Here is a 56724-nt window from a genome sequence, read left to right as displayed (position 1 = left end):
CGGGAGAACGAGGCGGCCGACACGCGACGGCGCCGCCGGTCCGCAGGTGGACCGGCGTGCATTGGTCGCATCAGGGGGGGGGCCCGTTCAAGTCGCTTGAGCCTGGCCGGTCCGTTCGATGGACGCCCAGGCGACCGAATTGGCGTCGGAGGCAACGATGCGCAGGGCTCAATAGGGACGGGCGACCCGCCATTGCTGCGTGGGGTCGTTGCCCTTGATATCGCCGGGGGCGCTGTCGAGCTGCGAGGTGTAGAGCGGCCGGTAGCGGTAGGCCCACATCTTCTTGCCGTCGCTGCGGGTGATGACGGTGAAGTCGCCGCTGGCGGTCGCGTTGTCGGGGGCGATCAGCGGCGGCCGCTTCTCGGCACAGGCACCGTCGCAGGTCGACTTGTTCCCGGTGTTGTCGCGTTCGGTATAATAGAGCGTCATTCCTTTTGGGTCGACGAGGACGGGACCGTTCTTGCCGACGATGGCCTTGGCCGGCGGGCCCTCCTGTTTCGGTGGGGGCGGTGCCGAGGATCCACCACCGTGGCCGTTTGCCAGGGCCGTTCCTGCCGAAGCCAGCAGCGCGGCGGTGATCATCATCGTCCTGAACATCGAAACGCGTTCCCGTGTGAGCAGCGCATTCAGCGCCTGTTGCAGCTCACCGTAGCAAGCATCGATTTCTCTCGGGTTTCGCGAAATCGCGAAAATGAGAGACAAACACGACCTGTCGTTAACCATCTGCGGCCGCGACGGTATCTACGGCCGTGGCGGCGGCTCCACGCCGTCGCCCCAGTCCCAGCGGCGGGCGGCGGCAAAGGCGGGCTTGTCGCGGCGGGGGATATTGACCGTGGCAGCGGTCCCATCGGCTTGGCACAGCTTCGCGGTTGTCGCGACCTTGGTGACCGACGGCGGCGCGAGCACGCGTGCGGCGGGCCGATGCGTTGCTGGCTTGCGGGTGAGGGCAACGAAGCTGAACTTCTCGTCCTCGAACGGGACGTCAGCCCCTTTCAGTTCGCGATGTGCCCGCGATCGCGCCAGCCGCTGCGCGAAGTGGCACCAGTCCGGTGCCACGAGGGGGCACGGCGCTGCGTGCGGGCAGGGCGCCGCGACATGAGCGCCTGCTGCGATCAGGCGGTCGCGCGCGGCGATGATGCGCTGATAGCCAGCGGGCGTGCCGGGCTCGACGATCAGCAGCGTATCGCCGGTCCTGGCCCACAGCGCGTCGACGACAGCGGCGCGCTCGGAAGCGGTCAGCTCGCCGATCATGTAGCTGGCGACCACGAGATCGGCGCTCTCAGCACGATCGAGCAGCGCCCGCGCCGGTCCAAGCGTATAGGCGAGACCGCGCAGGCGCATCGTGTCGTCAGCGAGCGTCAGCGCCAGCCCGCGCAGCGCTGGATTGGAATCGACGGCGTTGAACGAGGTCAGCAGCGGAAACGCTTCCGCCGCAGCGAAGCTCGCGGTCGCTGGTCCGGCACCGACATCCAGCAGCGAGGCCGGAGCGAAGTCCGGGCTCGCCTGCATCACGGCGTTGAGGCTGGCAACGACCGCCGCGTAGGTCGCCGGCATTCGCACCGTGGCATAGGCAATGGCGTCGGCGTCGCTCGTGATCGTTCCGGAATTGCCGCCGCTGCGGTAGGCGGCCGAGATGCGGGCCGCCCGGGCGGCTGCATCCTGCCGCGACTGCCCGTGCAGCATGGCTTCGAGGGACGCCTTCAGCGCGGCGGGCAGATCAGGAGAGATCATCGGTCCTCTCCACGCGTCAGTCCGGCCGCCGCGCGGGCGGCGATCCGGAATGACGGAGCAAGATCAAGCCACCTGCTGGTCGAGGATCTTCACGGCCTCGTCGAGCGCGACCGAGACGAGCTGCGACACGCCGCGCTCGGCCATGGTGACGCCGAACAGCCGGTTCATGCGCGCCATGGTGATCGGGTTGTGGGTGATGATGATGAAGCGGGTCTCCGTCGAGCCCTTCATCTCGTGCAGCAGGTTGCAGAAGCGTTCGACGTTGTGGTCGTCGAGCGGCGCGTCGACCTCGTCCAGCACGCAGATCGGCGAGGGGTTGGTAAGGAACACCGCGAAGATCAGCGCCATCGCCGTCAGCGCCTGCTCGCCGCCCGACAACAGCGACAGCGTCTGCGGCTTCTTGCCCGGCGGCTTGGCGATGATCTCGAGGCCCGCCTCGAGCGGATCGTCGCTCTCGATCAGGTGCAGCGCCGCTTCGCCGCCGCCGAACAGCTCGGTGAACAGCCGCTTGAAGTGGTCGTTGACGGTCTCGAACGAGGATTGCAGACGCTCGCGCGCCTCCTTGTTGAGGCTTTGGATGCCCTGGCGCAGCCGCTTGATGGCCTCGACCAGGTCGTCGCGCTCGGTGGTCAGCGCGGTATGCGAGCCCTCGACCTCGGTGAGTTCTTCCTCGGCGCGCAGGTTGACGGCGCCGAGCCGCTCGCGGTCGCGGCGCAGCTTCTCCAAGGTCTCTTCGATCTCGTGCAGCGGCGGCAGTTGTGTGTCCGGACCGATCTCGGCCATCGCCGCGACCGCCTGCGGCTCGCATTCGAGCATGTCGTGGATCTCGCGCTCGACGTCGCCGACGCGGCGCTTGGCGCTCTCCAGCCGCTCCTCGGCGCGGGCGGCCGCTTCGCGCGACTTGGACAGCGCTTCCAGCGACGCTTTCGCAGCGCGGTCGGTGTCGCCCATCGCAGTCTCGGCCTCGGCGAGCGCGTCGGCCGCGACCTGGCGCTCCTCCTCGGCGATGGCGAGCTCGTCGATCAGTGCGCTGCGCTTCTCGGCGAAGATCTCCGGCGCGTTGTCGAGCTCGGCGCGCTCGTCCTTCACCTCGGCGATGCGCGCCTCGATGGTGGCGATCTGCGAGCCGGCGCCGCGGATGCGGTTGAACCAGTCGTTGCGCTCGTTGATGATCGCCTGCACGCGGCGGTCGGCGAGCTCGGCCTCGCGGGCCAGCGCCTGGGCCTCGGCGCGCACCTGGGCCGCGGCGCGGCGCTTGGCCTCGATCTCGGCGCGCACGGCCGCCAGCCGGCCATCGGCTTCGGTGGTCGCCGGCAGCTCCTCGATCGCCTCCAGCGCATTCTGGTGCAGCTCGGCGATCTCGGCGCGGTCATGGGCGAGGCGGGTCGAGGCCTCGACCAGCGCCGATTTGCGCGCCGAATGGCGATTGATCTCGCGCTCGGCATTGGCGTGGCGCTCGCGCGCCGAGTTCACCTCGCGCTGCGCGGCGCGCCAGGCTTCGCGCGCGGCGCTCTCGGCGGCGGTCGCGGCCCTCACCTCGGCCTCGGCGCTCTCCAGCGCCTGGCGCTTGTTGGCGGCATCGATGCGCGCCTGCTCGAGCTCGGCCTCGATATCGATCAGGCGGGCACGCTCGGCCAAGCGCCGGGCCGCGCCGGTCGGCGCATGCGCGGCGGCGATGAAGCCGTCCCAGCGCCAGACGTCGCCTTCCGGCGACACCAGCCGCTGGCCGGTCCTGAGTTGAGAAACGAGTTGAGCACCGCGGTCGCGCGACACCACGCCGATCTGGGCGAGGCGGCGCGACAGCTCCGGCGGCGCCTGCACATAGGCCGCGAGCGGCTCGACGCCGTCGGGCAGCGCGGGATCGGTGACCTCGGCGCCGGCGACGGTCCAGTGCATCGGCGCGGAGGCATCGACCGGCGCATCGAGGTCGTCGCCGAGCACGGCGCCGAGCGCCTTCTCATAGCCCTTGGCGACGGTGACGCCGTCGATGATCGGCGGCCACAGATTCTTGGTCTCGCTGTTCACCATCTTGGAGATGGTGCGCGCCTCGGTCTCCAGCCGCTGCACTCGCTTCTCGGCCTCGGCGAGCGGGGCGCGCGAGGCTTCGAGCTTCTGCCGCGCATTGGCCTGCGCCGACTCGTTGGTCTGCACCGCGGCCTCGGCCTGCGCCTCGGATTCCTCGGCCGCTTCGAGCGCAGCGGCGAGCGTGTCGAGATCACCGAGATGTGCGGTCTCCTGCGCCAGTCGCTCCTCGTCGGCGCGGACATTGGCGATGTCCTGGTCGAGCCGGGCGAGACGCTCGCGATGGCTGCGGACGTTGGCTTCGAGCTGGTTGCGGCGGGCGGTGAGGTCGGCGAGCTGCGTCGTCAGCTCGGTGAACTGGCGCTCGGTTTCGGCCAGATCAGCCTCGGCCTCGGCGACGCGCTCGTCGACGCCGCTGCGCATCTCGACGCGCGCCTTGATCTCTTCCTTCAGCTCCGCGTCTTCGGTCTCCAGGCGCTGCAGCGCGACCTGCGCGTCCTGGTTCTGCTGCTGCTCGCGGGCGACGTCGGCGGTGAGCTGCATCAGGCGGCGATCGAGCTCGCTAACGCGCTCCTTGGCGCGCACCTCCTCGCGGTCGAGCAGATCGCGGGCATTCTTCAGCCGCTGCATCGTCGCGGCGGCGCGGGCTTCCGCCTCGCGCAGCGCCGGCAGATGCGACGAACGGATCGCCTGAATGCGGGCCGATTCGGCCTGCTCGCGGGTCCGCTCCGCCATCTCGCGCACGGCGACATCGTGCACATGCGCGGCGTCGTTGAGGTCGGCATGCGCGCCCATCCAGCGCAGATGATAGAGCGTCGCTTCGGCCTTGCGCACCTTGGCCGCGACCTCGCGGTAGCGGATCGCCTGCCGCGCCTGCTTGCGCAGGCCTTCCATCTGGCCGGAGAGCTGGCCGATGACGTCCTCGACGCGCAGCAGATTCGTCTCCGCCGCCTTCAGCCGCAACTCGGCCTCGTGGCGGCGCGCATGCAGGCCGGCGACGCCGGCGGCGTCTTCCAGCACGCGGCGGCGCTGCTCAGGTTTCGCTTGAATGATCTCGCCGATCTTGCCCTGGTGGACCAGCGCCGGCGAACGCGCGCCGGTGGCGGCGTCGGCGAACAGGATCTGCACGTCGCGGGCGCGCACATCGCGGCCGTTGATGCGATACACCGAGCCCGCCTCGCGCTCGATGCGGCGCGAGATCTCGAGAATGTCGCGGTCGTTCACGGCCGCCGGCGCGGTGCGATCGCTGTTGTCGATCGTCATCACCACTTCGGCGTGGTTGCGCGACGGCCGCGTGTTCGAGCCGGAGAAAATGACAGCGTCCATGTCGGCGGCGCGCAGCGATTTGTGCGAGGTCTCGCCCATCGCCCAGCGCAGCGCCTCGACCAGATTCGACTTGCCGCAACCGTTCGGACCGACGACGCCGGTGAGGCCGGGTTCGATCACGAAGTCAGTCGGTTCGACGAACGTCTTGAAACCGTGAAGACGAAGACGCGTGAGTTTCATGCACAGATTCTCTGTTGGCGGGAGACGAATCTCCCAGCCCCGACAATACCATGGAAGGCAATGTCAATGTGGACTGAGTCGCCCTGGCGCCTCATTCTGAGGGCGGGACAATGGCGAGGGCTGGTCCCCAGGGCAACCCGCCGGGCCTGCTTTTCCAAGGCTTTCTCGTGGCGAACGGCCCACGAAACAGAAGCGGCCCCATTGAGGGGCCGCGCTGTGTCTTTGATGACTCAGTGATTCGAATCAGCTCTTCAGAAGCGGGTTGATCTTCTTCTGAAACTCCTCGATCGAAGCCTCGCCCTTGATCTTCTCGCCGTTGATGAAAAAGGTCGGCGTCGAATCGACTTTAAGAATGTCGCTCGCATATTTCTGGTCGGCGGCGATCTTGTCGAGCAACGCCTGGTCCTTGAGGCAGGCCTCGACCTGCTGCTGGCTGAGACCAGCCTGCTTGCCGATCCGCGTCAGCGTCTCCGTCGTGTTCTTCACCACCCAGTCGTTCTGCGAGCGGAACAGCATGTCGGTGACCGCGAAATACTTCTGCGCGTCGTCCTTGGCGATGCAGCGCGTCAGCATCGAGCCCGCGGCGGCTTTGATGTCGAGCGGGAACTCGCGGAAGATGTAGCGAATCTTGCCGGTATCGATGTATTCGGCCTTAAGCTTCGGGAACACGGTGGCGTTGAACGCCGCGCAGTGCGGGCAGGTCATGGAGGCGTATTCGGTGATGGTCACCGCAGCGTCCGCCGGTCCGATCGCCATGTCGGGCAACGACTGAGGCTTGGCGACATCGGCGGCGCTCTGCGCCATCGCGTCCGAGATCAGCCGCAGCGGGGAGAAGCCGGCCAGAGCGGCGAGGCCGGTCAGCGACAGGGCAGCGGTGAAGGCGCGGCGGGTGATGATCAAGGCTCTGCTCCGAAATGGGCGCATCTCGCGCCTGAAACGCTCGTAACTCGGCTTTTCGCTAGCTTGAAACCCACCCGGAGGCAATGCCGGGCCGCAAATGGGGATCAAAGCGTCAGCGTCAATTTCGCTTGATGGCGGCGCCCAGGCGGGCCAGCGCGTCGCGCAGGGCGTCGTCCTCGATCGCGGTCAGGGTCTGCGCGACCTTCGCGACCGTCTTCGGATCGGGCGGCACCGGGCGGCGCTTCACCGGGGGGCGCAACAGCGGCCCCTGGCGCAGCGCCAGCTTGCCGACCGCGTGCCAGCCGAAGAAGCGGTTGACCCGCTCCAGGATCACGTCCGACGAATGCTGGATCTCCAGCGCCATCGGCCCCTCGACGCGCAGGATCAAGGTCGCCGGCTCCTGCGGCTGGCCCTCGACCGGCCGCGGCCATTGCATCTTCAGCGGCTGGGCGTGCTCGGCGATCTCGCGCCCCGCGATCTCCGGCCAGCGCGTGACCAGCTCGCGGGCGGCAAAGCCCTGCTTGGCATAGGCGGCCGTCAGCACGTCGCCCATCATGAGCGACAGCGGTTTTGCGGTGAGGCGGCCGGGCTTTGCCATCGATGCAGGCTTCTCGTGGTCTGCCGCCCGTCCGAGCCGCCGGGGCTCGAAGAAAGCCGTGGATGCCGCAGACGAGACGGCGGTCCAGCGGGCGACGATGGCTCCTGACGTACTAGATTAAGCCAATGGTGTCATCAGCCCTTCCTTCCAAGCGCAAGAGCCGACCAGAGAATCGCGGCTCCGCCGAGCGCCCCGCACAACTGCTCGCCTGGTACGACCGCCACCGCCGGCGGCTGCCGTGGCGCGCGCCGGCCGGGCAGCGCTCCGATCCCTATCGCGTCTGGCTGTCGGAGATCATGTTGCAGCAGACCACGGTGAAGGCGGTCGGGCCGTATTTCGAGAAGTTTTTGGCGCGCTGGCCGGATGTCTCCGCGCTCGGCAGCGCCGAGCTCGACGACGTGCTCCGGATGTGGGCCGGCCTCGGCTATTATTCGCGGGCGCGCAACCTGCATGCCTGTGCCGTCACGGTGCTGCGCGAGCATGGCGGCGTGTTCCCGGACACCGAGGAGGGGCTGCGCGCGCTGCCCGGCATCGGTCCGTACACCGCGGCGGCCATTGCCGCGATCGCGTTCGATCGGCTGACCATGCCGGTCGACGGCAACATCGAGCGCGTCGTCTCGCGGCTGTTCGTGGTGGAGGAGGCGTTGCCGCAGGCCAAGCCGCAGATCCAGGCGCTGGCGGCGACGCTGCTCGGGCCGTCGCGCGCCGGCGACAGCGCGCAGGCGCTGATGGATCTCGGCGCCACCATCTGCACGCCGAAGAAGCCGGCCTGCGCGCTGTGTCCCTTGAGCGAGGACTGCGCCGCACGCGAGCGCGGCGACCAGGAGACGTTCCCGCGCAAGGCCGCCAAGAAGACCGGCACGCTCCGTCGCGGCGCCGCCTTCGTCGTCATCCGAGGCGACGAGCTGCTGGTGCGCTCCCGCCCCGCAAAGGGCCTGCTCGGCGGCATGACCGAGGTTCCCGGCTCGGAATGGCTCGCTGGCCAGGACGATGCCGACGCGCTCGCCCAAGCGCCGGAGCTGGCCGGCGTGAAACGCTGGCACCGCAGGCTCGGCGTCGTCACCCACGTCTTCACGCATTTCCCGCTGGAGCTCGTGGTCTATACCGCGCGGGTCCCGGCGCGGACACGCGCACCGGACGGCATGCGCTGGGTCCCGGTCGCGACGCTGGACGGCGAGGCGCTGCCCAACGTGATGCGCAAGGTCGTGGCGCATGGGCTGGGGGATTGATCTCGCCGCTGCTGACACGAGGCTGGCAGCAGTGCGGAGCTAGAACGGGCGCATAGAGGAGACGCCCATGGTCGCAACCGCACTCGATACGCTGACCCCGCCACCCTGCGCAAAACTGCTCGGATGGCGGTTGCTGGACGCCAACCCGGCCGACGGGTGGATTAAGATCGGCTTCGACGGCAAGCAGGAGTTCTGCAATCCCGCCGGCTTCATCCAGGGCGGCCTGCTTGCATCGATGTTGGACGACACGATGGGGCCCGCCGTCTTTATCAGGACCGAAGGTCGGCTCTACACGACGACGGTGAGCATGACCGTCAACTATCTTGCGCCGGCGCAGCCCGGGCCGATCGTGGGCGAGGCGCGCGTGCTTCAACTCGGCAAGACCATCGCCTTCATCGAGGGACGTCTTACCAACGGCGACGGCGCCCTGATCGCAACCGCGAGCGCAAGTGCGCGGCTGGTGGAGGCGGCTAAGGCGCTCGCCAAATAATGCGACCCTCAAGCTCAGACCACGGGGCGGGCCGGACGTTCCGCTATGTGTTGCTTCTACGAGAACTGTATCCACGCGCTCCGCCGTCGTCCCGGCCTTGAGCCGGGGCCCATACCCACAGGCAGTGGTTTGATGCACAGGGGTCATTGGCATTTTTCCCATCACGACGGCGGCGGGGCTTGTCCGGGACGACAGCGGTGGACGAGGCGGATTCACGGCTCAACCAGCGGCTTGAACGAGCAACAGAGACCGGGACGCGTCCGCGTTCGCGCGGCACATCATGCCCGAGGCTTGCGATCAGTTCATCCCTTGCGCGGGGGCGGGGCGTAAAACGGGGCCGCAGTTCGGCGGCCCCGCTTGCTCCGATCAATTCGGCTCGTTAATTCGGCTTGGGCGTCTCCACCACCAGCGCCACGATCCGCCGCACCAGCGGCAGGACAGCGAGCAACGTGGGGAACGCGACGAGCCAGGAGATGGCCCACGCTGCGGGCCAGGTCTCGATGAACGCCTGTGTCGGTCCAAGGCTCCTCAGCGTGGCGATCGCCGACACGACGAACGTCATCAGCACTGAGAGTGTCAATGGCATGACGACGGCCGAATAGCGCGCCGGCAGTTTTCTGCGCGCGCGCCGTTCACCAGATGGTTTCATGATGGCAGTTCCGGAATTCGATCGGTCGATCACGGGCAACGCGTCCTGCATTCCTCCGGATCGAGCCGATCCGTTGAATGCGTTGCCTGACGTGAGACGCTTACGGTGCGCATCAGCGCAGCAGGCGTCTGATAGCCTGACAACAAGGCGGACGCCAGCCAAAAAAACTGAACGAGCCGGAATTCATGCCGCTGCTGCGCTAGCCGGTTTGGAGGGGAGGGTGGGCAAAGGCGCGCATCACCGTACTCACCATGGACTGCGCTCGATCCCGCGCCGTGCCCACCATCTGACTCGGAGTGCGCAGCACCGCGGTGGGCACGCTGCCGCCCTGCCGGGCGGCTGCTTTGCCCACCCTGAGCGACCTCAACTGTATCAACGCATTTTGCTGTTGGCGGCCTGACAGAGCACGACGCGCGGGCGCCGGATGCTCACGTCGGTTTCGTCGGACGTCCTGGCGCGCCGCCGAGTTCGCGGCCCGTTTCCAGCATCAGCGTGCGCAGCCAGATCGACCCCGGCTCGACCTGCGCCCTGGTCGGATAGAACATGTATTGTTCGTCGATGCCAGGATCGAGCGGCGGCGCGACGGTCGACAGCGACAAGGCCTGCGCCAGCGCCGCGATCAGGCGGCGCGGCACGAAGGCGACGAGATCTGTGCGCGCGGCGACATGCAGCGCCTCGATGTAGCTCGGCACGACCAGCGCGATCCGCCGCTCCCAGCCCTTGCTGCGCAGCCAGCCGTCGATCAGGTCCTCGCTCTGGCCGCGCAGCACCACCGCGACATGCCGGGCGGCCAGGAAGGCGTCTCGCCGGTTCAGTCGCCTGCCGGCCGGATGACCGCGCCGCACCGCCAGCGCATCGCTGTCGGTGTAGAGCAACTGGCGATGGAAGCCCTTGAAGGCGTTGCCGATCGAGATCACCATGTCGATGGTGCGGGCGAACTCGGCGTGGAAGATCGCAGGGCCTCGCCAAGGCACGACGTCGATGCGGAGGTTGGGCGCGGCGCGCGTCACCTTGGCCATCAACGACGGCATCAGCAGCTCGACCGCGAGATCAGGCATCATCAGGCGAAATTGGCGTTCGCTCCGTGCAGCGTCGAACGCGTCGGGCGTGAACAGGCCGCGCACCTGATCCAGCGCCTGGGCGAGCGGGGCCTGCAGCGCAAGGGCGCGCGGGGTCAGCTCCATCCGCGCGCCGGTGCGGACCAGGAGGGGATCGCCGAGCAAGTCGCGCAGCCGCTGCAGCGCGTGGCTGGTGGCCGGCTGGGACAGTCCGATCCGCAGCGCAGCCCGGCTGACGCTGCTCTCGCGGAGCAGCGCGTCGAGCGCCACCAGCAGATTGAGATCGAGTGCGGCCAAATTCATAGGACGAATTGATATCATATCCGATATCGATTGGAAGAATGCGCCGCCACCCGTCATGCTTCGCCCTGTCGCAGAGGAGATCGGGAGACAGATGTCATGACCGCCAGCGCCAACAAGCGATTGATGCAAGAGCTGCTCACCAAGGCCGCCGCCGGCGACCGCGCGGCCTATGTCGCGGCCATTGCCGACGACGTTACGATGGTGATCACGGGACAATATTCGTGGTCGCAGACGATCAGGGCAAGGACGCGCTGCTGCGCAATCTCCATGGCCATCTCAACAGCCTGCTGGCGGAGGGACGCCGCACCGTTCCGCTGCGTTTCATGGCGGAGGACGACCTCGTCGTGATCGAGGGCAAGGGCGAGATGCGCACTAGATCCGGGCGCCCTTACAACAACGACTACTGCCTGATCTTTCGGCTGCACGAGGGGCGCATCGTCGAGATCCGCGAATATTGCGACTCGGCGCTGACGGAAGCGGTGCTGGGACCGTTTCCGGCTGCGCTCAAGCAGACCGGTTGATGCGACAATGACCGAATTCAAGGAGAGTTTGCCGATGAGCGCCGTAGAAGCCACGGGTCATGACAACAAGCGGATCGTGCAGCATGTGTTCGACGAGCTGGCGAAGAGCAATGCGCAGCCGCTGCTCGCGCATCTTGCGGATGATTTCCGCTTCGTCATCATGGGCAGCGGATCCTGGTCGCGCAGCTATGACGGCAAGGCGGTCGTTCTCGCCGAGTTGTTCGCGCCGCTGCGGGCGCGGCTCGGCCGCATCACCACCATCCCGATCCGGCTGACGGCCGAGGCTGACCGCGTCGTGGTCGAGGCGCGTGGCCGCAATACGACGAGCGACGGCAAGGTTTACAACAACAGCTATTGCAACGTCCTTCGCCTGGAGAACGGCCGCATCGTAGAATGGATCGAATATTGCGACACGCTGCTGATCGAGACCGCGCTCGGTCCGCCGGCGCCGACGGCATGAGACGATTACGCGACTATCGGCATCGTCGATGATCGCGATAACGCTGTTGTTGGAATGCAGATCAATCCCGCTGTACATCATCCTCGCCTCCTCGTGGTCGAAAGTGATTCGATGATTACGAATTCACTTTAGCTCCACGGCCTTCTCGCTTGCGAAGGCCGGCTAGATGATCTTCAGTGCATAAAAACTTGCGTAGCGAGCAGTACCGACGAGACGGATGCGTCGTGCAGGTCGGTGCTGATCGCATTCGGCATGCAGAATGCGCCGACCGTGGTCGTCATCCCGATCTGTCGTCCGGTTTCGTTCCGAATTGCAGCTTCCGTTTTTCAGAATATTGCTTGACTCCACCCCCAAATCAGATGTCTTATCCACGCCGTTCCGTCCCGGCAGGAGGGGCGTACGCGTCGTCACGACACGCGGGGCGGGATGCGGTGGCTGCGACGGCGTCGTCAGGACGAGCGACGTCGACCGGCCTCGTGCAGAGCTGCGGCGGCTTGCCGGCGTGGCGCGGGTGCGAGGTCTTTCGCGGACGTCGAAATCGTGTGGTCCTGGCATCCCGATGCTGATGTCAACTCGCGACGAGGCTTCGCTTCGCGTGGGGATGGTGGCCAGAAAGCCCGGCGCACCAGGGAGATCACGTATAAGACGTAAAGCCCATCGCGCAGGGAATGCCGGATGACCGGCTGGACCTGTGGTGACTGCCGCCTGCTTATCTTTCTGCAGGCGGGCCATGGGTTGCGGCCAGCGCCCGGCATTCCCTGCGCCCTCCTCATTTGCGAGGGTCCTTCTCGGCAACACCTCGGGCGCGGCGCGCCGCGAGAGGGTGAGCTCATGTCCTTCATCGGGATGTCTGTCGTCGCATCGCCATCGATCGGCATGGGTCGTGTCCGGATCCGCGCGGGTCGAGCACGCGGCCCGCAGAATGCAGATCGCCCATGACGGCGCACGCGGGCGGCCAGGGGTGGACGGTCCGGACCGGTGCAGATAGGGTCGGATATCATCTGTCAGGGATCACCATGCTCAAGCTCTATGTCGCGCCGGGCACCTGCGCGCTCGCTTCACACATCGCGCTGGCCGAGACCGGCGCCGACTACGTCGCCGAGAAGCTCAGCTTCAAGACCAACCAGCAGAACAGCCCGGACTATCTCGCGATCAATCCCAAGGGGCGCGTGCCGGCGCTGGTGACGGAGCAGGGCGTCCTGACCGAGACGCCGGCGATGCTCGCCTATATCGCGCAGCGCTTTCCGGAAGCGCGGCTTGCGCCGCTCGACGACGTCTTCGCCTTTGCCGAGGTGCAGTCCTTCAACAGCTATCTCTGCTCGACGGTCCACATCGCCCACGCGCACAAGATGCGGGGCTATCGCTGGGCCACCGAAGAGTCCTCCTTCGCCGACATGAAGAAGAAGGTGCCGGAGACGATGGGCGCCTGCTTCGCGCTGATCGAGCAGAAGATGCTGCGCGGCCCGTGGGTGATGGGCGAGCAGTACACGATCTGCGATCCCTATCTTTTCACGATCGCGCAATGGCTCGAAGGCGACGGCGTCGACATCAACGCCTTCCCGAAGGTCGCCGACCATTTTGGCCGCATGTCCGGGCGGCCGGCCGTCAAGAAGGCGCTGGCCGAGCTGGCGGGCTGACGGCCATCCTCGAGGCCATGGCGTCGGAACAGCGCCCGCCAGCATGGCGCATCGGGAGAGCGGAAAAAATAGCCGCGCGAAGCTGGAACCCAAATCCGGCCATCGACGTTGCAGGAAGCCGTGGCGCGCCTGCGACCGATCTCCTTTTCTGGGACCCCTTGATGTTGCCGGCTGCCGTTTCAGATGACCGTTTGCGCGTGACCGGCACCGAGAGCATCCGCGAGAGACTGAAGGCGGCGACGGCCTCGGCGCACCGCGCGCTGGATGAGGGGCTCGTTCATTTCGATCTCACCACGACGGCTCATTATCGCCGGTTCCTGCAGGCCAGCGCAGCCGCGCTGCTGCCGTTGGAGGCGGCGCTCGATCAGGCCGGGGTGGATGATCTGATCGAGGACTGGCCGCAGCGCCGACGATCGCAGGCGATCGCCAGCGATCTCGCGGATTTCGGTGCCGTGCCGATTCCGATGGACCTTCCCGCACTCTCGCTCGACCGTGCGGGCGTATTCGGCACGCTCTACGTACTCGAGGGATCTCGGCTCGGCGCAGCCTATCTGCTGCGCATGGTCGCGGCCTCCGCCGATCCGCGGGTGAGACGCGCGACGCGCTATCTCGGCCATGGCGCGCGGCAGGGCTTGTGGAGCAGCTTCCTGTCGCAACTCGCGCAGGCGCGGACGACGGCCGACGAGGAAGTCAGGATGATCGTGAGTGCACGCGAAGCGTTCGCGATGTTTGCGAAGGCGATGGCAGCAGCATGAACGAGCCGGTCAACCTCACCAATTGCGATCGCGAGCCTATCCATGTTCCCGGGACGGTTCAGCCGTTTGGCTTCCTGCTGGCGCTGGTGTCGGACTTCACCATATGCATGGCCTCGGAGAACGCGCCGGATTTTCTCGGCGGCGATATCGGCTGGCTGCTGCAGCGGCCGCTCGACGCCGTGCTCTCGGAGGCGGCCGCGGCCGCGATCCGCGCCAGGGTCGACTATCTCAGCGGCCCCGATGCGGTCGAGCGCGTGTTCGGCGTCGATCTGCAGGGCCGTGGCAAGCTTTTCGATCTCGCCATCCACTTTTCCGGTGCGTATCTCGTCGTCGAGGCCGAGCCCAGTCTGATCGAGCCCGGCGTCAATTCCGGCGAGCTGGTGCGGTTGATGCTCGGCCGCATCCGCAAGACGGCGGGGATGATGGACCTGGCGCAGGAGGCGGCGCGCCAGCTCAAGCTGCTGACCGGCTTCGATCGGGTGATGGTGTATCGGTTTCATCCCGACGGCTCGGGTGAGGTGATCGCCGAGGTCGCGGGCTCCGGCCTGGAGCCGTTCCTCGGGCTGCATTATCCGGCCTCGGACATTCCCAAGCAGGCGCGGCAGCTCTATCAGCGCAACTGGCTGCGGATCATCGCCGACATCAACGCGGCGCCGGCGCCGCTGCTGTCGACGCCGACGCACAATGCCGGACTGCTCGACCTGTCGATGAGCGTGCTGCGCGCGGTCTCCCCCATTCACATCGAGTATCTCCGCAACATGGGCGTCGCCGCGTCGATGTCGGTCTCGATTCTGCGCGAAGGCAAACTGTGGGGCCTGTTCGCCTGCCATCATTATGCGCCGCATCACCTGTCGTTCGAGAAGCGCACTGCGGCCGAGCTGTTCGGTCAGATGTACTCCTGGCTGCTCGAGGCGCGCGAGCGCGAGACCGACATCGCCTACGAGACGCGCGCGCATCAGATCCAGGAGCGGCTGATCGAGCGCGCGGCCGCGCAGGCCCACAGCAAGCGCGCGATCCTGGAGTTCGTCGCCGACTATCGCCAGATGATCGAGTGCGACGGCATCGCCGTGTGGTCCGATGACGAGATCACGCTCGACGGCGAGACGCCGACCGAAGAGGAGGTGCAGGACCTCATCGGCTTCATCAACCGGACCTCCCCCGGCCGCATCTGCGCCAGCGCCGAGATTGCCAAGGTCTACGCGGCGGGCGAGGCATTTCGCGATCGCGCCGCCGGCTTCCTCGCCATTCCGATCTCGCGCACGCCGCGCGACTGCCTGATCTTCTTCCGCCGCGAGGTGCTGCGCGCGGTCAACTGGGCGGGCGATCCGAATAAGAGCTATGCCGAGGGCCCGAACGGTTCCCGCCTGACGCCGCGCAAGAGCTTCGAGCTGTGGCAGCAGACGGTGGCCGGCCAGTCGAAGCCGTGGACGGCGGCGGATTTGCGCATCGCCGAGAGCCTGCGCGTCACGCTGCTCGAAGTGATCCTGCAACTCTCCGAGCTCGCCGCGCGCGAGCGCCGCGGCGCGCAGGAGCGGCAGGAGCTGATGATCGCCGAGCTCAATCATCGCGTCCGCAACATCCTCAGTCTCGTGCGTGGCCTCGTCGCGCAGAGCAAGGACACGGCGACCTCGGTGGAGGAGTTCGCGTCCGTGCTCGGCGGCCGCATCCAGGCGTTGGCGCGGGCGCACGACCAGATCACCAACCTGAATTGGGCCCCCGTCGCGCTCCGCCATCTGCTCGAATCGGAGGCTGGCGCCTATCTCGGCTCAAGGGCCGGACGGGTGCGCATGGAAGGTCCAGAGGTCGCGCTCGACCCCAAGGCGTTCGCAACGCTCGCGCTCGTCGTGCACGAGATGATGACCAACTCAGCGAAATACGGCGCGCTCGCCGACTCCACAGGGCAGGTGCAGGTGATCTGGCGGCTCGATCCCGGGGCGAGCCTGGTCATCGACTGGAAGGAGAGCGGCGGGCCGCCGGTGCAGCCGCCGTCGCGGCGCGGCTTCGGCACCACCATCATCGAGCGTTCGGTGCCGTTCGACCTCAAGGGCGACGCCGAGATCCGCTTCGACCTGCTCGGCGTGCAGGCGCGCTTCGTGATCCCTGCCAATTTCGTCCAGATGGTGCCGGCGATGACGGGGGCACCCTCCAGGCACCAGCGCAAGGAAGAGGACACGCCGCGCCTGTCCGGTACGGTGCTGATCGTCGAGGACAATCTGATCATCGCGATGGGCGCCGAAGTGATTCTGCTCGAGCTGGGAGCGCGGCACATCGACACCGCGGCGTCGGTCAGTCAGGCGCTGAAGTCGATCGAGCGCGCGGTGCCGAGCTTCGCACTGCTCGACATCAACCTCGGCGCGGAAAGCAGCCTGCCTGTCGGGCACCGGCTGAAGGAACTCGGTGTGCCCTTCTTGTTCGCGACCGGCTATGGCGAGCGTGCGCCGATTCCGGCGGAGCTGTCCGACATGCCGGTGATTCAGAAGCCGTACACGCGCGAAGTCGTCGAGAAGGCATTGACGAAGATCAAATGAGTCGCACGCGCATCAAGGTCGGCTTTGCGCGTCGCGGTGATTGGCATTTATGATTGCAGTCTTGGGTTTTCTCACATCCGCGTGTTGCACATGAGCGCGACAACGCACGACGGGAGACAGATCATCGACTATTCCCACTGTTGCTGCGACAAAACAGCCCAAAAATATTAGAACGCATCCAAAGGACACCGCTGTTCTAACATTGTTTCGACAAATGGAACCTCCGCAGCCTTATTCCGAACGAAGTCATCGCCGAAACGGCGCAGCGGGGGCGCGTTGAATCGTCGGAGGTCTGATGACGAATCGAACGACGAGTTTGTTGCCGTGCGTTGCTGTCGCCGTGCTGGCGGGAGCGGCTGCGACGACAATCGAGTTTACACCGGCATCGGCTGCAGACGAATGCCTTGCAAAGCCTGCGGGGACGCCGGCGGGGAAGCACTGGTTCTATCGCATCGATCGCGCGACCAAGAAGCAGTGCTGGTATCTGCGCGACGACGATCGCGAAGCGAAGGGCGCGTCGCTGGTCACGCGCAAGCTCGCCTCGCAGAAGGAACGGGCTCAGCTCTCGTCGACCGCGGCAAATGCACGTGCCGAGATCCAATCGTCGTCCAAGGACGCCGCCGATGAGGTGAAGGTCGTGTCCTCGACACCGACCGTGGCGGCGACGTCTGCCTTTCCGTCGGCTGCTGCATTTCCGGCCGCGCCTGCACCGGTCGTCGCGCCGGCGCCCGTGGCGTCAGCGCCGGCGGCGGCTGCGCCCGACCCGGTCGGCGCGGCTGTGAACGAATCTGCTGTTGCGACGCGTTGGCCCGACCAGTCCGGCACGCTGCAGGCAGCGGCGCAGCCCGCCGCGCCCCGCGCGTCCTCCTACACGCTCGCGGCCGCCAGCGACACCAGCGCCGCGGAAGCGGCTGCTCCCGCGACGCCGGCGCTGGCCGCTGCGGATGCGTCGCCGGCCGTGACGATCGGCATGTCCGGGGATGATGCGTCCAAGACGCGGATGTTTGCTTTCCTGGGCGCAGTCGCGATCGCGGGCTTCTCGATCAGCGTGCTGTTTGCGCGCGCCCGGAGCAGGCGGCAGCTTCGCATCGAGCCGGTGGCCGCCCGGCGCGTCACGCGTTGGCCGACGGAGCCCGAGCTCGATCGCATGCACCTGCCGCCGGTGGACAGCTACTATCCGGCCCTGGCGGGACGCAGGGGTAAATCGTCGCAGTCGACAGCGCAGGTCTCGGTCGTGCCGCGCGACGACGCTCGCTACGATGAGCAGTACGAGGTCGAAGACCTGCTGGCGCGCTATTCCGGACAGGAACGCCGGAATTCCTGAGCGTCAGGCGGCGGACATCTCGGAGCGGATCTCGGCGCGCAATTCGTCGATCAGCCTGAGGCCGCCCTTGGTCTCGACATGCCAGAAGGTCCAGCCGTTACAGGCCGGCAGGCCTTGCGCCACCGCGCCGATGCGGTGGATCGAGCCGACCTTGTCACCCAGCATGATGGCCCCATCGGCGCGCACCAGTGCGCCGTGGCGGCGCTTGGAGTCGACGAGCTTGGTGCCGGGCGCGATCATGCCGCGTTCGATCAGCTCCGAGAAGGCGACGCGCGGCGCTTCGCGCGCCGTCATGAACGGTGCGAGCGTTGCCTCCGGCAGCGGCTCGACCGCGGCGATGCGCCGCTCTGCCGCCTTCGCATAGACCTTGTCGCGCTCGAAGCCGATGTAGCGGCGGCCGAGGCGTTTTGCCACGGCTCCGGTCGTGCCGGTGCCGTTGAACGGATCGATCACCAGATCGCCGGGTTTCGAGGATGACAGCAGCACCCGCGCCAGCAGGCCTTCCGGCTTCTGCGTCGGATGGATCTTCTTGCCGTCGCCGTCCTTCAGCCGTTCCTCGCCCGTGCACAGCGGAATCAGCCAGTCCGAGCGCGCCTGGACGTCCTCGTTGGCGGCCTTCAGCACTTCGTAGTTGAACGTGTAGCCCTTCGCCTTCTCGTCCCGCGCGGCCCAGATCATGGTCTCGTGCGCGTTGGTGAAGCGGCGGCCGCGGAAGTTCGGCATCGGGTTGGACTTGCGCCAGACGATGTCGTTGAGGATCCAGAAGCCGAGATCCTGCATGATCGCGCCGACGCGGAAGATGTTGTGATAGGAGCCGATCACCCAGATCGTCGCGCTCGGCTTCATCAGGCGGCGCGCGGCGAGCAGCCAGGCGCGCGTGAAGTCGTCATAGGCGGAGAACGAGGAGAACTTGTCCCAATCGTCGTCGACCGCATCGACCTGCGATTCGTCGGGACGCTTGAGCTCACCCTTGAGCTGCAGATTGTACGGAGGATCTGCAAACACCAGGTCGACCGATGCGCCTGGCAGTTTCGACATCTCGGCGACGCAGTCGCCGACGATGATTCGTTGCTCTTCGAGGGTCTGAAATTTAGTGCGGGGCGCCCTTGCAGACGCCCCGCGACGCGACTCTACCATGACTCAAGAACTCTGACTCAGGCGACGCTGTCGGCGACGCGGGACCTAACAACCGACTGCCCACACATTGACCCGGCAAAGTAAAAATGGACTTAACCCGGAAAATTATTCGCATCGATGCGCACGCATTCATCACGCGCACCGGCGACGAATTCCGTTCGTCGATACACGATGGTCTCTGCGCAAGACGCCGATTGCGATGGGTTTTTCGCGCCGGTCGCGCGCGAGTGCAGCCGATCGAGGTTCGGCGCGGCCCAGTTTTTTCGGCGGCGCTAGGCAAAATTTGCCGGCCGGGTTATTGATTAACACAGTGGAAATTTTACCTGTTTGCCGCGTTAGGCATTTCGCGCAGAGCCGCGCAAGAATCGTGAGGAAAGGCCGCCCATGCGTTACGATGATTTCCGTCGCAGCGACGACATCGACGACCGTCGCGACGAAGGCGGCGGGATGGGCGGCGGTATGGGTCTGCCGATCGGCGGCGGCGGGCTGGGTATCGGCACCATCATCGTGCTCGGCCTGATCGGCTACGCCTTCGGCATCGATCCGCGCATCCTGATCGGCGGCGCTGAGATGCTCAGCCACGGCGGCGCACCGACCCAGCAGGCCGATCGGCGCTCGCCCGGCAAGACCGGCGCGCCGAAGGACGAGATGGGCGACATGATCGCCGGCGTGCTCGGCGAGATCGACGACCGCTGGAGCGAGATCTTCCAGGCCAGCGGCCAGAATTACACCGGGCCCAAGATCGTGCTGTTTCGCAACAGCACCAATGGCGGCCGCTGCGGCATGGCGCAGTCGGCGATGGGGCCGTTCTACTGTCCGCCGGACCGGCAGATCTTCCTCGACACCAACTTCTTCCGCGAGGTCGAGACGCGCTTCCGGGGCTGCTCGGGCAGCGCCTGCAAGTTCACCGCGGCCTACATCATTGCGCACGAGGCCGGGCACCACATCCAGAACCTGCTCGGCATCCTGCCGCGCGTGACGCGGATGCAGCAGCAGTCGGACAACAAGGCCGAAGCCAACGCGCTGCAGGTCAAGGTCGAACTGCAGGCCGACTGCCTGTCGGGGGTCTGGGTCAATCGCGAGGCCAAGAAGCGTCCGGGCTTCCTCGAGGAGGGCGACATCGACGCCGCGCTGACGACGGCCTCGGCGATCGGCGACGACACCTTGCAGCGGAAGGCGACCGGACGCGTGGTGCCGGATTCGTTCACCCATGGCTCCGCCGCGCAGCGCAAACGCTGGTTCATGATCGGCTACCAGCAGGGCACGGTGCAGGCCTGCAATACGTTCAGCGCCAGTTCGCTGTAGGGAGACGCGATGATGGCGATCGACGAGAGCAAGAGCTTCATTCCCCTCAACATCGCCGTGCTGACGGTGTCCGACACGCGTTCGCTTGCCGACGACAAGTCCGGTACCACCCTGAGTGACCGCCTGACCGCTGCCGGCCATAGGCTCGCGGCGCGCGAGATCGTCACCGACGACGTCGAGAAGATTCGCGCGGTGGTGAAGTCGTGGACCGCCGATCCCGGCGTCGATGTCGTCATCACCACCGGCGGCACCGGCTTCACCGGCCGTGACGTCACGCCGGAAGCGATCGAGCCGCTGTTCGAGAAGCGCATGGACGGCTTCTCGATCGCCTTCCACATGCTGAGCCACGCCAAGATCGGGACGTCGACGATCCAGAGCCGGGCCACGGCCGGCGTCGCCGGTGCGACCTATATCTTCTGCCTGCCGGGATCACCGGGGGCCTGCCGTGACGGCTGGGACGGCATCCTCGCCGCCCAGCTCGACTACCGCACGCGACCCTGCAACTTCGTCGAGATCATGCCGCGGCTCGACGAGCATCTGCGCCGGCCCAAGGCGCAGGGCGCGACGGCATAGGGCCACGGGACGACGACGCGGCGCGCGTCCATCGCGCGTCTCACTTCGTGGGTACGATCTCGAAAGCGCCGCCGCCTTCGATGGCCGCGCCAATGAGGCCGCCCATCATGCTGGCCGCGAAATTCTGGCCGCGCGGTCCCACGACCATCCGGTAGGTCTTGCCAGGCACGGCGGTGAAACGAATGTTCGACGAGCCCGGCGAGGACCATGTCGACACGGTGATCGTGGTGGCGCCGGGCGCAATCGGGCCGCTGTAGCTCTCGCCGCGGCCAAGGCTCGCCACCTTGGCGCCATTGATCTCGATCGCCGCTGGTGCCGCCAGATAGAGGAAGTCCGTCGTGCGCGTAATCGCGACCGTTGCGCGCCCTTTGGGCGCGGCGCGAGCCGCCGTCCCGGCCTCGACCCCAAACAGGCCTGCGAGCGCGACAAGCGCCGCAAGCTTCGATCGCACCATCGATTCCATCACTGCTCCCGCCCCGTTTGGCGGGATACTACCGGCGCGCGGGAACTTCGCAATCGGCATGCGCAGCCTGTTGTGGCGGTGATCTCGGCCTACCGGCGGTTGCTGCACGAGCCGCCCGGCTAAAACTCGAGCCGCCATGTCTCGCCGGTCAGCGGGACGCCGAACATGGCGTGCGGCTCCTCGGCGATCTTGCGAAACCCGGCGCGGGCATAGATGTCGCGCGCGGCGGTGAGAATACTTTGCGTCCACAGCTCGATCGTCCTGTAGTTCTTCTCGCGCGCGAAGCGGATGCATTGTTCGGTCAGGGCCCGGCCGACGCCGAGACCGCGGGCCTTCTTCTCGACCAGCAGCAGCCGCAGCTTGGCGACCTCGTCGCTGCCCTTGACCAGGAAGATCGAGCCGACCGGCTCGCCCGCAAGCTCGGCGATCCAGCAGTGCTCGCGCGCCGGGTCGTAGCTCCTGATGAACTGTGCGCCGATCTCGGCGACCAACGCCTCGAACGAGACGTCCCAACCATATTCCTCGGCGTAGACGGCGCCGTGCCGTGAAACCACCCAGCCGATGTCGCCCGGGCGATGGCTGCGCAGCAGCACTGGGGAGCGGCCCGGCTGCTGCGGCTCCAGGGCGGTCTCGATCGTCGTCATTGCACCGACCAGCCGGTCGCGCACGGATGGCGCCAGCGGCGCCAGCATGGCCGCGATCTCCTTCTGCGAGCTGCGGTCGAGCTTGGCATAGGCCTGCCGGCCTCTTGCGGTCAGGCCGAGCTGCTGCTGCCTGCGATCGGTTGGCAAAGGCGTGCGGGTGATCAGCCCCTGCTCGTCGAAGCTCTGGACGATGCGGCTGAGATAGCCGGCATCGAGGCCGAGCGAGAGACCGATCTCCTTGGCCGAGATGGCGTCGTACTGTGCGAGTTCATAGAGCACACGCGCCTCGGCCAGAGAAAACGGACTGTCGAGCAGATGCTGGTCCAGCGCGCCGAGCTTCCTCGTGTAGAAACGGTTGAACGCGCGGATGGCGGCGACCTGGCCGTCGGCTGGGGCGGAATTCATGGGGCACCTCCAATATTTGCCATTGTCAACCAATTGATTGACTTTGGCAAGTATTGTCGTGCCGCTACACCATCACGATCCGGCTGCGCAGCATCGTCCGCGAGGAACGGCCGAGCTGACGCAGCAGCCGCGTTTCGGCGCGCTTGTGGTCGGGCTTGTATCCGCCGAGCTGCCGGTAGTGATCCCTGGCGATCAGGAGACCCTGGTCGCCGAGCGGCCCGACCAGGACCCGCGCAACCGCGCGCAGCCGGTCGCGCAGGCTGATTGCGGCATAGGGAGATCGGGCATAGCGGAAGACGCCAGCGCGCGGCCGGCCGGTGGTGGCGACGCTCTGGACGAACTGCATGGTTTCATCGATCCAGCCGGGATCGAGCATCGCGCCGGCGGGCAGAAACATCAGCCAGGGCGCACGCGCGCTGGCGGCCCCTGCAGCCAGGGCCGCGGCCTGGGAGCCCTCGAACTTCATGAAGTGGCAGCCGGCGACGTCCGCGACCCGCTCGATCACGCTGGAATCGGGCGAGCGATCGACCAGCAGCACCTCGGTGACGACACCGGCCGCGGCGCCCGGCACCAGCGCGGACAGGGTGGCCACGGCGGTCTGCTCGACACCTTCGGTCGGAATGATCACGCTCAGCATGAAACTGGCATCGCTATCTGTCGCGCCTCCGGCATGACTGTTATCATCTTGTCATAGCCAAATCAGCCCGCTGCGCTGCGGAATTTTGCAGCACGCACCTGGCCGCGCCGTTCGGGGCTGCGCCCGAACGGTGCTATTTCAAGGTGCCGTGTTGCTGAAGCTCGCGCTTGACTGGCTCAGTCGCCTGCCTGTGTCGGCGTGGTGCCGCCGGCGCTGTTCGGCCACACCCAGTCGCGGATCGCCGGCATGTCCTCGCCATGCGCGCGGATGTAGCGGGCATGCTCGATCAGCGCATCGCGGAATTTCTGCTTCACATGGGCCGCCGACACGCTGAGGCCGGGCACGCGTTCGATCGCCTCGATGGCGAGGTGGAAACGGTCGAGCTCGTTGAGCACGACCATGTCGAACGGAGTCGTCGTGGTGCCTTCCTCGATGAAGCCGCGCACATGCATGCCGGCATGGTTGGTGCGGCTGTAGGTGAGGCGATGGATCAGATACGGATAGCCGTGATAGGCGAAGATCACCGGCTTGTTGGTGGTGAACAGGCTGTCGAAGTCGCGGTCGCTGAGGCCGTGCGGATGGTCCTGCTTCGGCTGCAGGGTCATGAGATCGACGACGTTGACCACGCGGATCTTCAGGTCGGGCAATTCCTTGCGCAGCAGGTCGACGGCTGCGAGCGTCTCCAGGGTCGGGACATCTCCGGCGCAGGCCATCACCACGTCGGGCTCCTCGTCGGCGGGCTCGGTGCCGGCCCAAGACCAGATGCCGATGCCGGCGTCGCAATGCGTCGCCGCCTCCTGCATCGACAGCCATTGCGGCGCCGGCTGCTTGCCGGCAACGATGACGTTGATGCGGTCGTAGGTGCGCAGGCAGTGGTCCGCGATCCACAACAGCGTGTTGGCATCCGGCGGGAAGTAGATGCGGACGATGTCCGCCTTCTTGTTGGCGACGAGGTCGACGAAGCCGGGGTCCTGATGGCTGAAGCCGTTATGGTCCTGCCGCCAGACATGCGAGGTCAGGAGATAGTTCAGCGACGCGATCGGGCGCCGCCACGGCAGCTCGCGTGACACCTTCAGCCATTTGGCGTGCTGGTTGAACATCGAATCGACGATGTGGATGAACGCCTCGTAGCAGGAGAACAGGCCGTGGCGGCCGGTGAGCAGATAGCCCTCCAGCCAGCCCTGGCAAAGATGCTCGCTCAGTACCTCCATCACGCGGCCGTCATGGGCGAGGTGGACATCGTAGGGCTCGATGCCTTCCATCCACACCCGCTCGGTGACCTCGAATACGGCATCGAGCCGGTTCGAGGCGGTCTCGTCCGGGCCCATGATGCGGAAGTTGCGTGTCTCTGCATTCAGCGTGATCACGTCGCGCAGGAACTTGCCGAGCTCGCGCGTGGCTTCAGCCATGGTCTGGCCCGGAGAGGACACCTCGACCGCAAAATGCTGGTAGTCTGGGAGCCTGAGCTCGCGCTTGAGCAGACCGCCATTGGCATGCGGGTTGGCGCCCATGCGCCGCGTGCCCTTCGGCGCCAGTGCCTGCAGCTCCGGCACGAGCCGGCCGTGGCCGTCGAACAGCGTTTCCGGCTCGTAGCTTTTCATCCACGCTTCGAGCAGCGCGAGATGCTCGGGCTTGCCGCGCGGATTGGTGATCGGCACCTGATGGGCGCGCCAGAAGCCTTCGACCTTGAGGCCGTCGACCTCCTTCGGCCCGGTCCAGCCCTTCGGGCTGCGCAGCACGATCATCGGCCAGCGCGGCCGTTGGATCGTTGCATCCGACTGACGCGCATTCTGCTGGATCGAGCGGATGCTCGCGAGCGCGACATCGAGCGCGTCCGCCATCTGGCGATGCATCGCCTTCGGCTCCGCGCCTTCGACGAACAGCGGCTCGTAGCCGTAACCTTCGAACAGGCATTTGATCTCGGCATCGCCCATGCGGCCGAGCACGGTCGGATTGGCGATCTTGTAGCCGTTGAGATGCAAAATCGGCAGCACCGCGCCGTCATGGGCCGGGTTCAGGAACTTGTTCGAATGCCAGGATGCGGCGAGGGGCCCGGTCTCGGCTTCGCCGTCGCCGACCACGCAGGCCACGATCAGATCGGGATTGTCGAACGCCGCACCATAGGCGTGCACCAGCGCGTAGCCGAGCTCGCCGCCTTCGTGGATCGAGCCCGGCGTCTCGGGCGCGGCATGGCTCGGGATGCCGCCAGGGAAGGAGAACTGCCGGAACAGCTTGCGCAGGCCATCGGCATCGCGCGTGATGTCCGGATAGATCTCGCTGTAGCTGCCTTCGAGATAGGTGTTGGCGACCATGCCGGGGCCGCCATGGCCGGGACCGCACACGTAGATGACGTCGAGATCCTGCGCCTGGATGGCGCGATTGAGATGGGCGTAGATGAAATTCAGTCCGGGCGTCGTCCCCCAGTGGCCGAGCAGGCGCGGCTTGACGTGCTCCGCTTTCAACGGCTCGCGCAGCAGCGGGTTGTCCAGCAGATAGATCTGCCCGACCGAGAGATAGTTCGCCGCGCGCCAATAGCGATCGAGCAGGTCGAGATCGTCGGCCGTTTTGGTCTGATGGGAAGACGTGATGTTCATGGAACCTCGCTTGCCGTCCGCTTCGCGCTTGCGGGAAGTGCATTAGAGTAACGCCGCACCATTCCGTTCCAGTGCGCTGCGAAGGATAGAACGGGAATGTGATGGTTGGCCTTGCGTGGCTCCAGAACCGTTCCGAGACATTGTTCTCTTTTGTTCTTGTATTGTTCTTTTTGTGTGCTATGTCTTGGCCATGAGCCGAGCATCTTCACATGCCCTCAAGCGCCCGCCGGTCCCGGTGCCCTCCGAGCCGGTGGGCGCGCCTTCATCTGGCCCGGAAAACGACTTCCCCGAACTCGCGGTCGCCATCGAACGGGGCCGGCGCCGCGGCCGGGGTGCACAATCCAATGCGAGCGGCCGCTACGAAGCGGAGGCTCGCGTCGTCTTCGACGATGGCTGGCAGAGTCTCGAGGATTTGCCGCCATTCAAGACCACGGTCGCGACCGATACCTCGCGCAAGGTCATCACCCGCAACGACTCGCCGGACATCGGTTTCGATCGCTCGATCAACCCGTATCGCGGCTGCGAGCACGGCTGTGTCTACTGCTTCGCGCGGCCGACCCATGCGTTTCTCGGGCTGTCGCCTGGTCTTGATTTTGAATCCAAGCTGTTCGTGAAGCCGGATGCGCCCGCGCTCCTGGAAAAGGAGCTCGCGGCCAGCGGCTACGAGCCGCGGATGATCGCGATCGGAACCAACACCGATCCCTATCAGCCGATCGAGCGCGAGCGGAAGATCATGCGCGGCATCCTCGAGGTGCTGGAAAAGGTTGGCCATCCCGTCGGGATCGTGACCAAGTCGGCGCTGGTGATGCGTGATGCCGACATCCTGGCGCGGATGGCCAAGAGGAACCTGGCGAAGGTCGCGATCTCCGTGACCACGCTGGATCCGAAGCTGGCGCGCACCATGGAGCCGCGGGCCTCGACGCCGTCGAAACGGCTGGAGGCGCTGCAGGCGCTGTCCAGGGCCGGCATTCCGACCACGGTGATGGTGGCGCCGGTGATCCCGGCGCTGAACGACAGCGAGATCGAGCGCATCCTCGATGCCGCCGCCCATGCCGGCGTCAAGGAGGCGGCCTATGTGCTGCTGCGCCTTCCGCTGGAGGTGCGCGACCTGTTCCGCGAATGGCTGCTCGAGCATTATCCCGACCGCTACCGCCACGTCTTCACCCTGATCCGCGACATGCGCGGCGGCCGCGATTACGACTCGCAATGGGGCACGCGAATGAAGGGGACAGGCCCGATGGCCTGGATGATCGGCCGCCGCTTCGAGATCGCCTGCGAAAAGCTCGGCCTGAACAAGCGCCGGACCAAGTTGACGACCGATCATTTCGTCCGGCCGAAGGGCGGCGGGCAGCAACTCAGCCTGTTCTGAAGCGTGCGGAGAGCAGTTGATGAGCGCACAAGCGAGCGTTCCGCGGTTCACCGTCATCACACTCGGTGTATCCGAGATGCGGCGGAGCATCGCCTTCTATACGTCGCTCGGCTTCGCCCGAAAATTCCGCGCGACCGGAGAGGCCGTGGCATTCTTCGAGACCGGCGGGACGGTGCTGGCGCTGTACCCGTGGGGCGCGCTCGCCGATGATGCGGGCGTGCCGGACGCACCGCGCCCCCAGGCGTTCCGCGGCGTGACGCTGGCATGGAACTGCCGCTCGGAGGCCGAGGTCGATGCGGCGCTCGCGTCGGCGGTGGAGAAAGGCGCGATGCTGCTGAAGCCGGCGCAACGAACCGACTATGGCGGTTACAGCGGCTATTTCTCCGATCCGGACGGTCATGTCTGGGAAGTGGTGATCGCGCCGGGGATTGATGTCGGCGAGGATGATCGAGTGCATCTGCCGTCGTAGTCGGTCGCCGGCAAGGGGCGAATAGCGGGGAATGAGGTCCGTTCGGGGTTGCGCCGCCGCAGGCCGTTCCGCACCATGCCGGCCATGATTCGCGATCAGTCAAAAAAGCCGGGCAGGGCGAAGGCGACGAACGGTGCCGTGGCGAAGAGCGCACCTGCAAAGGCCGGAACCAAGCCTGTCGCCCCGAATGCTGCCGGCAGGTCGGCCGCCAAGCTCGGCAAGGGCGTCATCGCGGTGGCGCCGCCGAGCTTCCGGCGGGAGCGAGCGCTGCTCAAGCAGGGCATCTGGCCGGTCGCCGGTTGCGACGAGGCGGGACGGGGGCCGCTGGCCGGTCCGGTGGTCGCCGCGGCCGTGATTCTCGATCCCGCGCGCATCCCGAAAGGCCTCGATGACTCCAAGCGGCTGAGCGCGGAGCAGCGCGAGGCGCTGTTCGACAAGATCTGCAAGACGTCGGCGTTCGCGGTGGCTGTCGCCTCGCCGGCGCGAATCGATCGCGACAACATCCTGCGGGCCTCGCTGTGGGCGCTGTCGCGCGCCGTGAGGGCGTTGCCCGAGGCGCCGAAGCACGTCTTCGTCGACGGCCGCGACCGCATCGACGTCGATTGCGGCTGCGAGGCGGTGATCGGCGGCGATGGCCTGGTGATGTCGATTGCGGCCGCCTCGATCGTCGCCAAGGTCACGCGCGATCGGCTGATGTGCGCGCTGGCGCAGGATTGCCCCGGCTACGGCTTCGAGCAGCACAAGGGGTATGCCGTGCCGGAGCACCTCGCTGCGCTGGACCGGCTCGGACCGTCGGTGCATCATCGCAGCCTGTTCGCACCCGTCGTGGCCGCACGGCGCAAGCACCAGCCGTGGACCGACGTCCCGGAGCCGGATTTGTTTGCCGAGGTGACCGTGGTGACATCCACCGAAATCTCGGTCGGGGTCTGATGCAGGTTGCCTCGCGGTCGCCGCGGTCTTAATAGTTTTGGTTAGCCAGCCAGCACGAAGTGTCACTCCTCGCAGCAGGGGCGGTGTTGTGCGCCCCGATCGTACGGTATCGATTGCGGGCGTCGGACAGCGAGGCTGCTGCGGATGAGCGACGGTCCTGCCGGCCTCCTCGACGTCCTCAGCGATTCAGCCAAGCGATCCAGCCGTTCATGCGTTTCACGTCCCTGGTTGTCGAACTGATCCGCGCAAGGCCGCGGCTGGTCGTCGTCATCGTGGTGCTGTGCCAGGCCCTGATGTGGCTCGGCGTGGCCATGCTGTTCTATCGCAGCCCGCCCGGCCAGCTTGCCACCACCATCGCGTTCGGACGCGAGTACCAGGTCGGCACCGATCTCGGGCCGCCGCTGTCGTTCTGGCTGTCGGACGTCGCCTATCGCCTTGCCGGCAATCATCTGCTCGGCGTCTACGTGCTGGCTGTACTGTGCTCGGCGCTCAGTCTGTGGGTGATGTATCTCCTGGCGGGGGCGATCGTCGGCGGCCAGCAGGCGGTGCTTGCCGTGCTGCTGACCATGACCATCACCGCGTTCGGTGCGCCCACGCTGGAATTCGGTCCGGAGGTGCTGGCGCGTCCGCTCTGGGCGCTGCTGCTGCTCCATAGCTGGCGGATTCTCGGCGAGGGCCGGCGCAACGCCTGGTTTGCCTGGTCGATCGAGGCCGGCCTGCTGCTGCTGACCACGCCGGCCGCCGCCGGCCTGCTGCTGCTGATCGCGGGCTTCGTGGTCTCGACCGCGCAGGGCCGCCGCGTTCTGCGCTCGTTCGATCCGCTGTTCGCGCTGCTCGTGGTGGTGGCGCTGGCGCTGCCTTATCTCATCTTCGTGCTGCGTTCCGACAGTGTAGGCTTACCGGCGCTGCCCGTTCTCGCCGAGCTCTCGGCGCGCGCCTGGCATTGGCTCGCGCTGGCGGGGGGGCTGCTGCTGGCGATCTCGGCCGTGCTGCTGCTGGTGCTGCTCGACGCCGGCTGGATCAATCGCGGCGAGACCGATGCGCCGATCATCTATCGCCGCTCGGTGCCGCCGCTCGCGCGCGACTTCGTCTATTGCTTCGCGATTGCACCGGCGCTGGCCGGCAGTCTGATCGCCGGCCTGTTCGGCCTCTCGACCGTGTTCGGCGGCACTGCCGTGACCCTGACCATGGTCGGCCTTGCCCTGGTGGTCGCGTCGGGTGATCTGATCTATCTGCGGCGGCAGCGGCTGCTGCGCCTGGTCTGGGCGGTTGCGATCGCCGCGCCCGCCATCCTCGCGGCGGGCAGCGCTGTGGTGCTGCCGTTGCTCGGCGACCGCGAGGTCGCGACGGCGATGCCGGCCCGCGACATCTCCCGTTTCTTCGTCGAGAGTTTTGAGCGCCGTACCAACCAGCCGCTGCAGGCGGTCGCCGGCGATCCGCAACTCGCCAGCCTGGTCGCGCTCGGCCGCCGCCGCGCGCATCTGTTCCTCGATGCCACCCCGCAGCGGACGCCCTGGGTCACGCCGGCCAAATTCGCCGAGAGTGGCGGCGTCGTGGTATGGCGCGCCTCCGACACGGTCGGCACCCCACCGCCGGAGATCGCCCAGCGCTTTCCTGGGCTGGTGCCGGAGGTGCCGCGCAGCTTCGACTGGCTGATCAATGGCCGCCAGCCGGTGCTGCGCATCGGCTGGGCCATCGTGCGGCCGAAGGGACCGTAGCGCTTTCCATAAGCCGTCATTGCGCGGAGCGAAGCGACGAAGCAATCCAGAGGCTTGGGCGGGATTCTGGATTGCTTCGCTTCGCTCGCAATGACGCGGAGAGAGTTCGGCTCAGACCGCCATCACCTTCGCGATCGCGCGCAGGTCCTGCCAGGACAGCCGCTTGTAGGACGGCGAGCGCAACAGATAGGCCGGGTGGAAGGTGGCGATCGCGCGGATGGTGCGCTTGCCGGTGTCGTAGTCGCGCCATTTGCCGCGCGTGCGCATGATGCCCTCGGTGGTGCCGAGCAGCGCCTGGGTCGACGGGTTGCCGAGCGTCACCAGCACGTCGGGATCGACCAGCTCGATCTGGCGGCGGATGAACGGCAGGCAGATCTGCGTCTCCTGCGGCGTCGGCGTACGGTTGCCGGGTGGGCGCCAGGGAATGACGTTGGCGATGTAGACCTTGCTGCGGTCGAGCCCGATCGCGCCGATCATGCGGTCGAGCAGCTTGCCGGAGCGGCCGACGAATGGCAGGCCCTCGATGTCCTCGTCGCGGCCGGGCGCCTCGCCGACCAGCATGATGCGCGCCTGCGGATTGCCGTCGGCGAACACCAGTCGCGACGCCGTCTGCTTCAGTGCGCAACCGTCGAAAGTCTCCAGGAGCTCGCGCAGCGCCTCCAGGGTCGGCGCTGTCAGCGCCGCCTCGCGGGCCGAGGCGACGGCCGCTTCCGGCGGAGGCGGCGGTTCGCCGCGCGGCGCAATGATCGCCGGCGCGGATAGCCGGCCGGCTTGCGGCGCCGCCGCCGGACGGGCGGCAGGAGCGGCAGGGGATGCGGCCTCAGGCTCCACCAGCCGGTTGATCGGCTCGTCGGCCAAGGCGCAATCGACCCCGGCCTCCAGATAGAAGGCGAGCAGTTGGCGGACGTCGGGGAGGGGCTCGGGGGTCATCATGATCGATCGTGGCAACAATGTACGCCGCCTCGGCGCATGGCGGAATGCATTTCGGTGGTTGTCCTGCCCCGAAAAATCGGAAACAAGAGCTTGGAATAACCCAAAAAAGGGACGGAACGCCCTAGTGTTCCGGCGCCAGCGTTCGCTCCCCCTCAGGACCAGCCCATCAGCGAACCGCCGGCGCCTCCAGGAACCCTAGTTAAGTCATTGTTGCTGTTGCAGCTCCGGGTTTGACCTTTGCACGCGCCAGGGGGATGCAAAGGTCAAATCCACTGCACCGGCCGGGCCTGAGATTGAGAGACATGAGCACCGAAGAGTTACCTCCGCGCGAATCCATGGAGTTCGACGTCGTCATCGTCGGCGCCGGCCCGTCGGGCCTGACTGCCGCGATCCGGCTGAAGCAGCTCAATGCCGACCTCAACATCGTCGTGGTCGAGAAGGGCTCCGAGGTCGGCGCGCACATTTTGTCTGGTGCGGTGATCGATCCGGCAGCGCTGGACAAGCTCATCCCCGACTGGCGGTCGGACGAGGATTGCCCGCTGAAGACCCAGGTCAAGGTCGACAAGTTCTTCTGGATGACCGAGAGCAGCGCGATCTCGCTGCCGGGCTTCGCGATGCCGCCCTTGATGGACAACCATCATTGCTACATCGGCTCGCTCGGAAATGTCTGCCGCTGGCTGTCGCGCAAGGCCGAGGCGCTCGGCGTCGAGATCTATCCGGGCTTCGCGGCCACCGAGGTGCTGTATGACGAGCAGGGCGCGGTGCGCGGCATCGCCACCGGCGACATGGGCATCGGCAAGGACGGCAAGCCGAAAGCCTCGTTCACGCGCGGCATGGAGCTGCTCGGCAAGTACACGCTGTTCGCCGAGGGTGCGCGCGGCAGCCTGTCCAAGCAGCTGATTTCGAAGTTCGCATTGGACGCCAAGAGCGAGCCGGCGAAGTTCGGCATCGGCCTCAAGGAAGTCTGGCAGATCGATCCGGCCAAGCACCAGAAGGGCCTGATCCAGCACTCGTTCGGCTGGCCGCTCGACATGAAGACCGGCGGCGGCTCGTTCCTGTATCACTACGACGACAATCTCGTCGCGGTCGGCTTCGTCGTCCACCTGAACTACGACGATCCTTATCTGTCGCCGTTCGAGGAATTCCAGCGCTTCAAGACCCATCCCTCGATCCGCGGCGTGTTCGAGGGTGGCAAGCGGCTAGCCTACGGCGCGCGCGCGATCACCGAGGGCGGCTACCAGTCGGTGCCGCGGCTGTCGTTCGCCGGCGGCGCGCTGATCGGCTGCGCCGCGGGCTTCGTCAACGTGCCGCGCATCAAGGGCGTGCACAACGCGATGGGCAGCGCGATGCTCGCGGCCGAGCACGTCAATGCCGCGCTCGCATCCGGCCGCGCCAATGACGAACTGGTCAGTTACGAGAACGCCTGGCGCGGCTCGCCAGTCGGCGAGGATCTGTTCAAGGTTCGCAACGTCAAGCCGCTATGGTCGAAGTTCGGCACGGTGCTCGGCGTCGCGCTCGGCGGCTTCGACATGTGGTGCAACACGCTCGGTTTCTCGTTGTTTGGCACCCAGTCGCACGTCAAGCCCGATCGCGCCACGCTCGATCCCGCCAAGGCGCACAAGCCGAAGCCGGCGATGAAGCCGGACGGTAAGTTGACCTTCGACCGGCTGTCCTCGGTATTCCTGTCGAACACCAATCACGAGGAAGACCAGCCGGTGCATCTGAAGGTCGCCGACATGGCGCTGCAGAAGAGCTCCGAGCACGACGTCTATGCCGGGCCGTCCAACCGCTATTGCCCGGCGGGCGTCTACGAATGGGTCGAGGAGGGCACCAGCCCGCGCTTCGTGATCAACGCGCAGAACTGCGTCCACTGCAAGACCTGCGACGTCAAGGATCCCAACGGCAACATCACCTGGGTTCCTCCGGAAGGCGGCGGTGGGCCGAACTACGAGGCGATGTAGCCTCGTATAACGCACGATTGCGTGAGTCGGCTGCTCCGGGGAGGGCAGCCGGCCACGATACGGCCATACTGGCGCGGTTTGACGCAGGTCACCTTCGCCAAAGGGGCTCCCGGCTGACCCGAATATCCTGCAGATCCTTGCGGTTGGCCGCCAAACGCGGCATTGTCGGCGCCTTGAAGAGCTGCCGATCGGGTTCGTGTCCGTACCGATCCGTCATTTCCAACAACCAGAGCGCACCGTGATGTTGTCAATTCGCAATCGCTGGACCGCAATTGCCGTTTCTGCCTTGCTGATCCCCGGTGCCGTCCTGGCCCAGACGCCGGATCATCCTGCGGACAACGCCGCAAAATTTCCGACCGGCGTCGATCTGAAGTCGCTCACCACGTCGGGCAGCTATCTGGCGGCCCGCCACGCCAGCGTCGAGCGCGACGCTGCCTCGGCGGCGGCGTTCTACCGCTCGGCGCTACGCAGCGACCCGAAGAACAACGAGCTGCTCGACCGCGCCTTCATCTCCTCGGTCGCCGATGGCGATATCGACGAGGCCGTGAAGCTGGCCGAGCGCGTGCTCACGATCGACAAGTCCAACCGCATCGCGCGTCTCGTGGTCGGCGTGCAGGACATCAAGCAGAAGAAATACGCTGCCGCCCAGACCAACATCAACCAGTCGGTGCGCGGGCCGATCACCGATCTCGTCGCCACCCTGCTGTCGGCGTGGGCCGCGGCGGGCGCGGGCGATTCGAAGGCCGCCGTCGCCAATATCGACAAGCTGACCGGTCCCGAATGGTATCCGCTGTTCAAGGATCTTCATGCCGGCATGATCCTGGAGCTGGCCGGCAAGGAGAAGGACGCCGGCACGCGGTTCGAGCGCGCCTACAAGCTCGACGATTCGATGCTGCGCATCACCGAGGCCTATGCGCATTGGCTGTCGCGCAACAAGGATGCGGCGGCGGCGACCGCGATCTATGAAGCCTTCGACAAGAAGCTCGCGCGCCATCCGCTGGTGCAGGAGGGCCTGCGCGAGACCAAGGCCGGCAGGAAGCTGCCGCCGCTGGTCGATTCGGCGCAGGCCGGCGCCGCCGAGGCGCTGTACGGCATCGGCGCCACGTTGAGCCGCCGCGGCGGCGAGGATCTGGCGCTGGTCTATCTGCAGCTCGCGCTGCACCTGCAGCCGAATCATCCGCTGGCGCTGCTGTCACTCGCCGATCTCTACGAGACGGTGAAGAAGCCGCAGATGGCGATCAAGGTCTATGAGCGGGTGCCGGCGAGCTCGCCGCTGAAGCGCAATGCGCAGATCCAGTTGGCGACCGATCTCGACAGCGCCGACCGCAGCGACGAGGCGATCAAGATCCTCAAGGACGTGATTGCCCAGGATCCGAAGGACCTGGAGGCGATCATGGCGCTCGGCAACATCGAGCGCGGCCGCAAGAAGTTCGCCGATTGCGCCAAGACCTATTCGCTCGGCGTCGATTCGCTGCCCGCCAACAACGACAAGGCCAACAGCGTCTATTACTATTATCGCGGCATCTGTCTGGAGCGCTCCAAGCAGTGGCCGAAGGCCGAGGCCGACATGCGCAAGGCGCTCGAGCTGCAGCCCGACCAGCCGCACGTGCTGAACTATCTCGGCTATTCGTGGATCGACCAGGGCGTCAATCTCGACGAAGGCATGAAGATGATCAAGCGCGCGGTCGAGCAGCGGCCGGACGACGGCTACATCGTCGATTCGCTCGGCTGGGCCTATTTCCGCATCGGCAACTACGAAGAGGCGGTGAAGAACCTCGAGCGCGCGATCGACCTCAAGCCAGAGGATCCGACCATCAACGACCATCTCGGCGACGCCTATTGGAAGATCGGCCGCAAGCTGGAAGCCAAGTTCCAGTGGGCTCATGCCCGCGACCTGAAGCCCGAGGCCGAGGAGCTGCCGAAGATCGAGGCGAAGATCCAGAACGGCCTGACCGACGATCCGGCGCCGGCCGCGGCGAGCAACGACAGCAAGGACACGCCGTCCGACGCCAAGAAGGACGACGGCAAGGGCGGCTAGGTCGCCCCGATCACGAGGTGAGAGCCATCACGGGCTCCTCGGCTTGCCGGGGAGCCCGGATGATTTTGATGAAGCGTGTGGCGGTGCCGGCCACGTTCGTTTCGGCCGCTGGCCGAGCGCGATACCGGATCCGCCACCGAACATGCTGGGGGCATTGCGCCGATGTTGGCGTCCACGGTCACCGGCGCGCTGCAGGAGCAGGGGCGCGCCAAGGTCAATCTGACCCTGCGGGTCGTCGGCCGCAGGGTCGACGGCTACCATGATCTCGAAAGCGTCGTTGCTTTCGCCGACTGCGCGGACCAGCTTACGCTGGTGCCGGGCCCGGAGCTGAGGCTGACGACAACCGGGCCGCTCGCGGAGGCCTGCGGCGAGACCACGGACAATCTGGTGCTGAAGGCGGCGCGGCTGCTTGCGGAGGCCGTTCCGGGCCTGAGGCTTGGCGCCTTCACGCTGGAGAAGGTGCTGCCGGTCGCCGCCGGCATCGGCGGCGGCTCGGCCGATGCCGCAGCGGCGCTGCGGCTGCTGGCGAAGCTGAATGGCCTGTCGCTGGACGACCCGCGTCTCACTGCGGTCGCCTTGAAGACCGGCGCCGACGTGCCGGTTTGCGTGCCCTCGCGCGCCTGCACCATGACCGGCGTCGGCGAGAACCTGCAGCCGCTCGCGCTTCCCGTCCTGCCCTGCGTGATGATCAATCCGCGCGTGCCGGTGGCGACCAAGGACGTGTTCCAGGCGCTCGGCCTCAGGCCGGGCGATCTGCTGGTCGGCGTGACGGATGTTCTCACGGCGCCGTCCTGGCCTGGTGCCGGAGCGTCGGTCAGCGACTGGATCGAGACGCTGAGCCAGGTGCGCAACGATCTCGAGCCGCCAGCCTTGAAGGTGCAGCCGATCATCGGCACCGTGCTCGACGCTCTCCGTGCGAGCGCCGGCGTGCTGCTGGCACGCATGTCCGGCTCTGGCGCCACATGCTTTGCGATCTACGGCAGCGAGGTCGACGCGAAGGCCGCCGGCGCAGAGATCGCCGTCGCGCACCCCGAATGGTGGGTGCATGCGGGGACGTTGAGTTAGTCGTAACTACTTACTAGCGGCGAGCGGCTTCCCGATACAGCGCCCTCTTCCCTTGTGGGAGAGGGCATCGCCGGCTCATCCACGTACTGGGTTGGGTGAGGGGCATCTGTCCGCGGACGCCGCGCTTGCTGAGGCATACCCCTCACCCAAGCGAGCTTGTTGCTCTGTCCTGCATGCCCCCTCCCACAAGGGGCGAGGGCGCATTAACCCACACCGCCTGCGCCGGGGCATGACATCACGAAGGGCAGGCCCCGATTCACCAACTAATGCGACCTGGCCAAACAGAACGCCACCACCTGCTCGAGCGCGGTCTTCATCGGTGACGCCGGAAACAGCGCCAGCGCGTCGACGGCCATGGCGCCGTAGTGATGCGCGCGGCTGATCGTGTCCTCCAAGGCGCGATGCTTGTTCATCAGCCCGATCGCATGGTCGAGATCGTGATCGCTGATCTCGCCGCGCTCCAGCGCCTTGATCCAGAAGGCACGCTCGCTGTCGCTGCCGCGGCGGAACGCCAGCACCACCGGCAGCGTGATCTTGCCCTCGCGGAAATCGTCGCCGACATTCTTTCCGAGCTTGGCGGCCTTGCCGCCATAGTCGAGCACGTCGTCGACGAGCTGGAAGGCGATGCCGAGATTCATGCCGAAGGACCGCGAGGCGGTCTGCTCGGCCTTGGGCCGATCGGCGAGCACCGGCCCGACCTCGCAGGCCGCGGCGAACAGCTCGGCGGTCTTGCCGCGGATCACGGCGAGATATTCGTCCTCGGTGGTTGCGGTGTTCTTGGCGGCGGCAAGCTGCATCACCTCGCCCTCGGCAATCGTGGCGGCGGCGGCCGAGAGAATGTCGAGCGCGCGCAGCGAGCCGACCTCGACCATCATGCGGAACGCCTGGCCGAGCAGGAAGTCACCGACCAGCACGCTGGCCTCGTTGCCCCACAGCATGCGCGCCGACAATTTGCCGCGGCGCATTTCGCTCTCGTCAACCACGTCGTCATGGAGCAGCGTCGCCGTGTGCATGAACTCGACGGCCGCGGCGAGCTTGACGTGACCGTCGCCGGTGTAGTCGGTGAGATGCGCCATCGCCAGCGTCAGCATCGGTCGCAACCGCTTGCCGCCGGAGGAGATCAGGTGGTTTGCGACCTCCGGGATCATCGTGACGTCCGAGCCGGTGCGCGACAAAATCGTAGCGTTGACCCGTTCCATGTCGGCTGCGACCAGCGCGACCAGCCCATCGATGGAGGCTCCCGATGGACTCTCGAAAGGTACGATAACCGCCACTCTGGTCTCCGATTTTGCTATGCTCGAAACGACAATAGAAACTGCGGCCGCAGGCGGCAAGGGCAGACACGGAACCTTGACCCGAGCCTTCTTGACCAAGCCTGGTTGACCCAAGCCCTTCTTGACCCAAGCCCGCATGGAGACATAACGATTGAAGGAATTGGTTCGGACCAATGATATCGTGCTGGTTTCGGCGATCGGGGCGCTGCTCGATGGCGCCGACATCCATCACCTCGTGCTCGATCAGAACATGAGCATCATCGAGGGCTCGCTCGGCATCCTGCCGCGCCGGATCCTCGTGCATGAGGACGACAATCTCCAGGCCCGGCGGCTTCTCACCGACGCCGGGCTGGCGCATGAGCTGCGCCCTGATGAGTGACGCTGTCGACATCTCCGAGGACGCCGTGCTCGGCGGCCAATTGCGGCTGCGGCAGCCCACGACGGGCCATCGCGCCGGCCACGACGCAATCCTGCTGGCGGCGGCGACGGCCGCGCGTTCGGGCGAGCGGGTGGTCGATCTCGGTGCCGGCGTGGGGACGGCCGGGCTGGCCTTGGCCCGGCGCGTGGGCGGTCTCGGCTTGACGCTGGTCGAGCGCGAGCCGGATCTGGCGCGCCTCGCGCGCGACAACGCACGCGCCAATGCCTTGCCCGCGGAGGTCGTGGTGCTGGACGTCGCCGCGGACGCGGCCGCTTTCGCGGCCGCAGGGCTCGGGCCCGACAGTGTCGACGTCGTGCTGATGAATCCGCCGTTCCACGATGCCGCGCGTCACCGTGCCTCGCCCGACGCCGCGCGCGCGACCGCGCACATGGCAACGGCGACGACGTTGGAGATCTGGACGCATGCCGCGCGGCGGATGCTGAAATCCGGTGGCGTGCTGACCTTGATCTGGCGGGCCGATGGTTTGAGCGAGGTTGTCGCGGCGCTGGCGCGCGGCTTCGGCAGTCTTGCCGTTCAACCGGTTCACGGCCAGGCGGGCAAGCCGGCGATCCGTATCCTGGTCAGGGCCGTTAAGGGAGGGCGGGCGCCGACCCAGCTTCTCGCCGGAGTGGTGCTGAATGAGGCGGCAGGCGTGCCGAATGATGAGGCCGTGCGGGTGCTGTCGGGGCAGGGGGCGCTGGCCTTGAGCACCCCCTGAACGGTTGGTCGTGGTCGGGCGTTATTGCGTCTGAGCTTCGGACTGGCGTTCGGTTACCGTCGTGAACCGGATCGCAGTCAATAGAGTACCGATCAGCAGCATCAACAGGTAGACCTTCATGTATTCCTCCGCCGCACTCTGCACCTTGGCTCGCCGTGCGATTGCCCAGGAGATTGCAAGGCTCGTTCCAGCCCTTTGAATGGCAGCGGCGCGATAAAAAGTGGTTAATCCGAGGTAACAGGATGGTGGACAATTTGACACAACCCAGCGATGCAGCCGGGCTCTTCGATCGGCTGAAGGCGCTGCTTCCGGCGCGGCTGCGCGGCGTACCGGTGGTACCGGTCGTCCGCCTGTCCGGCGTGATCGGCGCGGTGACGCCGCTGCGGCCGGGCCTGACGCTTGCGGGCGTCGCCAAGGTGCTGGAGCGCGCCTTCTCCATGCGCAACGCCAAGGCGGTGGCGCTGGTGATCAATTCGCCCGGCGGCTCGCCGGTGCAGTCGCGCCAGATCTACTTGCGCATCCGTCAGCTCGCGGCGGAGAAGAAGCTGCCGGTGCTCGTGTTCGTCGAGGATGTCGCGGCCTCCGGCGGCTACATGATCGCCTGCGCCGGCGACGAGATCTTCTGCGATCCGTCCTCGATCCTCGGTTCGATCGGCGTGGTCGGCGGCTCGTTCGGGCTGCAGGACCTGATCAAGAAGATCGGCATCGAGCGCCGGCTGTATACGGCCGGCGAGCACAAGGCGATGCTCGATCCGTTCCTGCCGGAGAATCCCGACGACGTGGCGCGGCTGAAGAAGATCCAGCGCGAGATCCACGCGCTGTTCATCTCGCTGGTCAAGGAGAGCCGCGCGACCCGGCTGAAGGGCGCCGACGATGTGCTGTTCACCGGCGAGTACTGGGCCGGCGACAGCGCCGTCACGCTGGGGCTGGCGGACGCCATCGGCGACCTCCGCGCCGTCCTGCGCACCCGCTTCGGCGACAAGGTTGCAACGCCTGTCGTGGCGCCGGCGTCCGGCCTGTTGTCGGGTCTGCTCGGCCGCCGCGCCGCGGGCGCCGGCAGCCTGGGATTCGGCTGGACGGGGCTGGCCGAGGAGGTGATCTCCGCGGCCGAAACCCGGGCGATCTGGGCCCGCTTTGGGTTCTAGACTGGGGGCGCGCCATTTCGCCCCTCGCAATCCGGATTGCGGGGGGAACCGGGATCGGCGACAATGGGATTCGGGGTGGCTCTGTTCATGAACGAGGATCGACCAATGCCGCCGTTCGTTGCTTTCGCGGGTATGCTGGGCGGGCTTGCCGTGGTTCGCTGGGCCTACAAGGCCGCGCAGAAGATCAACCGCGAGCTCGAAGAGGCGCGGCTGTCGCGCGTCGCCGAGGCCGCACAGGCCGCTGAGATCAAGACTCTGCGCCGCGATCCCGTCACGGGCGCCTACCGGCCGGGCTGACGCGAGCCGCTGATCTTCGAACGACGGCACGTCGCCGCCGTTCGGAGACCCTATTGCCTTGATTCCTGATGGTCCCGCCGATACGGTCCGCGCGCTTTTCCGACGCCTGCGAAAGACCGATATCGACGATGGACTCGCTGCCTCCGCACATGCGCCCCGAACGTTCGTTCCAGGGCTTCATCCTGGCCCTGCAACGGTTCTGGGCCGAGCAGGGCTGCGTGATCCTGCAGCCCTACGACATGGAGATGGGGGCAGGCACCTTCCACCCGGCGACGACCTTGCGCGCGCTCGGGCCGAAACCGTGGAATGCCGCCTACGTGCAGCCGTCGCGGCGGCCGAAGGACGGCCGCTACGGCGAGAACCCCAACCGGATGCAGCACTACTACCAGTTCCAGGTGATCATGAAGCCATCGCCGCCGAACCTTCAGGAGCTGTACCTGAAGTCGCTCGGCGCGATCGGCATCGACGCCGCCGTGCACGACATCCGTTTCGTCGAGGACGATTGGGAGAGCCCGACGCTGGGCGCGTGGGGGCTCGGCTGGGAGTGCTGGTGCGACGGCATGGAGGTGTCGCAGTTCACGTATTTCCAGCAGGTCGCGGGCTTCGAATGCGCGCCGGTCGCGGGCGAGCTCACCTACGGCCTCGAGCGCCTGGCGATGTACGTCCAGGGCGTCGACCGCGTCTATGACCTCAACTTCAACGGCCGCGACGGCGACGCCAAGGTCACCTATGGCGACGTCTTCCTGCAGGCCGAGCAGGAATATTCGCGGCACAATTTCGAGCATGCCGACACCGACATGCTGTTCGAGCAGTTCAAGATGGCCGAGGGCGCGTGCCGCAAATATCTCGCCGCCGGCTGGCAAGAAAATGCAAAGCTGGGCAATCGCCGGGAACATCAGATGGCGCTGCCGGCCTACGACCAGTGCATCAAGGCCAGCCACGTCTTCAACCTGCTCGACGCCCGCGGCGTCATCTCGGTCACCGAGCGCCAGAGCTACATCCTGCGCGTCCGCGAGCTCGCCAAGGCCTGCGGCGAGGCCTGGCTGCATACGGAGGCCGGCGGGGCGGGAGTTTGAGTCAATATCGACGCGGGAAGTGACTCTTCGACCCTCCCCTGGAGGGGGAGGGTCGGCACGCGATCGAGCGAAGCGAGATGCGTGCCGGGGTGGGGTGATCTCTCGGCTCGGGCACTGTTGATGATGGATAGACTGTCACCCCACCCCGATTGCTCATGCTTGCGCATGAGCAATCGACCCTCCCCCTCCAGGGGAGGGTGGCACTGCGCTGGTGGGTGGAAGATGTGATCACCCTCACTTGGTGGAGGATTGATCGCAGGCGAGCGGAGTGGGGTGAAGGTGCCAGATGGGCAAACGGCCGATCAGCGACTTCAAACGCCGAACCGCGAAACGGCTGCGCGAAAACACGACGGCGGCCGAAGACATTCTGTGGCGTCACCTGCGGCGCCTCGAGATCGAAGGGACCCATTTCAGGCGACAGGTCGTCATCGGTCCCTACGTTGCAGATTTTGCCTGCCTGGCTCGTCGCCTCATCATCGAGGTGGACGGCTCGCAGCACGGAGAGGATGCGAACATCCAGCGCGACGAGGCCCGGACGCGTTGGCTCAACTCGGAAGGCTATCGCGTTTTGCGATTTTGGAACAACGACGTTATGACCAGGACTGAGGCGGTGCTCGAAGCCATTCACACGGAGATCGCGGTCACCCCACCCCGCCTGCCCTTGGCAGGCGACCCTCCCCCTCCAGGGGAGGGTGGTTCTTCGTGCAGAGAGACTTGAGATATGCCTGATCTTCTCCTCGAACTGTTCTCCGAAGAAATCCCCGCGCGGATGCAGGCCAAGGCGGCCGACGATCTGCGCCGCATGGTGACCGACAAGCTCGTCGCCGAGGGCCTCGTCTATGAGGGCGCCAAGGCGTTCGCGACGCCGCGGCGGCTGGCGCTGACCGTGCACGGCATCCCGGCGCGGCAGGCTGATCTCAAGGAGGAGCGCAAGGGCCCGCGCGTCGGCGGCGCGGATGCCGCGATCCAAGGCTTCCTCAAGGCCACCGGCCTGTCCTCGATCGAGGAGGCCACGATCCAGCGCGATCCGAAGAAGGGCGACTTCTACGTCGCGCTGATCGAGAAGCCCGGCCGCGCCACGCTCGACGTGCTCGCCGAGATGCTGCCGGTGATCGTCAGGACCTTCCCCTGGCCGAAATCGATGCGCTGGGGCAAGCGCTCGGAGCGACCGGGCGCGCTCAACTGGGTGCGGCCGCTGCACGCGATCACTGCCACGTTCGGCCTGGAGACCGAGGAGCCGGACGTCGTCAGCTTCGCCGTCGACGGTATCGAGGCGGGCCAGACAACATTCGGCCACCGCTTCATGTCGCCGTCGCCGATTTCGGTGCGCCGCCTCGAGGACTATGAGGCCAAGCTGCTCGACGCCAAGGTCGTGCTCGATCCTGACCGGCGCAAGGACACCATCGTTACCGACGCCAAGCAGCTCGCTTTTGCGCAAGGCTATGAGCTGGTCGAGGACCCCGTGCTGCTCGACGAAGTCGCGGGCCTGGTCGAATGGCCGGTGGTGCTGATGGGCTCGTTCGATCCGGAGTATCTGAAGGTCCCCGGCGAGGTGATCCGCGCCACCATCCGCAACAACCAGAAATGCTTCGTGGTGCGCGACCCCAAGACCGGCGGGCTGGCGCCAAAGTTCATCCTGACCGCGAACATCGAGGCGACCGACGGCGGCAAGACCATCATCGCCGGCAACGAGCGCGTCATCCGCGCCCGGCTGTCGGACGCGAAGTTCTTCTATGAGACGGATCTGAAGACGAGGCTCGAGGACCGCCTGCCGAAGTTCGAGCAGATCGTGTTCCACGAGAAGCTCGGCACACAGGCCGAACGCATCGCCCGCATCGAGAAGCTCGCCGCTGAGATCGCGCCGCTGGTCGGCGCCGATGCTGCGAAGACCGCGCGCGCCGCCAAGCTCGCCAAGGCCGACCTGCTCACCGAGGTCGTCGGTGAGTTCCCGGAAGTGCAGGGGCTGATGGGCAAGTACTACGCGCTGGCCCAGGGCGAGGACGCCTCCGTCGCCGCAGCCTGCGAGGAGCACTACAAGCCGCAGGGACCTGGTGATCGCGTGCCGACCGACCCGGTATCGGTGGCCGTGGCGCTCGCCGACAAGCTCGACACGCTGGTCGGATTCTGGGCGATCAAAGAAAAGCCGACGGGATCGAAGGACCCGTATGCGCTGCGTCGCGCGGCTTTAGGTGTGATCCGGATCATCTTGGAAAATAATCTCCGACTTCACCTCGCTAGTATCTGCGGGCCTTGGTTTTTCCAACTGGCTACGGCAATTCGCGCGCGCGAAGTGGGGAACGAAGTGAAGCAGGTGGAGAGTAGTGAGAAGCCTGGGTTCACTACGTTTGTTGTGCGGGTGGATGCGGAAACGTTTGGTAGACGCAGCGTCCCAGTGGCAGTTGTCGATCTCATCTCATTCTTCGCCGACCGTCTGAAAGTGCAACTTCGTGAGCAAGGCGCCCGGCACGATCTTGTCGATGCCGTTTTCGCGACATCACCTTCCCCTTGGTGGCGGTCGGATGCCGTGAGAAGTGGTGCAGCCAAACTTGATCTCATCGAAGCAGCCGGCAGCCAGGAGGCCCTGGATCGTGAGCCTCCGCCGGAAGAGGAGATGAAGGATGACCTGCTGATGGTCGTGCGCCGCGTTGAGGCGCTCGGAAAATTCCTCGACAGCGACGACGGCAAGAACCTGCTTGCCGGCACCAAGCGCGCGTCCAATATCCTCGCGATCGAGGAGAAGAAGGACAAGCGCAAGTTCGACGGCGCGCCGGATGCTGCGCTGTACAAGCTCGATGAGGAGAAGGCGCTGGCGAAGGCGATCGGCGAGGTCGCTGCGGAAGCGGGTGCTGCCGTCGCCAAGGAGGACTTTGCCGCCGCGATGCGCGCGATGGCGAAGCTGCGCCCGGCGGTGGATGCCTTCTTCGACAGGGTGAAGGTCAACGACGACGATCCAAAGATCCGCGAGAACCGGCTCAGGCTGCTGAACGAAATCCGCAGCGCCACGCGTGCGGTCGCGGACTTCTCCAAGATCGAGGGCTGAGAGTGGACCGGCCGACGCTCGCCGCCTATGACCGTGAGGCGGCGGTGTTCGCGGCCGACTGGCATGCGCAGCCGGCGTCGGCCGATCTCCACGACATCGTCAGGCGCTTCTTCGTGTTCGGTGGCCGCACCGCGGACATCGGCTGCGGCAGCGGCCGCGAGGTCGGCTGGCTGAATGCCAACGGGTATCCTGCGGAAGGTTTCGACGCGTCGGAGGGACTGCTGGCTGAAGCGCGCACGCGCTATTCGAACGCGTCGTTCACGCGTGCCGAACTGCCCGCTCTCGCCAACATCGCGGATGCAAGCTTCGACAACGTGCTGTGCGAGACCGTGCTGATGCATCTCGATCGCAGCGACGTGGTGCCGTCGGTGCGGCGGATGCGCGCGATCACGAAGCCCGGTGGCGTCCTGTATCTGAGCTGGCGGGTGACGGAGCAGGCCGATCAGCGCGATGCCCACGGCCGGCTCTATGCGGTGGTCGACCTCGCAACCATCCGCGCACTCTTTGAAGCTGATACGAGCCTGCTCGATGAGGAGGTGGTCAGTGCCTCCTCGGGCAAGGTCATCCATCGCCTGGTGGTGAAGACGGCTGCCTGAGCGCAAAGTGCGCCCTGGCTCACAGCAGGCGTCGTCGGTCGCCCCTGGATCGCGTCGCGACGCTTGCGATGACGGCGAAAAAAGTAAGCCCCACCCGGCGGGGGGAACCGGGCAGGGCCTTTCACATCTGGCCGCTTGCGGGGGCGTTGGCGACCAAATGCAGCTCTATAACTACTCAACAACCTGAATGATCCGCCGGGATCGCGGTTCGACCAGAACAGTTTCGCCGTTGACCACGGTGTAACGGTAAGGTGTCGCACCGAAGCGCTGAGGAACGTCGTAATATGTAACACCGGACTCTGGCAGCACGGTGCCAACAACGACGCGATCGGGGATCACATAGTTGGGAACACGCTCGCGGACGACATATTCGCGAAACTCCGGCCGTCGCTCGACCGTGATCACTGGAGCGTCCTCCTCGACCACGACGCTGCGGCCGACGCCCGTGGTGTAGGATTGCGCCTGTGCGGCCGCCGGAATCACGAGTGCGGCCACGAGGGCGGCAAGGGTGAGATGGGTTCGCATGGACGGGACTCCTGAGCTGTTGATCGCTGAGAGAGACCGGCGCGCGCCGGCATCTGCTCCCAATGCCGGCAACAGGTCATCGTTCCGCGCAACGCCACGTGGAACCGGCGGCATTTTTGCGGCAGATCCAGCGGTGGGGGAACCGGAACTCGTGCCGTGCGTCTCCTATTCCGCCACGATGGGCCAGGATAAAGTCCGGCCAAATCGAATCGCCCCAGCCTCGTCCTTCAATCATTCAGAGCTCGTCGATGACCCTGACCGTTGCCCATATCTCGCCGATCATGTCCGTGATCGCCGGCGTCCTGATCCTGATCATGCCGCGCCTCTTGAACCTGATCGTCGCGATCTTCCTCATCCTGAACGGCCTGATCGGCATGGGCCTGCTGAAGTGGCTCCACTTCTAGTCCCAGGTTCTAGTCCCAAGGTCGGGAACCCCCGAGCTTGCGCCGCAGCGCCCAAAGTGGTGTAAGGCGCGCGATTTCTCCTCCCATTTGCGGATCGAAGCACCTCATGGCCAAAGCGGTAGCGAAGTCTAAGAAAGTTACAGCGAAATCAAAGCCTTCCAAGCCCGGCAAGGCCAAGACCGCAGCACTCGCTCCACCGCGCAAGGCGCTCAAGACGGCGTCGAAGCCCGTGGCCAAGGCCCCGGCCAAGGTCGCGCCCAGGTCTGTACCGAAAGCGCCAGTGAAAACCGCTCCGAAGAAGCCGGCCAAAACGGCTGCCAAGCCGGTCGCCAAGGCCGCGAAGGCGTCGGCTGCCAGGGCCCCGGCCAAGAGCGCGGTCACCGCGATCAAGCCGAACAAGTGGGTCTACACCTTCGGTGACGGCAAGGCCGAAGGTAAGGCCGGCCTGCGCGACCTGCTCGGCGGCAAGGGCGCCAATCTGGCCGAGATGGCCAATCTCGGCCTGCCGGTGCCTCCGGGCTTCACCATTCCCACCTCGGTCTGCACCTACTTCTACGCCAACGACAAGACCTACCCGAAGGAGCTGCAGTCGCAGGTCGACAAGGCGCTCGACTACATCGGCAAATTGACCGGCAAGAAATTCGGCGATCCGGAGAACCCGCTGCTGGTCTCGGTGCGCTCCGGCGCCCGCGCCTCGATGCCGGGCATGATGGACACCGTGCTCAATCTCGGCCTCAACGACCAGACGGTGGAAGCGCTGGCACAGCTGTCCGGCGACCGCCGCTTCGCCTTCGACAGCTATCGCCGTTTCATCACGATGTATTCGGATGTCGTGCTCGGCTTCGAGCACCATCATTTCGAGGACATCCTCGACAGCTTCAAGGACACCCAGGGCTATCAGCTCGACACCGACCTCTCCTCCGAGGACTGGGAGATGCTGGTCGGCAAGTACAAGGACGCCGTCGCCCACGAGACCGGCAAGGACTTCCCGCAGGACCCGCACGACCAGCTGTGGGGTGCCATCGGCGCGGTGTTCTCATCCTGGATGAACGCGCGCGCGGTGACCTATCGCAAGCTGCACGACATCCCGGAATCCTGGGGCACCGCCGTCAACGTCCAGGCCATGGTGTTCGGCAACATGGGCGACACCTCGGCCACCGGCGTCGCCTTCACCCGCAATCCCTCGACCGGCGAGAGCAAGCTCTACGGCGAGTTCCTGATCAACGCGCAGGGCGAGGACGTCGTCGCCGGCATCCGCACCCCGCAGGACATCACCGAGGACGCCCGCGTCGAGTCCGGCTCCGACAAGCCGTCGATGGAAGTCGCGATGCCCGACGCGTTCAAGGAGCTGACGCGGATCTACACGCTGCTCGAGAAGCACTACCGTGACATGCAGGACATGGAGTTCACGGTCGAGCGCGGCAAGCTGTGGATGCTGCAGACCCGCAGCGGCAAGCGCACCGCCAAGGCGGCGCTGCGCATCGCGGTCGAACTCGCCAATGAGGGCCTGATCTCGGAGAACGACGCCGTGCTCCGCGTCGACCCGGCCTCGCTCGATCAGCTCCTGCACCCGACCATCGATCCCGCCGCCAAGCGCGATGTGGTCGCGACCGGCCTGCCGGCCTCGCCCGGTGCGGCATCGGGCGAGATCGTGTTCTCCTCGGACGAGGCCACCAAGCTGCAGGCCGACGGTCGCAAGGTGATCCTGGTCCGCATCGAGACTTCGCCGGAGGACATCCACGGCATGCATGCTGCCGAGGGCATCCTGACCACGCGCGGCGGCATGACCTCGCACGCCGCCGTGGTCGCGCGCGGCATGGGCAAGCCCTGCGTCTCCGGCTGCGGCACCATCCGCGTCGACTACGGCCGTGGCACGATGAGCATCGGCGGGCGCACCTTCAAGACCGGCGACGTCATCACCATCGACGGCTCCGTCGGCCAGGTGCTGGCCGGCCGCATGCCGATGATCGAGCCGGAGCTGTCCGGTGAGTTCGGCACCCTGATGGGCTGGGCGGACGCCGTGCGCGAGACCGGCGTGCGCGTCAACGCCGACACGCCGGAGGATGCGCGCACCGCCATCAAGTTCGGCGCCGAGGGCATCGGCCTGTGCCGCACCGAGCACATGTTCTTCGAGGAGACCCGCATCCGCACTGTGCGTGAGATGATTCTCTCCGAGGATGAGCAGGAGCGTCGCGCCGCGCTCGCCAAGCTCTTGCCGATGCAGCGCGCCGACTTCGTCGAGCTGTTTGAGATCATGAAGGGGCTTCCCGTCACGATCCGTCTGCTCGATCCGCCGCTGCACGAGTTCCTGCCGCACACCCAGGCCGAGGTCGAGGAAGTCGCGCGCGCGATGAACACCGATCCGCGCCGCCTGGCCGATCGCGCCCGCGAGCTGTCGGAGTTCAACCCGATGCTCGGCTTCCGCGGCTGCCGTCTCGCGATCGCCTATCCGGAGATCGCCGAGATGCAGGCGCGCGCGATCTTCGAGGCGGCGGTCGAGGCCGAGAAGCGCACCGGCGAGGCCGTCGGCCTCGAGGTGATGGTGCCGCTGATCGCGACCAAGGCCGAGTTCGACCTGGTCAAGGCGCGCATCGACGCGATGGCGCAGGCCGTGATCCGCGAGACCGGCGCCAAGCTGGAGTACCAGGTCGGCACCATGATCGAGCTGCCGCGCGCAGCCCTGATGGCCGGCCAGATCGCCGAGGCCGCCGAGTTCTTCTCGTTCGGCACCAACGATCTGACGCAGACGACCTACGGCATCAGCCGCGACGACGCCGGCAGCTTCCTCGGCGCTTACGTCGCCAAGGGCATCCTCGAGATCGATCCGTTCATCTCGATCGACCGCGAGGGCGTTGGCGAGCTGGTCAAGATCGGCGTCGAGCGCGGCCGTGCCACCCGACCCAACCTCAAGGTCGGTATCTGCGGCGAGCATGGCGGCGATCCCGCCTCGGTGGCGTTCTGCCACAAGGTCGGCATGAACTATGTGTCGTGCTCGCCCTACCGCGTGCCGATCGCCCGCCTGGCCGCTGCGCAATCCGCGCTCGGCAAGGAGATCGCGAGCCAAGCCTGATCCTGCTGCGATCGATCTGATCTGACGAAGGCCGGCACATGTTGCCGGCCTTTTTCATTGGTGAGGGTTCGTCGCGATGCGGCGCGCACGTGACGCAAGGTGCACTTCTTCTCCACCACTGCCGTCATTCCGGGGGCGCTCCGGAATGACGAGTGGAGAGAGCGAACGTCGCAGGCCGATGGAACACTCCGCCTCATGATGTGCAGATGATTTTCATTCACCGCATCTGTTGACTGAATGTTCACCCGTTCTCGTCGGTGCGCCGTTTACCAAGCATCTCGATCGCTCGGCGCTCTGCAACTTCCCCGCTTGCCTGTTTCACAATTGCAACGCGGATTAACTCCTCGGCAACCTAAACCCGATACGAAGAGAGAAGATCGAATTGCACGGAAGCACTGTCGTTCGGTCGATCCAGTAAGCGTTGCGTTGAGCGTATCGATGTTAGTTCTGCGTCCCGATCCGAAGGGCGCGCGATTTGCGTCCTTCGGACTCGGTCTCTGCGTCTTCGCTCTGATGCCGACAGAGACCGGGTATCAAGACATCGCTTCTCTGCTCGCCCGCCAGCCGGGCGTCGCCGAACGCTGGCAGAAGCGTGTGTTCTCGGCTGCGGCCTCCATTCAGCTCGCCACCTATAGTTTCAGTCGTCCGATCGGAACCTCGGCGCCGCAGGCGGTGAGCATCCGCCTCGCAAGCCTCGATGGGCGCGATCTCGACATCACCGGATCGACGCCGCGCAATCCGGCGCTGCAGGTTCCGCCGCGCTATCAGGCCTCCGATTTTCCCAAGGTCGACCGCACGCTGAAGGGCGATCGTCTCGTCGTGCGTCCCCCGACGCCGTCGGCGCAGCCGACCGAATCGGCCGCGCCCGTCGAGCCCGCGCCCTCCGAGCCCGCACCCACGCCATCGACACAACCGGATTCGAATTCCTCGGTGTTCGGCGCCAAGACGACGGAAGCGCCGGCGCAGGCGCCGCTCCCGCAGCGTTCTGCACTCGATCCCGAATTGCAGGAGGCGCTGAGCGCGCCGCCGCTCGTGCAGTACGACGCGGCGAAGTCCGAGATCCAGCCATCGGGCGAGCTGAAGCCTGCAGCCGATCAAATCCTGGTGGACGGCGCCGTCAGCTATGACGGCCTCACCATCAAGACGTCGAACCTCTATTTCGGCACGTCGTCGCTGGGCGGTGCTGCCGGCACCATGGAGACATGGCTGCCGGGCGAGGCGCCGCTGATCGTGATGCCGGATCCGGACCTCAAGCCGATGGCGGTGCTGTCATCGCCGGCGGACGATGCGGCCAAGGCCGGCAATGGCGGCGAGAGCATCGCGCCGAAAGGCGAGGTCAACGCCGACAATCAGCGCGACAGGACTCCGGCCGAACGGTTGGGGCTCACGGACGAGAAGGCGCGCTTCAAGTCCGAGAAGTGTCTTGCCGAAGCAGTCTATTTCGAATCCCGCGGCGAGGCGGTGCGCGGCCAGATGGCCGTGGCGCAGGTCGTGCTGAACCGGGCGTTCTCCGGCTATTATCCGACGACGGTGTGCGGCGTCGTCTACCAGAACAAATACCGCCACTTCGCCTGCCAGTTCACCTTCGCCTGCGACAACAATCCGGATGTGATCCGCGAGCCCGAGATGTGGGATCGCGCCAGGAAGATCGCGAAGGCCATGCTGGACGGGCTGATCTGGCTGCCGGAAGTCGGCAAGTCGACCCACTATCATGCCTATTGGGTGCGGCCGTCCTGGGTCGCCGAGATGAAGCGCATGTACAAGTTCGGCGTTCACACCTTCTATCGGCCGAAGAAGTGGGGCGACGGCAGCGACGCGCCGAGCTGGGGCACGCCGCAGCAGACCGCGGCCATTTCGGCCGAGCTCACCGAGGCCGCCAAGAGCGAGGCCGAGAGCAATCCGAACTGGACGCGGCGCTAATCATCTAGCGACGCGTCGCATTCCACTCGAGAAAGCGGCGATACAACTCGGTCTGGCGCGCCTGGTCCGGCGGCGTTGCGGCCGCCGGCTTTGCCGTGACAGGAATGCGCGGGGACGGTGCGGCGGCCGCGACCGGCTTCGACGGTTTAACGGTGGCCGTAGTGGCCGCCGGAATCCGTGTCGTCCCATCGAGCCATTCCTGCGCGGCCCGGAACCTGGTCCAGCCGGCGACCGGCGCGCGCGGCGCCATCTCCTGCCATTTCGGATGGAAGGGAGGCCGCTGCAGCTGCGACATGCGCGAGAACAGCGACTCGACCAGCAGCGACAGCCGGCGATCGCGGTCGCTTCCCGGCTGCCAATTATACGACGCCAGGATTGCCTCTGCTGCGATCGTTTCCACCGACTCGGAATTGGAGATCAGGTTGGGGTAGTCGTCCGCGGTGAGCTTGGATGGAAGGTAATCCTCGCGCAAGGTCTTGTCGTAGCCGACCGGGACGAGATGCAGATTGGCATCCGTGATCTGGCTGAGCCAGGGCACCGGCTTGCCGTCGACCGCAATCATCGCGTCGATCTCCCCCTTGCGCAACATTTCGAGCGCGATGCGCGGCTCGATATAGAGCAGATGCGGCTTGATCGCGAGCCGCTCGAACACGTTGATCGCGGTCACGAAGGTGCTGCCGTCCGGCAGGTCGACCGCAACGGTCTTGCCGTCGAGCTCCCGCATGGTGCGGATCGATCGCGGTGCCAGAACATGCATTTCCTCGTTGAACATCTTGGTGACGTAGACGAGCTGATTGCGGATGTTGCTCGCGAAGTCCTTGCGTTCGAGATAGGACAGCGTGTCCTTGCGCACGATTCCCACGTCGACGCCCTTGAGCATGAGGATGTCGGCCACCGCCTGAACCGAGCCGCTGCCGAGGACCGGCATGACCCGCAGGTTGATGCCGTCATTGAGGACCGAGGCGACGTCGGCGCCCATCTGCGAATAGGTGCTGCCATACGAGCCCGTCATCAGGCTCACCGTATTGGCGTTGAGCTGGCTCGCGAGATCGCGCTTGGCCGAGGCATAGCGGAAGATCGCCTTGAAGGAATCGCTGACCGCACCCGGGTCGATTCCGCTGCGCACAGGCCCGAACCGTTCCCAATGGCCATCGACGAAACGCTTCATCTGCATCTGCTCGATCGGCGCGTGGTCGCTGGCGCTGGTATTGGCGACGATCCCGGGAATCAACATGGGAATTGGCGTCCCCTTCAAGGAACGCGCCTGCCTCATGATGTTGTCGCGGGAGAAGTCGTCGCCGCAATTGCGCAGGACCGCAACCATCAGGTTGGCAAGCGCGTAGCCCACGATTCCCAAGCTGTTGTTCTTGCTGATTGCAGGCGCGTAGCGATCCATGAACGCGGACCACTCGGCGAAGCCGGGATCGCCGCCCTGCACACCGCCCTCGTACAGGATGGTGGCGGAAAGCAGTCCTTCCGCGTTCTGCAGGCCTGCAGGCTGCAGCACGGTGGCAACCGAATCCGAAACAGTGGGGATGATGTGCTCGGGTCTCCAGCCGAGCTCGGCGAGGCGGCGGATCGCGAGCACCGTGAATTTCGGGGTGCTGACGTCGACCAGGATGTTGGCTCCGGCGGTCTTCAGCTTCGCGATCTGCTGATTGATGTCGGCATCGGTGACCGCGTAAGCCGCTTCCGCGACGATCGGCAGCTTGCCGCCGAGCCCGTCCTTCAAACCCTTCAGATAGTCCTTGCCGAACTCGTCGTCTTGATAAAGCACACCGATGCGCGCGCCACCGGCATGTTGCTCGAGCAGATATTGCGCGTGAATATGAGCTTCAATCTGGTAGCTGGGTTGCGCTCCCATGGTCCAAGGATAGTCGCGAGGCTGATCCCAGATCGAGGCGCCGGAGCCGACGAACAATTGCGGTATCCTGTTCGCGTTGAGATAAGGCCGCACCGCCGCGCTGGTCGCTGTTCCAACGCTCGCAAAGATGACGTCGACCTTGTCTTCCTCCACCAGCCGTCGTGTCAGCTCCACCGTCTTCTGCGGATTATAGCCGTCGTCATAGGAGATGTAGGTGATCTTGCGGCCCCTGATCCCGCCCTCGTCATTCACCTTCTGGAAATAGGCGGAGATGACCTTGCTCACGCTGCCGTAGGCGGCCGCCGGCCCGCTGTAGGGCGTCGTATTGCCGATCCGGATCTCGCCCTCGGCAGCACGCGCCAGGCCTGGCACGGCGGCAAGCACGAGGAGCAACGCCACGGTCGGAGAACCCGGCGCGCCAAGCAGCCAAGGACCACGGGGCGCCGACGACAAGGCCGATTGCAACAGACGATCAAACATTCCCATCATGGACCTCATCACGCAACACAACACTTTGCGGGGACGCGCGTCGCCCGCACGACACCATCGACCAGGATCCGGCGGTCCGCGCCCCGCCGCAATTCCTGCGCAGCGACCGGCGTGAGACCGCGCTGGATCACCCGGTTTCGAAGCCCGGGTCACTCGAGCCGCCGTCGAGCCTCGAGTGACCCGAGTTCGGCGGCTCTCGCGTACCAGGCGCGGGCCTTGGCCGGATCGGGCGCGACGCCAACGGCTTTCAGGTTGGACAAGATCGCGGGGTCATAGGTGCCGGCCAGCGTCAGTGATGCTTCGGCGTCCGCTTCCGCGACATGCGCCAGGATCAGGCGGGCACTCGCAACGTCGCCCGCGCCGATGAGATCGCGTCCGCGCTTCAGCATTTCGCTGATCTCGTTCTTGGTCAGCGCAGACGCGGCCGCCGGTGCAGGGCTCCTGGTCGCGATGGTCCGAGATGCTTTCGGCGGAATTGACTGCGGGGTCTCGCCTCCGCCCGGAGCCGGCTTGACGATCGGGACCGACGCCAAGATCGAATCGGCCCGTCCGATCGTGTGCGCCGCGGCGTCCAGCGATGCTTGGCCGTCATCGGATTTCGATTTCCCCGCTGTCCCGAAGTTTCGGGGAGACGATGAAGCGGTGGCTTCAGACTTCGTAACTGTTTCAATGTTCGGAGCCTGCATGATGCGCACCGCAAAGAACGCGAGGCACGCAAGCGCGGCCGCTGCGGCACCGAACCGGAAAACAGAATCGAATTCGAGCCGTTCGGGCGGAGGTGGAGGCATCACGACGGGATCGAGTGAAGGGATCTGCCAGGATCGGTCCGCTTCTGCTGGCGCCATTGGCATCGGCGCATCGTCAACCGCTGAAGCGGTTTGCCACCACGGCCGGGAGAGATCGGTGGCCGCATCCTCATCAGGCTCAGACGGCGCATGCGCGAGGCTGTTGGACAAAGCGGCAGGCTTTGCCGGGCGCCAACGTTCGCTCTGCGCATCACCCACGGTGATCCGCGATCCGCTACTCCGCAATAAGGAACTCATCCTCAACTACTCCTGCGGACACGCGCCATCGCGTCGCCCCGCAACACTCCCTGGACCGTTTGGCGCCTTTCTGTTCGGCGACTCGGCTTCCAAATCGGCGGCGAGACCGATGACCGAATCTATGGCCATGCCAAGCGTTGAATCGGCGATCTGGCAGCCGTGAATTCCCATTTCCTCGTCAGCAGGACGGACAAAACGCGCGCTACTACTTGAGCACCGCTAAATTTCGACCATCTCTTTTTCTTATTTGTACAGGTTCCGCGGTTCTTTTGCCGAAATCATGGCGAACCTGTCCAGCCATTTAGTTGGTGCTGGTAAATGCCGTCGGCGCCGGGGCGCACGAGATAGTGCGGCGGCGTCTGGCCGAGAACGATCTGAAACCATGGCGCAGGAGCATGTGGCGTATACCCACAGATCGATGCGAATTAGTCGCGCGCGTAGAGGATGTGCTCGATCCGTGCGGCAGTCGCATCAGCGTCAGCCGGTGATCTGCATCGACGAAAGGCCTCGTCCAACTCATTGGCGAGGGCCGCTCAGATCGTGCGCGTGATGACTACGAGCACCAGCGCAACGGTACGGCCGATTTGTTCGTCCAGCGCCCGCGGATCAATGGATGCACGCGGCCGACACGGCACGCACTAATTACATCGTGCCTGCCCCCAAATACCGGCGAGGCAGCAAATAACAACGAGTCGTAATATCTGTATTGGACGACGATGGCTGCTTCGTCATGAGCACCGTCATTCCGGGACAAGGCCGCAGGCCCTGAACCCGGAATGACGGTGATCACGAATGACGGTGAAAACGCGACTGCCGAGCTCCGTCGTGACGCAGTCGGATCAGCTCTTGCTACGCGCTCAACGGCCGCGACTGCCGCGCCGTCGGCCGTGCCGCGAGCTCGTCGGCGATCTCGCGGGCAGCGGCCAATGTGGTCATCGTCCGCTGCGCGAAACTCGGATTCTCCGCGGGGCAGTCGGCGCGGCAATGCGCGCCGCGGCTCTCGCGCCGGCTCCAGGCCGCGGTGGCGATCAGCAGCGCGGCGCTCGCCATGTTGCGCAGCCTCGGGCTGCCGGCGTCGCGCTCCATCCTGGCAATCGCGGCGATGGCCTCGGCGAGCCTCTCCTCGTCGCGGATGACACCGAGCTGGCTCGTCATCATCTCGCGCAGCGACACCTGCGCTGCGCCCGCGCAGGATCCGGCCGGATCGGCGAATGCAACGTGCTGCAGGGTGGAGGACGCGGTCAACGTCCGGCCGGAGATGTCGTCGGCAATCCGCCGGGCGAACACCAGCGCCGCGAGCAGCGCGTTGCCGGCGATGTGGTTGGCGCCATCCGTTGCCGTCGCGGCGACTTCACCTGCCGCCCAGAGCCCCTCGATCGAGCTGCGGCCCTGCGCGTCGACCGCGATCCCGCCCATGTGGAAATGCGCCGCCGGCGCGACTGGAATCGGCTGGCGGGTCGGATCGAGCCCCGCGGCGACGCAGGCCCGGTGCAGCATCGGATAGCGCTCGGCGACGTCGTCATCGAGCACGTCGCGCGCATCGAGAAAGGCGCCGCGTCCAGCGATGATCTCGGCCATGACGCCGCGGGCCACCGTGTCGCGCGGGGCAAGATCGACCAGCGGATGGCGCGGCAGCATGAAACGCTGGCCGCGCCGGTTGATCAGGATCGCGCCGGCGCCGCGCAGACTCTCGCTCACAACCGGCGCCGGATCGTGACCGGCCATCATCGCGGTCGGATGAAACTGCACGAACTCCGGATCGGCAATCACCGCGCCAGCGCGGGCGGCGATGGCGAGGCCGATGCCGGTGGCGTGCGGCGGATTCGTGGTCGCCGCGAACAGCCGGCCGATGCCGCCGGTGGCCAGCACGATTGCCGGCGCCGTGATCAGCATCGGCGCGGCCGCGTCGTCATCGGTCGGCCGCAGTTGCAGGCCACGCACCGCGCCGTCTTCCGTCAGCAGCGCGTCGGCGACATGGCCCTCGATGATGCGGATCGAGGGCGTCGCGCGCACGGCTTGCGACAGCGCGGTGATGATCGCCTGTCCGGTGAAGTCCCCGCGAACGCTGAGAATCCGTCGCGCGGCGTGCGCAGCCGCACGAGACGTCGCGAGCCTGCCGGCGTGATCACGATCGAATGCCACGCCGAGACGGACCAGGTCCTCGATTGCAGCCGAGGCATCGCGCGCGAGCGCCAGCGCCGCCGTCGCGTCGACCAGGCCGCCACCCGCGGCGATCATGTCGGCGGCATGGGTATCGGGGCTGTCGCCGGATGACACCGCTGCCGCGATGTCGGCCTGCATCGTCGTACCGAACGAGGCCTCACCCAATGAGGTCGCGGAGATCAACGTGACCGGCTGCGGGGCGAGCTTCAGCGCGCAGAACAGTCCGGCAACTCCGGCACCGACGATCACGACGTGGCCGGATGTCTCGATCTGATCGTGGTCCATGTGCTGTCCAAATTCCACATTCCGTGCGCATGTGTACCGCGGTACCTGTTAGTTCTTCTTCAGAGACTTCCTTCGCTGTTTATCGGTGTTTGGCGACAAATAGCGGCCGTTCTGAAGGTCGCTCCCGCACAGGATGAATCGTCGTTTGCGACTCGCGCATCAGGACGTTTTCGCGCGGGGACAAAGACGCATGAGCGAGTTCCGGTGTCGGAACTCGCTTCGGATGACACTTGCTCATGACTGGCCGCCGCATCGAAATTTTTCATGACTGGGTTCCGCTTTTGAGCTTGGGAGTTCAATGCAAATGCATTAACCGGAGAGGCGCGGCGGACAGCGACCGCGGCAGGGGAGGACACTGATGTCGGTACAGGCAGGCGATCTCGGTACGGTGTCCCGCAATCAGGGCTGGCGCACGCCGGTGGTCATCATCGTGTGCGGCTGCGCC

General features: G+C 66.1%; 46 protein-coding genes and 1 pseudogene (1 of these 47 running past the window's edge). 29 read left to right on the top strand and 18 right to left on the bottom strand.

Annotated elements, in window-relative coordinates:
* Positions 1-168: 168 nt before the first annotated feature.
* From QW861_RS19870 to QW861_RS19850, 5 genes are all read right to left on the bottom strand, one after another.
* The gene (locus QW861_RS19870; RefSeq protein ID WP_315717270.1) at positions 169-597 is read right to left on the bottom strand and encodes a hypothetical protein; all 429 of its coding nucleotides are present in this window, start codon (positions 595-597) and stop codon (positions 169-171) included.
* Between the two features lie 144 nt (positions 598-741).
* Positions 742-1731 carry a small ribosomal subunit Rsm22 family protein gene (locus tag QW861_RS19865; RefSeq protein ID WP_316193419.1) on the bottom strand — a complete coding sequence of 330 codons (990 nt, stop codon included), beginning with the start codon at positions 1729-1731 and terminating at the stop codon, positions 742-744.
* Positions 1732-1794: 63 nt separating this feature from the next.
* Positions 1795-5259, bottom strand: coding sequence for a chromosome segregation protein SMC (gene smc / locus QW861_RS19860; protein ID WP_316193418.1), 3465 nt, complete (start codon positions 5257-5259; stop codon positions 1795-1797).
* A gap of 243 nt (positions 5260-5502) precedes the next feature.
* On the bottom strand, positions 5503-6159 hold the full coding sequence (locus tag QW861_RS19855; protein WP_315717267.1) for a DsbA family protein: 657 nt from the start codon (positions 6157-6159) through the stop codon (positions 5503-5505).
* A gap of 118 nt (positions 6160-6277) precedes the next feature.
* Positions 6278-6757, bottom strand: a complete 480-nt coding sequence (locus QW861_RS19850; RefSeq protein WP_315717265.1) for a DUF721 domain-containing protein — start codon at positions 6755-6757, stop codon at positions 6278-6280.
* Between the two features lie 125 nt (positions 6758-6882).
* Between QW861_RS19850 and mutY the strand changes: the two genes are divergently transcribed.
* Positions 6883-7986 (top strand): A/G-specific adenine glycosylase, encoded by a 1104-nt coding sequence (gene mutY, locus QW861_RS19845; RefSeq protein ID WP_316167461.1) that lies wholly within the window; start codon positions 6883-6885, stop codon positions 7984-7986.
* 67 nt (positions 7987-8053) lie between these two features.
* Complete coding sequence (locus QW861_RS19840; protein WP_315750414.1) at positions 8054-8476, top strand: PaaI family thioesterase; 423 nt, start codon at positions 8054-8056, stop codon at positions 8474-8476.
* A gap of 379 nt (positions 8477-8855) precedes the next feature.
* Here the strand turns inward: QW861_RS19840 and QW861_RS19835 are convergent, their stop codons facing one another.
* Positions 8856-9125 (bottom strand): DUF2798 domain-containing protein, encoded by a 270-nt coding sequence (locus QW861_RS19835; RefSeq protein ID WP_315827130.1) that lies wholly within the window; start codon positions 9123-9125, stop codon positions 8856-8858.
* Positions 9126-9553: 428 nt separating this feature from the next.
* Positions 9554-10486: a LysR family transcriptional regulator gene (locus QW861_RS19830; protein WP_315750415.1), complete on the bottom strand. Its 933-nt coding sequence runs from the start codon at positions 10484-10486 to the stop codon at positions 9554-9556.
* A 96-nt stretch (positions 10487-10582) separates the two neighbouring features.
* Between QW861_RS19830 and QW861_RS19825 the strand changes: the two are divergent.
* The 6 genes and pseudogenes from QW861_RS19825 (at position 10583) to QW861_RS19800 (ending at position 17711) form a co-directional block, all read left to right on the top strand.
* Positions 10583-11007, top strand: a pseudogene (locus QW861_RS19825) (nuclear transport factor 2 family protein).
* A gap of 34 nt (positions 11008-11041) precedes the next feature.
* Positions 11042-11467, top strand: coding sequence for a nuclear transport factor 2 family protein (locus tag QW861_RS19820; protein ID WP_315750417.1), 426 nt, complete (start codon positions 11042-11044; stop codon positions 11465-11467).
* Positions 11468-12483: 1016 nt separating this feature from the next.
* On the top strand, positions 12484-13104 hold the full coding sequence (locus QW861_RS19815) for a glutathione S-transferase family protein (protein WP_315750418.1): 621 nt from the start codon (positions 12484-12486) through the stop codon (positions 13102-13104).
* Positions 13105-13265: 161 nt separating this feature from the next.
* Positions 13266-13859: a biliverdin-producing heme oxygenase gene (locus tag QW861_RS19810; protein WP_315826973.1), complete on the top strand. Its 594-nt coding sequence runs from the start codon at positions 13266-13268 to the stop codon at positions 13857-13859.
* Positions 13856-16387 carry an HWE histidine kinase domain-containing protein gene (locus QW861_RS19805; RefSeq protein ID WP_316193417.1) on the top strand — a complete coding sequence of 844 codons (2532 nt, stop codon included), beginning with the start codon at positions 13856-13858 and terminating at the stop codon, positions 16385-16387. Before QW861_RS19810 ends, QW861_RS19805 begins: the two co-directional genes overlap by 4 nt.
* A 295-nt stretch (positions 16388-16682) precedes the next feature.
* A complete protein-coding gene (locus QW861_RS19800) occupies positions 16683-17711 on the top strand; it encodes a hypothetical protein (protein ID WP_316193416.1) in 1029 nt (342 codons plus the stop codon).
* A 3-nt stretch (positions 17712-17714) separates the two neighbouring features.
* Here QW861_RS19800 and QW861_RS19795 read toward each other — a convergent pair whose 3' ends face one another.
* A complete protein-coding gene (locus tag QW861_RS19795) occupies positions 17715-18848 on the bottom strand; it encodes a site-specific DNA-methyltransferase (protein ID WP_315717257.1) in 1134 nt (377 codons plus the stop codon).
* 384 nt (positions 18849-19232) lie between these two features.
* Between QW861_RS19795 and QW861_RS19790 the strand changes: the two genes are divergently transcribed.
* Together QW861_RS19790 and moaB are read left to right on the top strand one after the other, a co-directional pair.
* On the top strand, positions 19233-20153 hold the full coding sequence (locus QW861_RS19790; RefSeq protein ID WP_315717256.1) for a neutral zinc metallopeptidase: 921 nt from the start codon (positions 19233-19235) through the stop codon (positions 20151-20153).
* Positions 20154-20162: 9 nt separating this feature from the next.
* A complete protein-coding gene (moaB, locus tag QW861_RS19785) occupies positions 20163-20726 on the top strand; it encodes a molybdenum cofactor biosynthesis protein B (protein WP_316193415.1) in 564 nt (187 codons plus the stop codon).
* A gap of 40 nt (positions 20727-20766) precedes the next feature.
* Here moaB and QW861_RS19780 read toward each other — a convergent pair whose 3' ends face one another.
* The 4 genes from QW861_RS19780 to QW861_RS19765 all read right to left on the bottom strand — a co-directional run bounded on the left by QW861_RS19780 (position 20767) and on the right by QW861_RS19765 (position 25469).
* A complete protein-coding gene (locus QW861_RS19780; protein WP_315750423.1) occupies positions 20767-21189 on the bottom strand; it encodes a hypothetical protein in 423 nt (140 codons plus the stop codon).
* 119 nt (positions 21190-21308) lie between these two features.
* Positions 21309-22238, bottom strand: coding sequence for a helix-turn-helix domain-containing GNAT family N-acetyltransferase (locus QW861_RS19775; RefSeq protein ID WP_315750424.1), 930 nt, complete (start codon positions 22236-22238; stop codon positions 21309-21311).
* 64 nt (positions 22239-22302) lie between these two features.
* A complete protein-coding gene (locus tag QW861_RS19770; RefSeq protein ID WP_315717252.1) occupies positions 22303-22875 on the bottom strand; it encodes a glycosyl transferase in 573 nt (190 codons plus the stop codon).
* A 176-nt stretch (positions 22876-23051) separates the two neighbouring features.
* A complete protein-coding gene (locus tag QW861_RS19765; protein WP_316193414.1) occupies positions 23052-25469 on the bottom strand; it encodes a phosphoketolase family protein in 2418 nt (805 codons plus the stop codon).
* 190 nt (positions 25470-25659) lie between these two features.
* Between QW861_RS19765 and QW861_RS19760 the strand changes: the two genes are divergently transcribed.
* The 4 genes from QW861_RS19760 (at position 25660) to QW861_RS19745 (ending at position 29955) form a co-directional block, all read left to right on the top strand.
* Positions 25660-26838, top strand: coding sequence for a PA0069 family radical SAM protein (locus QW861_RS19760; RefSeq protein ID WP_315717250.1), 1179 nt, complete (start codon positions 25660-25662; stop codon positions 26836-26838).
* 19 nt (positions 26839-26857) lie between these two features.
* A complete protein-coding gene (locus QW861_RS19755) occupies positions 26858-27307 on the top strand; it encodes a VOC family protein (protein ID WP_315826969.1) in 450 nt (149 codons plus the stop codon).
* Positions 27308-27382: 75 nt separating this feature from the next.
* Positions 27383-28237 (top strand): ribonuclease HII, encoded by an 855-nt coding sequence (locus QW861_RS19750; RefSeq protein WP_316193413.1) that lies wholly within the window; start codon positions 27383-27385, stop codon positions 28235-28237.
* A 209-nt stretch (positions 28238-28446) separates the two neighbouring features.
* On the top strand, positions 28447-29955 hold the full coding sequence (locus QW861_RS19745; RefSeq protein WP_316193412.1) for a glycosyltransferase family 39 protein: 1509 nt from the start codon (positions 28447-28449) through the stop codon (positions 29953-29955).
* A gap of 111 nt (positions 29956-30066) precedes the next feature.
* Here QW861_RS19745 and QW861_RS19740 read toward each other — a convergent pair whose 3' ends face one another.
* Positions 30067-30885 (bottom strand): uracil-DNA glycosylase, encoded by an 819-nt coding sequence (locus QW861_RS19740; protein WP_316167476.1) that lies wholly within the window; start codon positions 30883-30885, stop codon positions 30067-30069.
* Between the two features lie 305 nt (positions 30886-31190).
* On the opposite strand from QW861_RS19740, the gene QW861_RS19735 reads away from it, so the two are divergent.
* The 3 genes from QW861_RS19735 to QW861_RS19725 all read left to right on the top strand — a co-directional run bounded on the left by QW861_RS19735 (position 31191) and on the right by QW861_RS19725 (position 35952).
* On the top strand, positions 31191-32849 hold the full coding sequence (locus QW861_RS19735; protein ID WP_315717246.1) for an electron transfer flavoprotein-ubiquinone oxidoreductase: 1659 nt from the start codon (positions 31191-31193) through the stop codon (positions 32847-32849).
* Between the two features lie 241 nt (positions 32850-33090).
* Positions 33091-34887, top strand: a complete 1797-nt coding sequence (locus QW861_RS19730) for a tetratricopeptide repeat protein (RefSeq protein WP_315717245.1) — start codon at positions 33091-33093, stop codon at positions 34885-34887.
* Positions 34888-35049: 162 nt separating this feature from the next.
* A complete protein-coding gene (locus QW861_RS19725; RefSeq protein ID WP_316175984.1) occupies positions 35050-35952 on the top strand; it encodes a 4-(cytidine 5'-diphospho)-2-C-methyl-D-erythritol kinase in 903 nt (300 codons plus the stop codon).
* Between the two features lie 263 nt (positions 35953-36215).
* Here the strand turns inward: QW861_RS19725 and QW861_RS19720 are convergent, their stop codons facing one another.
* A complete protein-coding gene (locus QW861_RS19720) occupies positions 36216-37226 on the bottom strand; it encodes a polyprenyl synthetase family protein (RefSeq protein WP_315717243.1) in 1011 nt (336 codons plus the stop codon).
* 151 nt (positions 37227-37377) lie between these two features.
* Here QW861_RS19720 and QW861_RS19715 point away from each other — a divergent pair, with 151 nt between their 5' ends.
* The 8 genes from QW861_RS19715 (at position 37378) to QW861_RS19680 (ending at position 44516) form a co-directional block, all read left to right on the top strand.
* Positions 37378-37605: a DUF2007 domain-containing protein gene (locus QW861_RS19715; RefSeq protein WP_006613556.1), complete on the top strand. Its 228-nt coding sequence runs from the start codon at positions 37378-37380 to the stop codon at positions 37603-37605.
* Entirely contained in the window at positions 37598-38362 is a 765-nt protein-coding gene (locus tag QW861_RS19710; protein WP_316193411.1) for a tRNA1(Val) (adenine(37)-N6)-methyltransferase, read from the top strand. The genes QW861_RS19715 and QW861_RS19710 overlap by 8 nt, the downstream gene beginning before the upstream one ends.
* 242 nt (positions 38363-38604) lie before the next feature.
* Positions 38605-39507 carry a S49 family peptidase gene (locus QW861_RS19705; RefSeq protein WP_315717239.1) on the top strand — a complete coding sequence of 301 codons (903 nt, stop codon included), beginning with the start codon at positions 38605-38607 and terminating at the stop codon, positions 39505-39507.
* 105 nt (positions 39508-39612) lie between these two features.
* A complete protein-coding gene (locus QW861_RS19700) occupies positions 39613-39804 on the top strand; it encodes a hypothetical protein (RefSeq protein ID WP_315717238.1) in 192 nt (63 codons plus the stop codon).
* A 128-nt stretch (positions 39805-39932) separates the two neighbouring features.
* Positions 39933-40880: a glycine--tRNA ligase subunit alpha gene (locus QW861_RS19695; protein ID WP_315810692.1), complete on the top strand. Its 948-nt coding sequence runs from the start codon at positions 39933-39935 to the stop codon at positions 40878-40880.
* 286 nt (positions 40881-41166) lie between these two features.
* Complete coding sequence (locus tag QW861_RS19690; RefSeq protein WP_315826963.1) at positions 41167-41598, top strand: endonuclease domain-containing protein; 432 nt, start codon at positions 41167-41169, stop codon at positions 41596-41598.
* Between the two features lie 3 nt (positions 41599-41601).
* Positions 41602-43920, top strand: a complete 2319-nt coding sequence (glyS, locus tag QW861_RS19685) for a glycine--tRNA ligase subunit beta (protein ID WP_316193410.1) — start codon at positions 41602-41604, stop codon at positions 43918-43920.
* A 2-nt stretch (positions 43921-43922) separates the two neighbouring features.
* Positions 43923-44516, top strand: coding sequence for a class I SAM-dependent methyltransferase (locus QW861_RS19680; protein ID WP_316193409.1), 594 nt, complete (start codon positions 43923-43925; stop codon positions 44514-44516).
* Between the two features lie 171 nt (positions 44517-44687).
* Here the strand turns inward: QW861_RS19680 and QW861_RS19675 are convergent, their stop codons facing one another.
* The gene (locus QW861_RS19675) at positions 44688-45041 is read right to left on the bottom strand and encodes a DUF1236 domain-containing protein (protein WP_315717233.1); all 354 of its coding nucleotides are present in this window, start codon (positions 45039-45041) and stop codon (positions 44688-44690) included.
* Positions 45042-45289: 248 nt separating this feature from the next.
* Here QW861_RS19675 and QW861_RS19670 point away from each other — a divergent pair, with 248 nt between their 5' ends.
* The 3 genes from QW861_RS19670 (at position 45290) to QW861_RS19660 (ending at position 50435) form a co-directional block, all read left to right on the top strand.
* Entirely contained in the window at positions 45290-45445 is a 156-nt protein-coding gene (locus QW861_RS19670; protein WP_012042558.1) for a DUF3096 domain-containing protein, read from the top strand.
* A gap of 106 nt (positions 45446-45551) precedes the next feature.
* Positions 45552-48515 carry a pyruvate, phosphate dikinase gene (gene ppdK, locus QW861_RS19665; RefSeq protein WP_315717231.1) on the top strand — a complete coding sequence of 988 codons (2964 nt, stop codon included), beginning with the start codon at positions 45552-45554 and terminating at the stop codon, positions 48513-48515.
* Between the two features lie 438 nt (positions 48516-48953).
* Positions 48954-50435 (top strand): cell wall hydrolase, encoded by a 1482-nt coding sequence (locus QW861_RS19660; protein ID WP_316193408.1) that lies wholly within the window; start codon positions 48954-48956, stop codon positions 50433-50435.
* Positions 50436-50439: 4 nt separating this feature from the next.
* On the opposite strand, the gene QW861_RS19655 is transcribed toward QW861_RS19660, so the two are convergent.
* The 3 genes from QW861_RS19655 to QW861_RS19645 form a co-directional block, all read right to left on the bottom strand.
* Positions 50440-52785 carry an ABC transporter substrate-binding protein gene (locus tag QW861_RS19655; RefSeq protein WP_316193438.1) on the bottom strand — a complete coding sequence of 782 codons (2346 nt, stop codon included), beginning with the start codon at positions 52783-52785 and terminating at the stop codon, positions 50440-50442.
* 152 nt (positions 52786-52937) lie between these two features.
* Entirely contained in the window at positions 52938-53831 is an 894-nt protein-coding gene (locus QW861_RS19650) for a hypothetical protein (RefSeq protein ID WP_316193407.1), read from the bottom strand.
* 849 nt (positions 53832-54680) lie between these two features.
* Positions 54681-56279: an L-aspartate oxidase gene (locus tag QW861_RS19645; protein WP_316193406.1), complete on the bottom strand. Its 1599-nt coding sequence runs from the start codon at positions 56277-56279 to the stop codon at positions 54681-54683.
* Positions 56280-56637: 358 nt separating this feature from the next.
* On the opposite strand from QW861_RS19645, the gene QW861_RS19640 reads away from it, so the two are divergent.
* Positions 56638-56724: the 5' portion of an MFS transporter gene (locus QW861_RS19640; protein WP_316193405.1), read on the top strand. Its footprint extends 1161 nt past the window's final position; only the first 87 of its 1248 coding nucleotides appear in the window; the start codon lies at positions 56638-56640; its stop codon lies off the right edge, out of view.

Origin of the sequence: Bradyrhizobium sp. SZCCHNRI1029 (genome assembly GCF_032487555.1) — a bacterium.
GTDB lineage: Bacteria > Pseudomonadota > Alphaproteobacteria > Rhizobiales > Xanthobacteraceae > Bradyrhizobium.
The sequence above is the reverse complement of the archived record's forward strand: the minus strand, read 5'-3'. Positions and strand labels throughout refer to the sequence as shown.

What these genes read in the sequence shown, in the direction of transcription:
- QW861_RS19870 (WP_315717270.1), bottom strand. Translation starts at nt 597, where the DNA reads ATGTTCAGGACGATGATGATCACCGCCGCGCTGCTGGCTTCGGCAGGA.
- QW861_RS19865 (WP_316193419.1), bottom strand. Translation starts at nt 1,731, where the DNA reads ATGATCTCTCCTGATCTGCCCGCCGCGCTGAAGGCGTCCCTCGAAGCC.
- smc (WP_316193418.1), bottom strand. Translation starts at nt 5,259, where the DNA reads ATGAAACTCACGCGTCTTCGTCTTCACGGTTTCAAGACGTTCGTCGAA.
- QW861_RS19850 (WP_315717265.1), bottom strand. Translation starts at nt 6,757, where the DNA reads ATGGCAAAGCCCGGCCGCCTCACCGCAAAACCGCTGTCGCTCATGATG.
- mutY (WP_316167461.1), top strand. Translation starts at nt 6,883, where the DNA reads ATGGTGTCATCAGCCCTTCCTTCCAAGCGCAAGAGCCGACCAGAGAAT.
- QW861_RS19840 (WP_315750414.1), top strand. Translation starts at nt 8,054, where the DNA reads ATGGTCGCAACCGCACTCGATACGCTGACCCCGCCACCCTGCGCAAAA.
- QW861_RS19835 (WP_315827130.1), bottom strand. Translation starts at nt 9,125, where the DNA reads ATGAAACCATCTGGTGAACGGCGCGCGCGCAGAAAACTGCCGGCGCGC.
- QW861_RS19830 (WP_315750415.1), bottom strand. Translation starts at nt 10,486, where the DNA reads ATGAATTTGGCCGCACTCGATCTCAATCTGCTGGTGGCGCTCGACGCG.
- QW861_RS19820 (WP_315750417.1), top strand. Translation starts at nt 11,042, where the DNA reads ATGAGCGCCGTAGAAGCCACGGGTCATGACAACAAGCGGATCGTGCAG.
- QW861_RS19815 (WP_315750418.1), top strand. Translation starts at nt 12,484, where the DNA reads ATGCTCAAGCTCTATGTCGCGCCGGGCACCTGCGCGCTCGCTTCACAC.
- QW861_RS19810 (WP_315826973.1), top strand. Translation starts at nt 13,266, where the DNA reads ATGTTGCCGGCTGCCGTTTCAGATGACCGTTTGCGCGTGACCGGCACC.
- QW861_RS19805 (WP_316193417.1), top strand. Translation starts at nt 13,856, where the DNA reads ATGAACGAGCCGGTCAACCTCACCAATTGCGATCGCGAGCCTATCCAT.
- QW861_RS19800 (WP_316193416.1), top strand. Translation starts at nt 16,683, where the DNA reads ATGACGAATCGAACGACGAGTTTGTTGCCGTGCGTTGCTGTCGCCGTG.
- QW861_RS19795 (WP_315717257.1), bottom strand. Translation starts at nt 18,848, where the DNA reads ATGGTAGAGTCGCGTCGCGGGGCGTCTGCAAGGGCGCCCCGCACTAAA.
- QW861_RS19790 (WP_315717256.1), top strand. Translation starts at nt 19,233, where the DNA reads ATGCGTTACGATGATTTCCGTCGCAGCGACGACATCGACGACCGTCGC.
- moaB (WP_316193415.1), top strand. Translation starts at nt 20,163, where the DNA reads ATGATGGCGATCGACGAGAGCAAGAGCTTCATTCCCCTCAACATCGCC.
- QW861_RS19780 (WP_315750423.1), bottom strand. Translation starts at nt 21,189, where the DNA reads ATGGAATCGATGGTGCGATCGAAGCTTGCGGCGCTTGTCGCGCTCGCA.
- QW861_RS19775 (WP_315750424.1), bottom strand. Translation starts at nt 22,238, where the DNA reads ATGAATTCCGCCCCAGCCGACGGCCAGGTCGCCGCCATCCGCGCGTTC.
- QW861_RS19770 (WP_315717252.1), bottom strand. Translation starts at nt 22,875, where the DNA reads ATGCTGAGCGTGATCATTCCGACCGAAGGTGTCGAGCAGACCGCCGTG.
- QW861_RS19765 (WP_316193414.1), bottom strand. Translation starts at nt 25,469, where the DNA reads ATGAACATCACGTCTTCCCATCAGACCAAAACGGCCGACGATCTCGAC.
- QW861_RS19760 (WP_315717250.1), top strand. Translation starts at nt 25,660, where the DNA reads ATGAGCCGAGCATCTTCACATGCCCTCAAGCGCCCGCCGGTCCCGGTG.
- QW861_RS19755 (WP_315826969.1), top strand. Translation starts at nt 26,858, where the DNA reads ATGAGCGCACAAGCGAGCGTTCCGCGGTTCACCGTCATCACACTCGGT.
- QW861_RS19750 (WP_316193413.1), top strand. Translation starts at nt 27,383, where the DNA reads ATGCCGGCCATGATTCGCGATCAGTCAAAAAAGCCGGGCAGGGCGAAG.
- QW861_RS19745 (WP_316193412.1), top strand. Translation starts at nt 28,447, where the DNA reads ATGCGTTTCACGTCCCTGGTTGTCGAACTGATCCGCGCAAGGCCGCGG.
- QW861_RS19740 (WP_316167476.1), bottom strand. Translation starts at nt 30,885, where the DNA reads ATGACCCCCGAGCCCCTCCCCGACGTCCGCCAACTGCTCGCCTTCTAT.
- QW861_RS19735 (WP_315717246.1), top strand. Translation starts at nt 31,191, where the DNA reads ATGAGCACCGAAGAGTTACCTCCGCGCGAATCCATGGAGTTCGACGTC.
- QW861_RS19730 (WP_315717245.1), top strand. Translation starts at nt 33,091, where the DNA reads ATGTTGTCAATTCGCAATCGCTGGACCGCAATTGCCGTTTCTGCCTTG.
- QW861_RS19725 (WP_316175984.1), top strand. Translation starts at nt 35,050, where the DNA reads ATGTTGGCGTCCACGGTCACCGGCGCGCTGCAGGAGCAGGGGCGCGCC.
- QW861_RS19710 (WP_316193411.1), top strand. Translation starts at nt 37,598, where the DNA reads ATGAGTGACGCTGTCGACATCTCCGAGGACGCCGTGCTCGGCGGCCAA.
- QW861_RS19705 (WP_315717239.1), top strand. Translation starts at nt 38,605, where the DNA reads ATGGTGGACAATTTGACACAACCCAGCGATGCAGCCGGGCTCTTCGAT.
- QW861_RS19700 (WP_315717238.1), top strand. Translation starts at nt 39,613, where the DNA reads ATGCCGCCGTTCGTTGCTTTCGCGGGTATGCTGGGCGGGCTTGCCGTG.
- QW861_RS19695 (WP_315810692.1), top strand. Translation starts at nt 39,933, where the DNA reads ATGGACTCGCTGCCTCCGCACATGCGCCCCGAACGTTCGTTCCAGGGC.
- QW861_RS19690 (WP_315826963.1), top strand. Translation starts at nt 41,167, where the DNA reads ATGGGCAAACGGCCGATCAGCGACTTCAAACGCCGAACCGCGAAACGG.
- glyS (WP_316193410.1), top strand. Translation starts at nt 41,602, where the DNA reads ATGCCTGATCTTCTCCTCGAACTGTTCTCCGAAGAAATCCCCGCGCGG.
- QW861_RS19675 (WP_315717233.1), bottom strand. Translation starts at nt 45,041, where the DNA reads ATGCGAACCCATCTCACCCTTGCCGCCCTCGTGGCCGCACTCGTGATT.
- QW861_RS19670 (WP_012042558.1), top strand. Translation starts at nt 45,290, where the DNA reads ATGACCCTGACCGTTGCCCATATCTCGCCGATCATGTCCGTGATCGCC.
- ppdK (WP_315717231.1), top strand. Translation starts at nt 45,552, where the DNA reads ATGGCCAAAGCGGTAGCGAAGTCTAAGAAAGTTACAGCGAAATCAAAG.
- QW861_RS19660 (WP_316193408.1), top strand. Translation starts at nt 48,954, where the DNA reads ATGTTAGTTCTGCGTCCCGATCCGAAGGGCGCGCGATTTGCGTCCTTC.
- QW861_RS19655 (WP_316193438.1), bottom strand. Translation starts at nt 52,785, where the DNA reads ATGGGAATGTTTGATCGTCTGTTGCAATCGGCCTTGTCGTCGGCGCCC.
- QW861_RS19650 (WP_316193407.1), bottom strand. Translation starts at nt 53,831, where the DNA reads ATGAGTTCCTTATTGCGGAGTAGCGGATCGCGGATCACCGTGGGTGAT.
- QW861_RS19645 (WP_316193406.1), bottom strand. Translation starts at nt 56,279, where the DNA reads ATGGACCACGATCAGATCGAGACATCCGGCCACGTCGTGATCGTCGGT.